Origin of the sequence: Pseudomonas neuropathica (assembly GCF_015461835.1) — a bacterium.
Lineage (GTDB): Bacteria > Pseudomonadota > Gammaproteobacteria > Pseudomonadales > Pseudomonadaceae > Aquipseudomonas > Aquipseudomonas neuropathica.
This window is the reverse complement of record NZ_JACOPX010000009.1, coordinates 169513-226269: the sequence shown is the minus strand read 5'-3', so window position 1 is coordinate 226269 and position 56757 is coordinate 169513. Positions and strand designations below refer to the sequence as shown.

Annotated in this window: 53 protein-coding genes (1 of these 53 only partly in view); 29 read left to right on the top strand and 24 right to left on the bottom strand. The window is 60.1% G+C overall.

The genetic code is table 11. From position 1 onward, the window contains the following. Positions 1-241 precede the first annotated feature (241 nt). From mpl to H8F23_RS15300, 3 genes are read left to right on the top strand one after another with little or no spacing between them, the layout of a single operon-like run. A complete protein-coding gene (gene mpl, locus H8F23_RS15310; protein WP_194934914.1) occupies positions 242-1591 on the top strand; it encodes a UDP-N-acetylmuramate:L-alanyl-gamma-D-glutamyl-meso-diaminopimelate ligase in 1350 nt (449 codons plus the stop codon). Continuing rightward, on the top strand, positions 1588-2220 hold the full coding sequence (gene ubiX, locus H8F23_RS15305; protein ID WP_095122104.1) for a flavin prenyltransferase UbiX: 633 nt from the start codon (positions 1588-1590) through the stop codon (positions 2218-2220). Before mpl ends, ubiX begins: the two co-directional genes overlap by 4 nt. Beyond that, complete coding sequence (locus H8F23_RS15300; protein WP_007909569.1) at positions 2213-2497, top strand: YceK/YidQ family lipoprotein; 285 nt, start codon at positions 2213-2215, stop codon at positions 2495-2497. The genes ubiX and H8F23_RS15300 overlap by 8 nt, the downstream gene beginning before the upstream one ends. Before the next feature lie 86 nt (positions 2498-2583). Here H8F23_RS15300 and H8F23_RS15295 read toward each other — a convergent pair whose 3' ends face one another. The 3 genes from H8F23_RS15295 to H8F23_RS15285 form a co-directional block, all read right to left on the bottom strand. Further along, positions 2584-3225, bottom strand: a complete 642-nt coding sequence (locus H8F23_RS15295) for an oxidoreductase (RefSeq protein ID WP_194934913.1) — start codon at positions 3223-3225, stop codon at positions 2584-2586. 27 nt (positions 3226-3252) lie between these two features. Continuing rightward, positions 3253-4980: a C13 family peptidase gene (locus H8F23_RS15290; RefSeq protein WP_093434541.1), complete on the bottom strand. Its 1728-nt coding sequence runs from the start codon at positions 4978-4980 to the stop codon at positions 3253-3255. 112 nt (positions 4981-5092) lie between these two features. Continuing rightward, on the bottom strand, positions 5093-5548 hold the full coding sequence (locus tag H8F23_RS15285) for a MaoC family dehydratase (RefSeq protein WP_007909575.1): 456 nt from the start codon (positions 5546-5548) through the stop codon (positions 5093-5095). Between the two features lie 193 nt (positions 5549-5741). On the opposite strand from H8F23_RS15285, the gene H8F23_RS15280 reads away from it, so the two are divergent. The 5 genes from H8F23_RS15280 (at position 5742) to H8F23_RS15260 (ending at position 8398) form a co-directional block, all read left to right on the top strand. Further along, positions 5742-6104: a CidA/LrgA family protein gene (locus tag H8F23_RS15280; protein ID WP_194934912.1), complete on the top strand. Its 363-nt coding sequence runs from the start codon at positions 5742-5744 to the stop codon at positions 6102-6104. Continuing rightward, positions 6104-6820, top strand: a complete 717-nt coding sequence (locus H8F23_RS15275) for an LrgB family protein (RefSeq protein WP_194934911.1) — start codon at positions 6104-6106, stop codon at positions 6818-6820. Before H8F23_RS15280 ends, H8F23_RS15275 begins: the two co-directional genes overlap by 1 nt. Before the next feature lie 10 nt (positions 6821-6830). Beyond that, the gene (locus H8F23_RS15270; RefSeq protein WP_194934910.1) at positions 6831-7421 is read left to right on the top strand and encodes an LON peptidase substrate-binding domain-containing protein; all 591 of its coding nucleotides are present in this window, start codon (positions 6831-6833) and stop codon (positions 7419-7421) included. After that, the gene (locus tag H8F23_RS15265; protein WP_228759246.1) at positions 7422-7766 is read left to right on the top strand and encodes a hypothetical protein; all 345 of its coding nucleotides are present in this window, start codon (positions 7422-7424) and stop codon (positions 7764-7766) included. Positions 7767-7837: 71 nt separating this feature from the next. Beyond that, positions 7838-8398: a hypothetical protein gene (locus tag H8F23_RS15260; protein WP_194934909.1), complete on the top strand. Its 561-nt coding sequence runs from the start codon at positions 7838-7840 to the stop codon at positions 8396-8398. A 578-nt stretch (positions 8399-8976) separates the two neighbouring features. On the opposite strand, the gene H8F23_RS15255 is transcribed toward H8F23_RS15260, so the two are convergent. From H8F23_RS15255 to H8F23_RS15240, 4 genes are all read right to left on the bottom strand, one after another. Further along, a complete protein-coding gene (locus H8F23_RS15255; protein WP_194934908.1) occupies positions 8977-12450 on the bottom strand; it encodes a calcium-binding protein in 3474 nt (1157 codons plus the stop codon). A 37-nt stretch (positions 12451-12487) separates the two neighbouring features. Next, the gene (locus H8F23_RS15250) at positions 12488-14518 is read right to left on the bottom strand and encodes a hypothetical protein (RefSeq protein WP_194934907.1); all 2031 of its coding nucleotides are present in this window, start codon (positions 14516-14518) and stop codon (positions 12488-12490) included. Positions 14519-14869: 351 nt separating this feature from the next. Next, a complete protein-coding gene (locus tag H8F23_RS15245) occupies positions 14870-16186 on the bottom strand; it encodes a bifunctional DedA family/phosphatase PAP2 family protein (protein WP_186621790.1) in 1317 nt (438 codons plus the stop codon). A 71-nt stretch (positions 16187-16257) separates the two neighbouring features. Continuing rightward, positions 16258-16953, bottom strand: a complete 696-nt coding sequence (locus H8F23_RS15240) for a DNA-3-methyladenine glycosylase (protein WP_194934906.1) — start codon at positions 16951-16953, stop codon at positions 16258-16260. A gap of 177 nt (positions 16954-17130) precedes the next feature. Here H8F23_RS15240 and H8F23_RS15235 point away from each other — a divergent pair, with 177 nt between their 5' ends. From H8F23_RS15235 to H8F23_RS15175, 13 genes are all read left to right on the top strand, one after another. Next, positions 17131-18402, top strand: a complete 1272-nt coding sequence (locus H8F23_RS15235) for a glutamate-5-semialdehyde dehydrogenase (RefSeq protein ID WP_194934905.1) — start codon at positions 17131-17133, stop codon at positions 18400-18402. Further along, positions 18371-19093, top strand: coding sequence for a nicotinate-nucleotide adenylyltransferase (gene nadD / locus H8F23_RS15230; RefSeq protein ID WP_228759245.1), 723 nt, complete (start codon positions 18371-18373; stop codon positions 19091-19093). The genes H8F23_RS15235 and nadD overlap by 32 nt, the downstream gene beginning before the upstream one ends. A 72-nt stretch (positions 19094-19165) precedes the next feature. Then, a complete protein-coding gene (rsfS, locus tag H8F23_RS15225) occupies positions 19166-19660 on the top strand; it encodes a ribosome silencing factor (RefSeq protein WP_016986117.1) in 495 nt (164 codons plus the stop codon). Between the two features lie 9 nt (positions 19661-19669). Next, entirely contained in the window at positions 19670-20137 is a 468-nt protein-coding gene (rlmH, locus tag H8F23_RS15220) for a 23S rRNA (pseudouridine(1915)-N(3))-methyltransferase RlmH (protein WP_003185785.1), read from the top strand. 10 nt (positions 20138-20147) lie between these two features. Next, positions 20148-22043 (top strand): penicillin-binding protein 2, encoded by a 1896-nt coding sequence (gene mrdA / locus H8F23_RS15215; protein WP_194934904.1) that lies wholly within the window; start codon positions 20148-20150, stop codon positions 22041-22043. 31 nt (positions 22044-22074) lie between these two features. After that, positions 22075-23178, top strand: coding sequence for a rod shape-determining protein RodA (rodA, locus tag H8F23_RS15210; protein ID WP_175559619.1), 1104 nt, complete (start codon positions 22075-22077; stop codon positions 23176-23178). A gap of 17 nt (positions 23179-23195) precedes the next feature. Continuing rightward, the gene (mltB, locus tag H8F23_RS15205; RefSeq protein WP_194934903.1) at positions 23196-24206 is read left to right on the top strand and encodes a lytic murein transglycosylase B; all 1011 of its coding nucleotides are present in this window, start codon (positions 23196-23198) and stop codon (positions 24204-24206) included. Then, the gene (locus H8F23_RS15200) at positions 24206-25216 is read left to right on the top strand and encodes a septal ring lytic transglycosylase RlpA family protein (RefSeq protein ID WP_194934902.1); all 1011 of its coding nucleotides are present in this window, start codon (positions 24206-24208) and stop codon (positions 25214-25216) included. Before mltB ends, H8F23_RS15200 begins: the two co-directional genes overlap by 1 nt. Before the next feature lie 187 nt (positions 25217-25403). Beyond that, on the top strand, positions 25404-26561 hold the full coding sequence (locus H8F23_RS15195; RefSeq protein ID WP_007909601.1) for a D-alanyl-D-alanine carboxypeptidase family protein: 1158 nt from the start codon (positions 25404-25406) through the stop codon (positions 26559-26561). Between the two features lie 85 nt (positions 26562-26646). Further along, positions 26647-26922, top strand: a complete 276-nt coding sequence (locus H8F23_RS15190) for a DUF493 domain-containing protein (RefSeq protein ID WP_008087908.1) — start codon at positions 26647-26649, stop codon at positions 26920-26922. After that, positions 26922-27569 carry a lipoyl(octanoyl) transferase LipB gene (gene lipB, locus H8F23_RS15185; protein WP_008087909.1) on the top strand — a complete coding sequence of 216 codons (648 nt, stop codon included), beginning with the start codon at positions 26922-26924 and terminating at the stop codon, positions 27567-27569. Before H8F23_RS15190 ends, lipB begins: the two co-directional genes overlap by 1 nt. Positions 27570-27594: 25 nt before the next feature. Next, complete coding sequence (gene lipA, locus H8F23_RS15180) at positions 27595-28593, top strand: lipoyl synthase (RefSeq protein WP_167394918.1); 999 nt, start codon at positions 27595-27597, stop codon at positions 28591-28593. A 173-nt stretch (positions 28594-28766) separates the two neighbouring features. Beyond that, complete coding sequence (locus H8F23_RS15175; protein ID WP_194934901.1) at positions 28767-29717, top strand: S66 peptidase family protein; 951 nt, start codon at positions 28767-28769, stop codon at positions 29715-29717. Between the two features lie 126 nt (positions 29718-29843). Here H8F23_RS15175 and H8F23_RS15170 read toward each other — a convergent pair whose 3' ends face one another. The 5 genes from H8F23_RS15170 to leuS form a co-directional block, all read right to left on the bottom strand. Beyond that, positions 29844-31166, bottom strand: a complete 1323-nt coding sequence (locus H8F23_RS15170; RefSeq protein WP_194934900.1) for a lytic murein transglycosylase — start codon at positions 31164-31166, stop codon at positions 29844-29846. A gap of 60 nt (positions 31167-31226) precedes the next feature. Next, positions 31227-31391, bottom strand: coding sequence for an alternative ribosome rescue factor ArfA (gene arfA / locus H8F23_RS15165; protein WP_016986126.1), 165 nt, complete (start codon positions 31389-31391; stop codon positions 31227-31229). A gap of 183 nt (positions 31392-31574) precedes the next feature. Next, positions 31575-32612, bottom strand: coding sequence for a DNA polymerase III subunit delta (holA, locus tag H8F23_RS15160; RefSeq protein WP_194934899.1), 1038 nt, complete (start codon positions 32610-32612; stop codon positions 31575-31577). Positions 32613-32651: 39 nt separating this feature from the next. Next, complete coding sequence (locus H8F23_RS15155) at positions 32652-33257, bottom strand: LPS-assembly lipoprotein LptE (protein ID WP_194934898.1); 606 nt, start codon at positions 33255-33257, stop codon at positions 32652-32654. An 87-nt stretch (positions 33258-33344) separates the two neighbouring features. Continuing rightward, complete coding sequence (leuS, locus tag H8F23_RS15150; protein ID WP_194934897.1) at positions 33345-35951, bottom strand: leucine--tRNA ligase; 2607 nt, start codon at positions 35949-35951, stop codon at positions 33345-33347. Between the two features lie 255 nt (positions 35952-36206). On the opposite strand from leuS, the gene H8F23_RS15145 reads away from it, so the two are divergent. Together H8F23_RS15145 and H8F23_RS15140 are read left to right on the top strand one after the other, a co-directional pair. Beyond that, positions 36207-36530 (top strand): hypothetical protein, encoded by a 324-nt coding sequence (locus H8F23_RS15145; RefSeq protein ID WP_095048767.1) that lies wholly within the window; start codon positions 36207-36209, stop codon positions 36528-36530. Positions 36531-36634: 104 nt separating this feature from the next. Beyond that, positions 36635-37396: a YdcF family protein gene (locus H8F23_RS15140; RefSeq protein ID WP_194934896.1), complete on the top strand. Its 762-nt coding sequence runs from the start codon at positions 36635-36637 to the stop codon at positions 37394-37396. Between the two features lie 87 nt (positions 37397-37483). Here H8F23_RS15140 and lnt read toward each other — a convergent pair whose 3' ends face one another. The 5 genes from lnt to miaB form a co-directional block, all read right to left on the bottom strand. Continuing rightward, entirely contained in the window at positions 37484-39007 is a 1524-nt protein-coding gene (gene lnt, locus H8F23_RS15135) for an apolipoprotein N-acyltransferase (protein WP_194934895.1), read from the bottom strand. A 17-nt stretch (positions 39008-39024) separates the two neighbouring features. Beyond that, complete coding sequence (locus tag H8F23_RS15130) at positions 39025-39864, bottom strand: HlyC/CorC family transporter (protein WP_007909641.1); 840 nt, start codon at positions 39862-39864, stop codon at positions 39025-39027. Between the two features lie 5 nt (positions 39865-39869). Beyond that, positions 39870-40364, bottom strand: coding sequence for an rRNA maturation RNase YbeY (ybeY, locus tag H8F23_RS15125; RefSeq protein ID WP_186621831.1), 495 nt, complete (start codon positions 40362-40364; stop codon positions 39870-39872). Next, on the bottom strand, positions 40357-41355 hold the full coding sequence (locus tag H8F23_RS15120) for a PhoH family protein (RefSeq protein WP_095048764.1): 999 nt from the start codon (positions 41353-41355) through the stop codon (positions 40357-40359). Before H8F23_RS15120 ends, ybeY begins: the two co-directional genes overlap by 8 nt. 177 nt (positions 41356-41532) lie before the next feature. Further along, positions 41533-42861, bottom strand: coding sequence for a tRNA (N6-isopentenyl adenosine(37)-C2)-methylthiotransferase MiaB (gene miaB / locus H8F23_RS15115; protein ID WP_194934894.1), 1329 nt, complete (start codon positions 42859-42861; stop codon positions 41533-41535). 133 nt (positions 42862-42994) lie between these two features. Here miaB and H8F23_RS15110 point away from each other — a divergent pair, with 133 nt between their 5' ends. Continuing rightward, positions 42995-43324 carry a DUF1820 family protein gene (locus tag H8F23_RS15110; RefSeq protein WP_003185742.1) on the top strand — a complete coding sequence of 110 codons (330 nt, stop codon included), beginning with the start codon at positions 42995-42997 and terminating at the stop codon, positions 43322-43324. A gap of 127 nt (positions 43325-43451) precedes the next feature. Here the strand turns inward: H8F23_RS15110 and H8F23_RS15105 are convergent, their stop codons facing one another. The 4 genes from H8F23_RS15105 to H8F23_RS15090 all read right to left on the bottom strand — a co-directional run bounded on the left by H8F23_RS15105 (position 43452) and on the right by H8F23_RS15090 (position 46970). Then, positions 43452-44006 carry a tetratricopeptide repeat protein gene (locus H8F23_RS15105; RefSeq protein ID WP_129395652.1) on the bottom strand — a complete coding sequence of 185 codons (555 nt, stop codon included), beginning with the start codon at positions 44004-44006 and terminating at the stop codon, positions 43452-43454. Positions 44007-44231: 225 nt separating this feature from the next. Continuing rightward, complete coding sequence (gene hemL, locus H8F23_RS15100; protein ID WP_194934893.1) at positions 44232-45515, bottom strand: glutamate-1-semialdehyde 2,1-aminomutase; 1284 nt, start codon at positions 45513-45515, stop codon at positions 44232-44234. A 15-nt stretch (positions 45516-45530) separates the two neighbouring features. Next, on the bottom strand, positions 45531-46154 hold the full coding sequence (gene thiE / locus H8F23_RS15095) for a thiamine phosphate synthase (RefSeq protein ID WP_095125490.1): 624 nt from the start codon (positions 46152-46154) through the stop codon (positions 45531-45533). Between the two features lie 18 nt (positions 46155-46172). Then, positions 46173-46970 carry a hydroxymethylpyrimidine/phosphomethylpyrimidine kinase gene (locus tag H8F23_RS15090; protein WP_007909650.1) on the bottom strand — a complete coding sequence of 266 codons (798 nt, stop codon included), beginning with the start codon at positions 46968-46970 and terminating at the stop codon, positions 46173-46175. Positions 46971-47273: 303 nt separating this feature from the next. Between H8F23_RS15090 and H8F23_RS15085 the strand changes: the two genes are divergently transcribed. From H8F23_RS15085 to H8F23_RS15070, 4 genes are all read left to right on the top strand, one after another. Continuing rightward, complete coding sequence (locus H8F23_RS15085) at positions 47274-49628, top strand: hybrid sensor histidine kinase/response regulator (protein ID WP_194934892.1); 2355 nt, start codon at positions 47274-47276, stop codon at positions 49626-49628. A gap of 96 nt (positions 49629-49724) precedes the next feature. Further along, positions 49725-51374, top strand: a complete 1650-nt coding sequence (locus tag H8F23_RS15080; protein WP_194934891.1) for an acyl-CoA dehydrogenase family protein — start codon at positions 49725-49727, stop codon at positions 51372-51374. A gap of 171 nt (positions 51375-51545) precedes the next feature. After that, positions 51546-53045 carry an AMP nucleosidase gene (gene amn / locus H8F23_RS15075; RefSeq protein ID WP_161986511.1) on the top strand — a complete coding sequence of 500 codons (1500 nt, stop codon included), beginning with the start codon at positions 51546-51548 and terminating at the stop codon, positions 53043-53045. Between the two features lie 72 nt (positions 53046-53117). Then, positions 53118-53753 carry a pseudouridine synthase gene (locus H8F23_RS15070; protein WP_228759244.1) on the top strand — a complete coding sequence of 212 codons (636 nt, stop codon included), beginning with the start codon at positions 53118-53120 and terminating at the stop codon, positions 53751-53753. Here the strand turns inward: H8F23_RS15070 and H8F23_RS15065 are convergent. Together H8F23_RS15065 and H8F23_RS15060 are read right to left on the bottom strand one after the other, a co-directional pair. Then, a complete protein-coding gene (locus H8F23_RS15065) occupies positions 53748-53957 on the bottom strand; it encodes a DUF2788 domain-containing protein (protein ID WP_003228500.1) in 210 nt (69 codons plus the stop codon). The two genes, H8F23_RS15070 and H8F23_RS15065, sit on opposite strands and share 6 nt — an antisense overlap. A 308-nt stretch (positions 53958-54265) precedes the next feature. Continuing rightward, complete coding sequence (locus tag H8F23_RS15060) at positions 54266-54745, bottom strand: Lrp/AsnC family transcriptional regulator (RefSeq protein ID WP_007909658.1); 480 nt, start codon at positions 54743-54745, stop codon at positions 54266-54268. Between the two features lie 450 nt (positions 54746-55195). On the opposite strand from H8F23_RS15060, the gene H8F23_RS15055 reads away from it, so the two are divergent. After that, on the top strand, positions 55196-56257 hold the full coding sequence (locus H8F23_RS15055; protein WP_194934890.1) for a DUF6515 family protein: 1062 nt from the start codon (positions 55196-55198) through the stop codon (positions 56255-56257). On the opposite strand, the gene H8F23_RS15050 is transcribed toward H8F23_RS15055, so the two are convergent. Beyond that, on the bottom strand, positions 56251-56757 hold the 3' portion of the coding sequence (locus H8F23_RS15050; RefSeq protein ID WP_194934889.1) for a cation diffusion facilitator family transporter. Its footprint extends 402 nt past the window's final position; only the last 507 of its 909 coding nucleotides appear in the window; its start codon lies beyond the right edge, outside the window; the stop codon is at positions 56251-56253. The two genes, H8F23_RS15055 and H8F23_RS15050, sit on opposite strands and share 7 nt — an antisense overlap.

The following is a 56757-nucleotide window of genomic DNA, read 5'->3' as shown; positions in this document are numbered from 1 at the left end:
AGAGGGAGAGGGGACTGACCGAGTCGCTTTACTGATCTACGCCGACCTGAGTTATAGAGCCGAACTCAGGATCTGAAAGCAACGCAGATCGGCTCCCTCTCCCTCGGGAGAGGGCTGGGGTGAGGGGCCGCAATCTACAGCCGAGCCAAAATGCCAGGCCCACCCAGCCCCGCTTCTCACCTAAAGAGTGCGATTTCCCCCTCCCTACGCTAACCTGCGGCCATGTTTTACGAGGTCGACTATGCACATTCATATTCTGGGTATCTGCGGGACTTTCATGGGCTCGATGGCGGTTCTGGCCAAAGAGCTGGGCCATCACGTGACCGGCTCCGACGCCAACGTCTATCCGCCGATGAGCACACAGCTGGAAGCCCAGGGCATTCAACTGACGCAGGGTTACGACCCGGCGCAACTTGATCCGGCACCGGATCTGGTGGTAATCGGCAACGCCATGTCCCGCGGCAATCCGGCGGTGGAATATGTGCTGAACAAAGGCCTGCCGTACGTGTCCGGCCCGCAATGGCTGGCTGACCATGTGCTGCAAGGTCGCTGGGTATTGGCGGTTGCCGGTACGCATGGCAAGACCACCACCAGCAGCATGCTCGCCTGGGTCCTGGAACACGCCGGCATGAGCCCGGGCTTCCTGATCGGTGGCGTGCCGCAGAATTTTTCCGTGTCGGCGCGACTGGGCGGTACGCCTTTCTTTGTGATCGAGGCCGACGAGTACGACAGCGCCTTCTTCGACAAGCGCTCGAAATTCGTGCACTACCGTCCGCGCACAGCGATCCTCAATAACCTTGAGTTCGATCACGCTGACATCTTCCCGGATCTGCCGGCGATCGAGCGGCAATTCCACCACTTGGTGCGCACCATCCCAAGCGAAGGTCTGGTCATCCATCCGACCACCGAGCCGGCCTTGCAACGTGTCATCGCAATGGGCTGCTGGACCCCGGTGCAGACCACCGGTGCCGGCGGCCAATGGCAGGTCAAACTGCTCAGCGAAGACGGCTCGGCGTTCGAAGTGATGTTCGAAGGCGTGTCGCAAGGCACCGTCGAGTGGGAGCTGACTGGTCAGCACAACGTCGCCAACGCCTTGGCTGCTTTGGCGGCTGCGCGTCATGTGGGCGTGGTGCCGTCGATGGGCATCGCTGGCCTGAGCGCGTTCAAGAACGTCAAACGCCGCATGGAGAAAGTCGCTGAAGTACGCGGCATCACTATCTACGACGACTTCGCCCACCACCCGACTGCCATTGCCACCACCCTCGACGGCCTGCGCAAACGCATCGGCGACGCGCCTCTTATCGCGATCATCGAACCGCGCTCCAACTCGATGAAACTCGGCGCGCACCGTGATGGTTTGCCGGACAGCGTGGTCGATGCCGATCAGGTGATCTGGTACGCCCCGGCCAACCTCGGCTGGGACCTCGCCGGCACCGCCGCGTTGTGCACGGTGCCGTCGATTGTCAGCGACTCGCTGGAAGGCATCATCGAACGCGTGAAGAGCCAGGCTCAGCCCGGCACGCACGTGGTGATCATGAGCAACGGCGGCTTCGGCGGCCTGCACGGCAAACTCGCCGAGGCGCTGGTATGAACAATGGCCCCGAACGCATCACGCTGGCGATGACCGGCGCGTCCGGCGCCCAGTACGGTTTACGCCTGCTCGATTGCCTGGTGCGGGAAGATCGCGAGGTGCACTTCCTGATCTCCAAGGCTGCGCAACTGGTGATGGCCACCGAGACCGATGTGACGTTGCCACCCAAGCCGCAAATGATGCAGGCCTTCCTGACCGAATACACCGGAGCTGCCGCCGGGCAGATCCGCGTGTACGGCAAGGAAGACTGGATGTCGCCGGTGGCTTCGGGCTCTGGCGCGCCGGCGGCGATGGTCGTGGTGCCGTGCTCCACGGGCACGCTATCGGCAATTGCCACGGGCGCCTGCAACAACCTGATCGAGCGTGCGGCTGATGTCACTTTGAAAGAGCGTCGCCAATTGATTCTGGTGCCGCGCGAAGCGCCCTATTCGAGTATTCATCTGGAGCACATGCTCAAGCTGTCGAACATGGGTGTGACAATTCTGCCGGCCTCACCGGGTTTCTATCATCAGCCGCAGACCATCGATGACCTGATCGATTTCGTCGTGGCGCGGATTCTCAATCTGCTCGGCATTCCCCAGGACATGCTGCCGCGTTGGGGTGAGCATCATCTGAGCAGCGATGAATAAGCTGCTGGCGATTTTGCTGGCGCTGCAACTGACCGGTTGCGCCACTGCGCGCACTCTCGACGCCGCCAAACCGGGGGCGCCGGTGGTGTACTCCGGGACGCGGCTGGATTTGTATGCATTGAATGGCGGGTGCTGCGCGATGGACCGGTTCGGGGCTGAAGCGCCGAGTTATCCGGGGGTGGACCTGCCCGCGAGTGCCTTGCTCGATACGCTGTTGCTGCCGTTGTCATTGCTGACGGTGATTGGCGTGAGTTTTCAGGCGACTGGTGGATTGTAAACATCAAAAGATCGCAGCCTGCGGCAGCTCCTACAGGGGGTTCGACTTGAACTTGTAGGAGCTGCCGAAGGCTGCGATCTTTTGCTTTATTTGCCCAGCTTGCGCAAATCATCCGATTCGATCACCCGCACGCCATCCTGCTCTTCCAGCGCCAACCGCCACATCGCCCGCGCCAAATGGCAAGCTTCGATGCCTCGGTATTTACCCGGAATCAGCTTCGACAACGGTCCGGCCAGTTGCTCGGCCAGACGCGGTTCGGTCCGTTCACCCAATAACAGCGATGGCCGGCAAATGGTCAATTGCGGCCAGTCCTGCGCACGCAAGGCCTGCTCCATTTCGCCTTTGACCCGATTGTAGAAAACCGACGACTTCGGATCGGCGCCTATCGCACTGATCACAATCAGATGCCGCGCGCCCATCTCCCGCGCGCGTTTGGCGAACGCCACCACCATGTCTAGATCCACCGCGCGAAACGCCGCTTCCGAGCCTGCTTGTTTGATGGTGGTGCCGAGGCAGCAATAGGCGATATCCACACGGCCACTGAGCTGCGGCAGAAATGCCTGTGGATCACCCACGGGGTTTTCCAGGTGCGGATGTTCGGCCAGGGGGCGACGGGAAGGGGCGAGCACGCGTGAAATCGTCGGCTCGTTGAGCAAACGGTCGAGTAGGTGTTCACCGGTCAATCCGGTGGCTCCGGCAAGCAATACGTGCTGAGGCGTCAAGTACATAGTGTCTCTCCCTTGATACTGTTCAGCTTAGTTGCTCTTTGTCGCTCCGTCGTTCAACGCAGCACTCTGCAATGCTTTTCTGGCTTGCTGTTTGCGCAGCAGTTGCCAGTGCGACAGCACGGTTTTCGGCGCCCAGATCTGCGGCTCCGACGCTTCGAAATTATCCGCCAGTTCACGCTCGGCGACGGTGGCCTTGGCCAGTTTGAAGGCTTGCTCCAGATCATCGGTCTGATTCAGCGCCTGGGCGAACAGTGCATCGCCGAAGTAGGTGAAGTTGGCTTCTTCCGAGCAGCCGAAGGACACCCGATCGGCGCGCGAGGCGGTCATGATCAGCGTGCGTTCGTCTTTCAGCGCCGGGATAAAGCCGCCGGAGTAGCACGACGAAATTACGATGATCTTGTCGCGATTTTTCAGCGGCGCCAGTACAGCGGCGAGTTCATCGGCGGGCAGGTCGGCCAGTTCCATGCGCGGCTGGTCGAGCACCAGCTCATGTTCGGCGGTGCCGTGGCTGGTCAGGTAGATGAACAGCAGATCTTCCGGGCCGCTGCGTTCGGCCAGCGTTTGCGCGGCACGACGCAGGTTCTCGCGGGTGGCCATCGGCCGGTCGCCGAGGTGGTCACGGTGGTTGACCAGACGGACCTGGCCATAAGCGCCGAAGCGCGTGTTGAGCATGTTGGCGACGTAGTCGGATTCGCGCAGGAATACGCTTTGTTTGCCGTCGCCGCCGAGGGTCAACGTGTACAACTCGACCGCCGGGGTCGACGCGGGAATGGCGGCCAATGCGTCATCAAGCAGGCGGCCCTGCGCGAGCAAGCCGAGTTCGAGCGTATCGGGCAATAACTTGCCGTCGGCGTCGCGCACGCGCTGGCCATTGACCCAGGTGCCGCTCATCACGCTGCCATCGGTGAGCACCAGGGTGCCGCGTCCGGAGTAGCTGTCGTTGTCGAAGCCGCCGATGTAAAAGCTGCCATCGGACAGGTTCAAGCGGCCCTGACCGCTGAAGCGCCAGTCGCTGAACGTGCCGATGTAATGGCTACCGTCGGCGCCGATCAGTTCGCCCTTGCCGGTCAGCGCGCCTTCCTTGAACTGGCCGAGCCAGACATCGCCGTCGGCGTTTTCGTAGCGACCTTTGCCGTGCAGTTGATTGTTCTTGAAGCCGCCGACGTAGATGTCACCGTCAGCGCTGTTGAACGTACCGTTGCCTTCCAGCTGACCGTTGACGAAATGCCCGCTGAACGAGTTGCCGCTGGCATCGCCGCGCTGGCCTTCGCCGTTGGGCTTGCCGTGAGCGAACTGGCCTTGATAGGAGCTGCCGTCGTCCATTTCCAGACGGCCGAGCCCGGAGTATTGGTCAGCCTTGAACTCGCCACGGTAGGTCATGGCGTTTTCTTTCAGGGTGCCTTCGCCTTCGCGGCGTCCCTGTTTGAAGCCGCCGGTGTAACTGCTGGCGTTGGTGGTCAGGCTGCCTTGGCCGTCGAACAGGCCTTGCTGAAACTGCCCGCGATAGACCTCGCCGTTGCTGCCATGCCATTCGCCCTGACCATGCCACTGCCCCTTATCGAACTGCCCGGCATACCAGCTGCCGTTGGGGTAGTCGACGCGGCCCTGACCTTGCAGCAAGCCATCGACCAGTTCACCACGATAGCGTCCACCGTCAGGCAGGCGCGCATCCGGGGGCAGCAGCGATTCGCCGTCGCCGCACGCGGTGAGCATCAGGGTCAAGGCAAGAGGTGCAAGACGAGCGAGTGAGCGCATAGCGGGATCCGGGCAATTAGGCGACCGAGTATGCCGCAGCTATGTGACCTAATGCAGCCGGTAAAAACAGTGTTGACGCGAAACAGCGTGCGCTGCTTCGCATCCAGAACCATCAGACGAAGCAGAGCGACAGTGGCTCGGCGATATAGGCCGGTTTGTCCGAGCCTTCTATCTCCAGTGTCGCGGTGGCTTTGAGCAGCCACTGGCCCGGTTTTTTCTCGGTCACTTCGCCCAGATCGACCTTGAGGCGGACCTTGGAATTGACCTTCACTGGCTGGATGAAACGCACGCTGTCCAGTCCGTAATTGACCACCATCTTCACGCCTTGCGGCAGAATCAGGATGTCTTCCATCAATTTCGGGATCAGCGACAACGACAGGAAACCGTGGGCAATGGTGCTGCCAAATGGCGTTTGCGCGGCTTTGACCGGGTCGACGTGAATGAACTGATAATCACCGGTGGCTTCGGCGAACAGGTTGATGCGTTCCTGATCGATGGTGAGCCATTCGGAACGTCCGAGTTCCTTGCCGACATAATCTTTGAGCTCTGCAACGGGAACATAGGGCATTGAGACTCTCCTTGGGTTCATCGGTTTTATAGTTTTTCAGGTGGGGGATTTGACCGCCCTGCGAACCACTGTAGATCATCATGGCGATTTGCTCCGGTCAACCGACCATGCTTTTGGCGAATGCCGATCCATAGCGCAGGCGTGCTTATAATGCCGAGCCCCTGCTGGGTGAAAAGTAAGACGGAGATGTCGGATGTTGCTACGTGGCCTGACCCTGCTGGTGCTGTTCCAATTGCTCGGCACGGCGCTCAATCATTTGCTCTTGCCGGTGCTGCCGGGGCCGATCATCGGTCTGCTGCTGTTGCTGGTCTTCCTGATCGTTCGCGGTGAAGTGGGGGAGCCGCTGAACCTCGCGGCTGGCAGCCTGCTGCGCTATCTGCCATTGCTGCTGGTGCCGCCGGCCGTGGGCGTGATGGTTTATGCGAGTGACATTGCCGCGGACTTCTGGGCGATTGTCGGCGCTTTGGTGCTGTCGTTGATCCTGTCGATGGCCTTCGCCGGGGTGCTGATGCAACGCCTGGTCAAACGGCACGCCCCCGCGTCGGAGGAGTCCTGATGCTCTTTGACTGGCAGGGCGCCTGGGCCTCCGTTATCCATCATCCGCTGTTCGGCATCGGCATCACCCTCGGCGCCTATCAACTGGTGTTGGCGGCGTTCGAGAAAACCCGCTGGATCTTTCTGCAACCGGTGCTGGTCTCCATGCTGTTGGTGATCGGTGTGCTGGTCGGCTGTGGCCTGACCTATGCCGAGTATCGCAAGAGCACCGAGATCCTCAGCATTCTGCTCGGCCCGGCGACCGTGGCACTGGCGGTGCCGCTGTATCTCAACCTGCGGCGTATTCGCCAATTGTTCTGGCCGATTTTTACTACGCTGGTGATAGGCGGCGTAGTCGCCACAGGTATGGGGGTGGCGCTGGGCTGGTGGTTCGGTGCCGAGCACATGATTCTGATGACCATGGCGCCGAAGTCGGTGACCTCGCCGATCGCAATGCTGGTGGCTGAGCAGATTGGTGGCGTTGCGGCGCTGGCGGCGGTATTCGTGTTGATCACCGGGGTGATCGGTGCGATCTTCGGCCCGGCGCTACTGACTCGCCTCGGTGTGCACAGTCCCGAGGCGCGCGGCATGGCGCTGGGCATGACCGCGCATGCGGTCGGCACGTCGGTGGCGTTGCAGGAAAATGATGAGTGCGGCGCGTTTGCGGCGCTGGCGATGAGTCTGATGGGCGTGGCCACGGCAGTCTTCCTGCCGCTGGCGGTGTCGATGGTGGTGTAAGGAAATGTCTATGAGTCTGCCGCTTTTCCCGCTGAACACCGTGTTGTTTCCCGGCTGCAACCTCGATTTGCAGATCTTCGAGGCGCGCTATCTCGACATGATCGGCCGCTGCATGAAGCAGGGTGGCGGTTTCGGTGTGGTGTGCATCCTTGATGGCCACGAAGTCGGCGTCGCGCCAGAAGGTTTTGCTCTGGTCGGCTGCGAAGCGCGCATCACCGATTTCCAGCAGCAGGACAACGGCTTGCTCGGCATTCGTGTGCAGGGCGGGCGGCGGTTCACGGTGTTGCGTACCGAGGTGCAGCGCGATCAGTTGATCCTCGCCGATGTCGACTGGCTGGATGACGAACCCGAGCAACCTTTACAGGACGAGGATGCTGATCTGGTGGCGCTGCTCAAGGCACTGGCCGAGCACCCGATGGTGGAAGCGCTGGACATGGGCACTGAAGCGCTGGGTCAGCAATCGCTGGCCAATCAGTTGGCCTATCTGCTGCCGTTCGCCGAAGAAGACAAGATCGATCTGTTACAACTCGATGATCCCCAGCAGCGGCTGGATGCAATTCAGGCGCTGCTCGACGAACTACAAGGTGAATTGTTCGCCTAGTTGCACTTTGAATTAACTGATGGCGCCTGCCAGCATTGTTTTGCTTTTGTCTTTGTCTTAATTTCAAGTTGTCCGCAGGAAGCGGATAACTTGAATAAAAATAAGGATGAAAGTATGACTGTCTATGAAGATGAATGGGCGTTTTGGGATGATATTGCTGGCAAGTATATTTTGAAACATGCCGAGACGGATCATAACGTTAGCCACGTAATTGAGGCGGCATCCACTTATGCGGACCGGATGGTAATAGCCCGGCGTAAACGAAAATCTGAAAAAGTCCCTGTCGGCGAAGTGCCACGGATGTCGGCGTCCGCCACCAGCGTAGTGACTGCGACTGCGGTTTGATTATTTACTTTTTCAGCATTGCCTGTCGTCGTGGCTAACTGACGGCGGGGTGTTTACAGGTGGGCAATCCCATGGCTTTAGCAAAAACAAACAACCAGACATTCACTGCGCATCTTTATCTTGATGGCCGGCCAGTGGTACTTAATCAACTACGTCTGCAACAGGCTTTGCGTGACCTTCGCATAACCAAGGCGGAAAAACTGGATGCCGAAGTGGGGTTGGCGGATTCGCGCGTGTCCAGCTTCATAACGCTGGCTGAGCATGATGACGACACACCACTGCTGTTGAAGTTCGTCCCAAAGGGTGACGAATATGCCATCAGCCTTGTGCTCGCGGGAACATTCGATGGTGCGCGGTTATTCATAGAGGACAAGACTCATAATCTGTTGGCCAGTACCCATGCGCCAGAGCAATACTTTTCAATCAGCAAGTCTGGTGCTTCAAAGGCCTCCTTCAGTGATATCGAATCCGGTCCTGCCTATCTAGAGTTGATCCGCGAACCTGATGACAAGCCCTTGTATCGCCATATAAGCAGCGGAATGAGCACCTTCCTCGACGTCGATCCTAACAGGACGGGGCATAACGCCTTCAATCACAAACCGGCAATATTTGTGATCAAGGTTATCCAATAGCGCCCAGCCGCTACTCCATAAAAAGGCGCCATTCATGTCTGGATGAATGGCGCCTTTTTTCAGGTTCGGTAATGCTCGGGCACAGGCCAGACAATGTCGTCGGCGAACGTCTTGGCGCCTTTGGGCAGATCCGGTATCACGCCGCCAGAACCGGTGATTTCATCGATAAGGCTGTCATAGGCGTTGGCGCCAAAATACCCGGCAGCACGACTGTCGGTGCCCGCCCAGGTGGCCTGCTCGATGGCCGCGACCCGGTCACCCGACGCTCACTTCGATGGGTGAGGTTTTTGCTTGGGAGGTCCCGGGTTCCTCCAGACGAGGTCGCTTGGGTGAAGAGGGCGCCTCGACGGGTATAGGCCCCGGAATGTTTTCAGGGTTTGCAACTATCGCTCTGCTCGGCGAATGATCTGCGGAGGCCAGTGTTGAGGTGACGGGCGTTTCGACTGAAGGTGATTTAGGCCGTAGCCCGGGTTTTTGGCGCATGAATAAACTCCGTTTTTTGCGAGTCAGCCTGTCCGTAGGCTGAGGAGGACGGGTGCCCGTGTGGACGTCAGGTCCATACGGGCACGTGGCGAGGATCAGGTCTTGTCGTTGGAAAAGACCAGGTCTTGCGGGTTGATTCGCATCTGTGGATCGCTGGCCAGCGCCCAGTGTTTCCTTACTGCGTTGTAAACCACCGTACCGATCGTTCCGGCGGCGATTCCGACGTGGGTTACATGAACCCTTGCTGCCAGTTCGTTTCGCTGTTGATGGGCATTGATCTCGGCCAACAGAGCTTCGATATCGGCGTAGCGACGTGCATCGATGACGTAAAGCTGCAGCACTTCAAACAACAGCGACACTTCATAAATATGGCCGGCCGAAGTGGCCACGCTGATGGATTCCACCGGGATGTCGTCTTCGATATCGGGCAATTCGACGGTGACGCTCGCGATGTGCAGACGATTGCCGTCCAGTTGGATGTCGTCGCGGGTGACCGTTTCTTTCATTTTGTCGGTGTACAGCGTCCAGGTCGATGCATCGGCGGTTTTCGCTGCAGCGCCTGGCGTCGAAAGGCGAATGATGGTGTTGCTGGCCAGATGGACATCGTACGTCGAACTCTGGCCATCGAGTACATAGATGCCGGTGTGCGAACCGGTGTCGATGGTGATGCGACTGGGTTCTGCCGTTATCAGCGGTTTCACGCTGGCCAATGGTCTGACAAAGCGATAGTTGCCATTGCGTTGCTTGAGGCAACTTCGGGTGCTGCGTACGCGGGTGCCGGGGTTTTTTACATCGTCTTCATAATCCAGTGCGGGAACTTGCAGGCGGTAGGAAACCTGGTCCTGCAGGATCAGCACAACATCCTGCTGCAGGCGTGGGGTGGTGACTTTCAGGCTGTTTCTGCCGCTGTAACCGGTGGCCGCCGCGATGGGCTGGACCACACCTTTGAACATAACCACTTTCGACGGCAGGCTGACCGACAGGGTGAAGTCTGTGTAGTACAAGTGGGTCGTGCCAGAGACGCCTTTGCGCACCTGCACTTCATAACTGACCTGCACATCGATGATTTCAGCGTTGTCGAATTCCAGATAAACAGTGCGGGACGTTTCGGCGGTATTGCGCTGGGCAACGAATTCCACCCGACGCTCGGTGCGAGCAACAAAGTGCTGCTTCAAGCCCTGTTCGGCGATCTCGATCATGCCGCCGTTAACGATTTGCGGTGCAGCGGCGGGTTGGCCGATGACGACAACGACGGGGGTTATATCCTGCTGCAGCACCTCACCTGGCTGCTGGGGTAGCTGGACCAGCAGCTCATAGCCATCCTCGGTCTTGAAACGGAATCGGTCATTGTTCAACAGGCGTTTGCCATCGACCCACTGGTAGACATTTTCGAGTGTCAGTACATGTTCCGGGTCATTACCATCCTTGCCGCGCAATGAGCTGATCACCAGCGCAGTGCCGACGATCTGCCAACGCTGGATAACCTCTGCCGGCCAGCCGAACTCGATCAGACTCGACGCTTCAGCGTCCTCGTTAATGGTCGTGCGGGCGTTGCTGCTGGCGATGTAAAAACGATCTGCGCCACTGCCGCCGTCCACCCGACAGTCCGCTCCGTAGACGGCAATCGTGTCATCGCCTGCGCCGGCGCTGATGCGGTCGTAGCCATTGGCGGAAATCCGGTTGGCCGCGTCGTTTCCGCTGACGCGGCTGGTGCCTCTGCGCAGGGTCGAGACGTTTTCAATCGACGTGAGCTGCGCGACGTCAATGGCATTTGCCTCAGGATCAAGACCGCGCAGCGCCACCCTGCCACTGTGCAGGTTGATGTCGTGACCGATATGGCGGGTGTCGCTGAGTGGGCGGCTGCCTTCGAAGGCCAGGGTGTCGGCACCTGCGCCGCCGTCCAGCACATTGAGGTGGGCCGGTTTGCTGGTGAGGTTCAATTGCTGCTCGGTAATGTCCTGATAGAACGCATCGTCCCTGTCGCCTCCGGTCAAAGCCTTGTGATCCGCGCGATAGGTGAACAGATTGGGCTTGTCCCGGACCCCGATAACCCGGTCATTGCCGTCACCCAGGCGCCAGAAAATGCCTTTGTCATCACCGGCACTGCCTGACACTTTGCCTTTGAGGTTGGCGGGCAGGCCTTTGCCGGCATCGATTACGTCATCGCCGTCGACAACCACGGCCTGGTTGTCGAGCTTGAACGGTTGTTGGCCCGCGCTTTCGTCCCACTGGTAACGCCAGATTTCAACGGGCTTCAATTCAACCTGAAAGGCACCGTTGATCACGTGTTCGATGGTGTGTTTGTAGGCGTTCTCCAGCATGTCCTTGGCCGACAACTGCAGTTGTCGCTGGTGGTCCCGATAGCCCTTGGCGAGCTTGAAGCGATCCAGTACGTCCTGGTCCAGTTCCTTGTTGGTGAAGGCGAACCAGCCCGAGCGCATGCGTTCTTCAAACGTCAGTTCGATGTAGTCATCGATGTCATCCACCACTCGGGCGGCCTGGTAGATCATCGAGGCGGCGATAAGCAGTCCGGCGGCGACCAGCCCGACCGGCCCGGCGACGCTGCCAAACCCGGCCAGTGCGGCGACGCCCAGCACCAGGCTGATACCCGCCCCGGCGACGCTAAGACCGCCGCTGACGTAATGATCCTGGGCCTCTTTGCCTTGCGCCGCGGCGGCGGCATTGAACGACTTGATGGCATCGACAATGTCGAAGGGCAGGGTGATGGCGCTGGCGAACATCCCGGCACCGCGGCTCATGTATTTGCCCACCGAGGTCAGCGGGAAATACTTCAGCGCGTTGCCGCCGTTTCTGAGCATGGCCTCACCGGTCTTGGTCAGCCCGCGTTCGATGATCAGTGAGCCGAACTCGGCGGCGATCGAGCCACCCTGGAAAACCGCTTCCAGCGTGTCTCCGTGCTTGATCGCATCAATCATCGCCTTGTAGCCGCTGTAGATGCCGAACGCCTGCATGCCGACCCCGGCGCCGCTCATCAAATAGCTTTTGTTTTTGCTGATCCAGCCCGGGGCATTTTCCAGCGCGTCGGCGCGATGAATATCCAGTTTTTGCGCAGCCTTGCCCAACTGGTTCAAACGGTCCACCGCGCTGCCGGTGGCAATGGTTATATCGGCGATGAACAACGGCCCGGCATCGACCGAGCGCTTGCAGGCGATTTCATAAAACAGCATCGCCGCTACATTGCTGTCCGGATTGTCGACGGACAACAGGCGCGCCTGCACCCGGTCTGCATCGAAATTGAGTCCGTCGAGAAAGTGTTGATCCACGCGCTGCATGCCGGCATTCGCCGGGCTGATGGGTTGGCCGTGCACGGTCGCGCCCAACGCCAGGAGTTCGACGCGGCTGGTGAGTATTTCGCCGATGCGCAAGGGGCCGAAATGTTTGTCGAGGGATTTGAGTGTGCGTCGATAAGGGGCGTCAGCGTCGTCTGGCAACACTGCGTTGAGCCTGCCCGCCGGCGGCGCATGGGGGTTGGCCGAGACGCTGACGGGATTGACCTGAACGGCGCTGCTATTGGCGATTTGAAGTGGCGGAGCGATAAGTTTTGACATGTCATTAATCCTTTAATGAAAACGCATGAGCGGTGTGTCACTGATGTCGAGCCGTCGGCGTTGTCGACTCGGGCCAGTGGATGGCGTAGGCGAATTCGTCGCCGTTGCCCGACAGACTGAGCACAGGTTTACCGGCGGCTTCGGCGTTGTTGATCAACTGGTCGTAGGCGAATTTGTTCTCGTGTCCGGCATGGGTGGCGGCTTCGATGCGCTCTGCGTTCGCGCCTGCCTGTTCCTTGAGGTCATCGACCCTCACGGCTTTGCTCAGGTGCGAATTCAGCAGCCAGATACGCTCGGCATCCAGTCCTCTGCGGCTGACTGATATCAGCCCTTCGAAGTCATCGGAGGGAAACCAGGTGGGGGGTTTGTCGCGGGCCCCTGAATTGAAACTCTTGTTTTCTTCATGAGGCACCACTTCCAGGTCGCGGGTGTCGAGCACATACAGAAACATTTCCCGCTGACGTGTGCGTGTTGATTCATAGCGGCGATCACGATCCCACGGCACCGGGCTTGTGGCGTCGGACCATTCGGACGATGAGCTGCTCTCGGTATCACTGACATCGCTGCCCGAGGCGCTATCGTCAGCATCCCGCCCTGGGTATTTGCTCGTCTGGCTGTTGAACCGCAAGTACTCGGGGTCAGGCTCCCTTGCGTACACCAGGCCTTCTTTGAGGCTGAAGGTTGCGCTCATCGGCTTATGCGTGGTGGCGCCCGGTTTATGCTGGTATCGCGGTAGCATGAAGCCGTCATTGGCGAGTTCGAACGGTGTGCGTTCATCGCCACGGAACAGCGCCGGCACGTCGGTGCGGTACAGGCAATTGTTCTTGTTGCGCAGATAGCCGAGTTTGCCCAGCAGCGCTTCGCGCACTGGCGCGGTCATGCTGGTTTCCGGGCTATACCAGTCATGCCGGGCATCGTGCTTGAGGTTAAGTTCCTCGATAGCCTCGCGGCTCAATTGCTCAAGGCGCTGCGGATGGTCGAGATCGTCGATCAGGTGTTTGTGTGCCTGCGCCCATTGCGGCATTTTCAGTTCGGTCTTCAGGTCCTGTTGCAGGTGGGCCAGCTGACTGGGTAGCAGATTGTAGGACTGCAGAAATGCTTCGCGTTGTGCAGGACTCATGCTTGGGTGCAGCCAGCGCAGGGTGTCGCGCAGCAAGTCGCGGTGCGGGTTCGTGACTTCGGAAATCGCCCATTGCGGACACTTGCCGCTGGCTTGGGCTTCGGTGCGAAAACGCACGAGATCCTGGCCATGGATGTTGTACACCTGCCAGATCTCATGGTCTGTCCAATGCTTCAAGAGAGTGGGCTGGGCACCGAATCCGCCTGCGGGCGGATCGACCGGGATCCAGTGATCAAAAGCGTCCATAAAGGCAAATTGCGTGATCGCGTTGTTCGCCCCGAATGCGGGGGCCAGTTCGTAATAGCCTTGGGCATCCGGTGAACGCAGCGATGCCTTGTACAGATTCGAATCGAGGTGGGCAGGTCGAGGCCGTTTCGCGCCGGGGGCGATCCCCGGTTGATCGCCCGGTAGCGGCGCAGGTCGTTTTGTCGAGGCCATGGCGGGTGCCGGATGCTCCGTCAGGCGCCAGGTCAACCGGCCTTCATTCCGGTACAGCGCCGGTCCGGATGCGGACCGCTCGGTGACCATTTTGCAGCGATAGACCCCGTCGGCGTCCTGACCGACATGGGTGGTGCGCAAGTCGCCTTCATATTCGACGTCGACAAACTGTCGTCCGACGATCCAGCGAAAACCGTCATCCTCCGCCGGTTTCATTCCACGCAGGAAGTCGTCACGCAGCCAGTAGGTGTCGGGGGAATTATCGTTTGCGAGGTGGGCAGGGTTCGTCGCCTGCATCGGTTGGATGACCACGGCAGGCAGGTGTGCATCCGCGACCGGTCGGCCGCCAGCGGTGTGAACGGGATTCTGGCTACTCGGCAAACCCGGTAACCGGAAAATCGAAGGGCTGCCTGGAGTGAACGGTGTGTCGGTACGCAGGGGCGGGAATATGCTCGTGTCAGGTTGTTGCGTTGAGGTCTGGGCCGGATTGCGCGGTGTCTTTGGACTCATGGCGTACTCGAAATCAGTTGATGTATTGAAACCCTCGCTTCGTCAGTTGAATTGATTGCTGGGCAGGCAGGTGCAGGCGGTCTCACTTTAATGGGTGAGAATGTGCCGACGGGTTTCAAATATATGGATTTAATCTAACTGGTTTTTCAAGTTATGGAAGGCGCTGGGGTGAGGGTTCGTAATTGATATGTAACTTCGGTTGTTTTTAGTTTGAAGTGTGCGAAGTTGCGGTTTGGTAAATAAGGATTCTTACCGTGGGCGAGTAAGTTTGAATAAGAGAACAGCGCTGCTCTTGTCGGAGAATTCCTAAAAGAGCAGTGCGGAAGGATTAAGGCTTGTGTTTCGCCAGATTCAATAGGCGTAACGCAACAAGGTATGAGGCAAGTGCCGCAGGACGAAAAACCCGAACAGCGCCAACATTGCCGGCAGGATCAACCACCAGATCTTGAACGGCATGGGGTTGAGTGGGGTTTTACGCTGGCTCAGCCACAGGGCGGCAGCGCAGACGCAGGCGGCAAGCATGGCGCCGGCCAGCACGTCGGTCGGCCAATGAGCGCCCAGATAGACCCGCGACAGGGCGATGGAAAGGGCCGGAATACAGGCGATCAGCAACCAGGTCAGGCGCATGCGTGGCGGCTGGCCACGGCCGGCGAGTACCGCCAGGGTCAGAAACAGTGCAAACGAACCTGAGGCATGACCACTGGGCATACTGTAAGTGGTCAGTGGGTCGGTCAGCACTTCCGGACGCACTCGGGCGAAGAAGTATTTGGTCCCGGTGTTGGCCAATGCGGTCACCAGCAGCGTACCGCCAACAAAGATCGCATGACGCCATTGCCGGCACACCAGCAACAGGCCGGTCAGCAGGACGCTGAACAGCAGCATGTTGCGGAACTCACCGATCAGGGTCAGTGTGACCGCAATTTCATCCAGCATTGGCTGGCGATGTTCCTGCACCAGTGTCATCACCCCTTGATCGAGCGCTGTCAGGTACGGATAGCCGATGAACAGGCCAATCAGAATCAACAGGCTCATGCTGCTGATCCAGATGGTCGCGCGACGGTGGCGACGCAGGCTGCTGTTCACGCTGAGACCGACCATTGCGGCGATGCTGCCAGCGACAATGCCGGCCTCCAGCCAGAACCCTTCAGGCAATGGCAGACGAAAGGCTGCGCCGGTGGCCCAGCCCGGCAGCAGATAGGCGAGACTCCAGCCGGCGGCCGCCAGCAGGCTGACAGCGGCGAAACGCGGGAAGGGCATGTCGCACATACCGGCGACCATGGGCAGCATCGGTCGCAATGGCCCGATGAAGCGACCGACCAGCAGACTGGCGATGCCGTAGCGCTGGAAATACGACTCGGCACCGGCCATCCATTCCGGATGATGCCGTAGCCCCGGCAGGCGCCGAATGTTCTGGTGGAAATGGCGACCGAGGAAGTACGAAACGGCATCGCCGAGAATCCCGCCAAGGAAGCCCAGCAACAAGGTCTCGCTCAGTGACAGGGCGCCGCTGCCGGCCAGCACGGCGACGGCAAACAGCAGCACGGTGCCCGGCACGATCAAACCGGCAATCGCCAGGCATTCCACAAAGGCCACAATGAAAACTGCAGCAGCCAGCCATTGTGGATTGGCTGCCAGCCACCCGGTAATGCTATCGAGCCATGGGCCCATACAGAAAAACTCCAAATCATTAATGGCCTCCTGCAGGAGCAGCCTTCGGCAGCTCCTACATGAGTGCGTGTTTACAGCAGAAAATAATCTCGGCCTTCGACCTGACCGCGTCGCAGCGGGTTCCGCGTGCACCATTGCGCGTAAGTCGCATCGACGAAGCGGTACATCAAGTGTTCGTCCCGGCCGTGGGGGATGCCCAGGCGTGTTGTCTGGATAATGTGCGAAGGTGCCGGCCCGGTGTTTTCTACCAGAAGGACTTCATGATCAAAACGCTTGGCATCCCACACCGGCACTTTCAACCCCAGCGCTTTGCACAGCAGGGTTTGTCCGGCGCAGAGCTTTTGCGAAGGCCGCGCACGTCCCTGCGCGTCGGGATTGTTCAGCAGCATCTGCGCCAGACTCGCCGGCCCGCTGATTTCATCGACCCACGGATAGGCGGATTTGATCAGTACCGCATTGCCCGGACCGTGCGCACTGAAATTCAGCGAATCACCGCCACGGGCGTAATACATATAGATGTGGCCGCCATCCAGAAACAAAGCCTTACGCTTTTCTGTGTAGCCCAACGAGGCGTGGCTGCCTTTTTCTGCGCAGTAATAGGCTTCGGTTTCGATGATTCGCGCGCTCAGCCACAGATCGCCGACCCGGTGACGAATGACTTTGCCGAGCAGATCCTGCGCCAGCACTTGCGCATCACGGTCGAAAAAGGCGTCCGGCAGCCCTAGCGGCAGGCGTTCGGCGCGGTTGCGAACGGTCAGGTTGGACATGGCGGGCAATGTTTATCCAGGCTCAGGAGGTCGTGATGATAACAACGCGTGGCTTAATTGGGCCTGAACGCCGGCGAATCCGCGTTCATTTCGACCATCCGCCCGTCACCGCTGTTAGTCCCGGGACGCGGCAGCTATAATCTGCCGCTTTCCTCTTTGCCAAGATCCCAGCAGACCATGACTGAGTCCGTTCTTGACTACATGACCCGATTGGGTCGCGCCGCCCGCGAAGCCTCCCGGGTCATCGGCCGTGCCAGCACCGCGCAGAAAAACCGCGCCTTGCAGGCTGCTGCCAATGCCTTGGACGCCGCGCGCGCCGAGCTTGCCGCCGCCAATGAGCAGGATCTGGCTGCCGGTCGCGCAAATGGTCTGGAACCGGCACTGCTGGAGCGTCTGGAACTGACCCCGGCGCGCATCGACGGCATGATCGTCGGTTTGCGTCAGGTCGCTGCACTGCCGGATCCGGTCGGTGCGATCCGCGATATGAGCTTCCGTCCGTCGGGCATTCAGGTCGGCAAGATGCGCGTGCCGCTAGGCGTGATCGGGATCATCTACGAATCCCGCCCTAACGTGACCATCGATGCTGCCAGCCTGTGCCTGAAGTCCGGCAACGCGACCATCCTGCGCGGTGGCTCTGAAGCGATTCATTCCAACCGTGCGATTGCCGCATGCATTCAGCGCGGTCTTGCCGAGGCCGAATTGCCTGCCGCTGTGGTGCAAGTGGTCGAAACCACTGACCGTGCCGCTGTTGGCGCGATGATCACCATGCCCGAGTACGTCGACGTGATCGTGCCGCGCGGTGGCCGTGGCCTGATCGAACGTATCAGCCGTGATGCCCGCGTACCGGTGATCAAGCATCTGGACGGTATCTGCCACGTTTACGTCAGTGCCCACGCCGATCTGCCCAAGGCCCAGCGCATCGCGTTCAATGCCAAGACTTATCGCTACGGTATTTGCGGTGCGATGGAGACCTTGCTGGTCGATCAAACTGTTGCCAGGGATTTCCTGCCGTCGATGGCCGCCCAGTTCCGCGAAAAAGGCGTCGAACTGCGCGGCTGCGAGCGCACCCGGGCGATCATTGAGGCTGTTGCCGCCAGCGAAGACGACTGGAACACCGAGTACCTGGCGCCGATTCTGTCGATTCGCGTCGTCGACGGTCTGGATCAGGCTATCGAACACATCAACCATCACGGCTCCCATCACACCGATTCGATTGTCAGCGAAAACCTCGCCGATACCCGCCGCTTTGTGGCGGAAGTCGACTCGGCCTCGGTGATGATCAATACGCCGACGTGCTTTGCCGATGGATTTGAATACGGATTGGGTGCCGAGATCGGCATTTCTACTGATAAGCTGCACGCCCGCGGTCCGGTGGGTCTCGAAGGACTGACCTGCGAGAAGTACGTTGTGGTCGGTGATGGCCAGTTGCGCGGCCAGGCGACGGTCTGACTTGACCGGCCTCGACCTGACAGCGCCGCAAACCGGCAACGAGTCCCGCCCCCGGCGCATTGGCGTCCTGGGCGGCACGTTCGACCCGGTGCACATCGGCCATTTGCGCGGTGGGCTGGAAGTCGCCGAAGCGCTGGCGCTCGATGAGTTGCGCCTGATGCCGAACGCGCGGCCACCTCATCGCGGTACGCCGCAGGTGTCGGCGCAGGATCGGCTGGCGATGGTCGAATGTGCGGTGGCCGGATTGCCGCCGCTGGTGGTGGACGCCCGCGAATTGCAGCGGGACAAACCGTCCTGGACCATTGATACCCTGGAGTCGATGCGCGCTGAAATGCCCGCCGAGACCCAGGTTTTTCTGCTTTTGGGCTGGGACGCATTTTGCGGCCTGCCCACTTGGCACCGCTGGGAAGAGTTGCTCCAGCATTGCCATATCCTGGTGCTACAGCGCCCGGACGCCGACAGCGAACCGCCGGATGCCTTGCGCAACCTGCTGGCAGCGCGTTCGGTGAGCGACCCGCTGGCCCTGAAAGGGCCGAGCGGACAGATTGCATTCGTCTGGCAGACACCGCTCGCGGTTTCCGCCACCCAGATCCGTCAACTGCTGGCCAGCGGTAAGTCGGTACGTTTCCTGGTGCCCGACGCGGTCCTGGCCTACATCGATGCGCACGGTCTGTACCGTGCGTCGAACTGAACAAGGCGTGCTTCACTGATACGAATCCACGTGTCGCCAAGCCGCCGAATATACGAGCAAAACGAGTTTTATATGACTGACAAAGACCAAACCAAAGTAAAGCGCAAAGGCACATTCAAGAGCGCCCCGCTGCCAGAACCGGTCAACACCAATGAGCCGCTGAAAGGCGACGAGCTGGTCAAACTGGCCGTGGCTGCCCTGGAAGACGTCAAGGCACAAGACATCCAGATCATCGATGTTCGCGACAAGCAGAGCATCACTGACTACATGATCATCGCCACCGGTACGTCCAACCGCCAGATCAACGCGATGCTCGACAAGGTTCGCGAAGAAGTCAAAAAGCAGGGCGCCAAGCCGCTGGGCGAAGAAGGCAAGGGCGACAGTGACTGGGTGTTGCTCGACCTGGACCTGGTGATCGTGCACATGATGACCGCCTCGGCACGTCAGTTCTACGACCTGGAACGCCTGTGGGCCGGTGCCGAACAAAGCCGTGCGGCCGATGCCAAGCATCACAGCCCGGAAAACACCCACGAGCATTTCACCAAGCTCAACAAAGACCAGCTGTAAGGGATTGCTGTGCGACTGCGCCTGATCGCCGTCGGTTCACGCATGCCCAAGTGGGTGGAAGAAGGCTGGCATGAATATGCCAAGCGTCTTCCGTCCGAGCTGGCGCTGGAACTGGTGGAAATACCGCTCAATACCCGTGGCAAGAATGCCGACGTGGCCCGATTCATCCGCCAGGAAGGCGAAGCCATGCTGGCCAAGGTCGGGCCGAACGAGCGGATCGTCACGCTGGAAGTCCACGGCAAACCCTGGAGCACAGAGCAGCTGGCGGTCGAACTCGACCGTTGGCGGCTGGATTCGCGCACGGTCAATTTCATGGTCGGTGGCCCGGAAGGGCTGGCGCCTGAAGTCTGCGCCCGTGCCGATCAGCGCTGGTCGTTGTCGCCGCTGACGTTGCCGCACCCGTTGGTGCGGATCCTGATCGGCGAACAGTTGTATCGTGCCTGGACCGTGTTGTCCGGTCACCCTTACCACAAGTAATCCAGCCCACATGTCTCAGCCGATCCGCATCAAGGACCACGAAAAGGACGCACGCCTGGTGCGTAGTCGCGTCGTGTTCGGGGCCATTGCGATCATGCTGCTGATCGGCGTGTTGATCGCGCGGCTGTATTACTTGCAGGTGATCCAGTACGAGTACCACTCGACGCTCTCGGAAAACAACCGCGTCCATGTGCAACCGATTCCACCGACCCGCGGGTTGATTTTCGACCGCAATGGCGTGGTGGTGGCGGACAACCGTCCAAGCTTCAGCCTGAGCATGACCCGCGAGCGCTCCGGCGACTGGCAGCAGGTGCTCGACGTCATCGTTGAAGTGCTGGAGCTGACGCCTGAGGACCGGGTGATCTTCGAGAAACGCATGCGTCAGGGGCGCCGACCGTTCGAGCCGGTGCCGATCCTGTTCGAGCTGACCGAGGAGCAGATCGCCCGGATTGCGGTGAACCAGTTCCGGCTGCCTGGCGTAGAAGTGGTGGCGCAGCTGGTTCGTCACTATCCGCAGGGTGCGCACTTTGCGCACTCGGTCGGCTACATGGGGCGGATCAACGAGAAAGAGCTGAAGACCCTCGATCCGGTCAACTACAGCGGCACCCACCACATTGGCAAGACCGGCATCGAGCGTTTCTACGAGCCGGAATTGCACGGTCAGGTCGGTTACGAAGAAGTCGAAACCAACGCCCGCGGCCGCGTCTTGCGCGTGCTCAAGCGCACCGATCCGATTCCCGGCAAGGACATTGTTCTGAGCCTGGACATCAAGTTGCAGGAAGCCGCGGAGGCTGCGCTCGGTGGACGTCGTGGTGCGGTAGTTGCGCTCGATCCGAAGACTGGCGAAGTGCTGGCGATGGTCAGTCAGCCGAGCTTCGACCCGAACCTGTTCGTCACCGGGATCAGCTTCAAGGCCTATGCCGAGTTGCGTGATTCCATCGACCGGCCGCTGTTCAACCGCGTGTTGCGCGGTCTGTACCCGCCGGGTTCGACGATCAAACCGGCGGTGGCGATTGCCGGCCTTGATTCCGGTGTGGTCACCGCGTCGAGTCGGGTGTTCGACCCGGGCTACTACATGCTGCCCAACTACGACCACAAGTACCGTAACTGGAACCGCACCGGTGACGGCTTCGTCGACCTCGACACGGCGATCATGCGGTCCAACGACACCTACTTCTATGACCTGGCGCACAAGCTTGGCATCGATCGGTTGTCGGCCTACATGAACAAGTTCGGCATCGGCCAAAAGGTCTCGCTGGACATGTTCGAAGAATCCCCCGGCCTGATGCCGTCCCGCGAATGGAAACGTGCGACGCGCAAACAGGCGTGGTTCCCTGGCGAAACCCTGATCCTCGGGATCGGCCAGGGCTACATGCAATCGACTCCGCTGCAACTGGCCCAGGCCACGGCGCTGGTCGCCAACAAAGGCATCTGGAATCGTCCGCACCTGGCCAAATCCCTCGAAGGCGTGAAACCGGTGGACGAAAACCCGATGCCGGACATTGTTCTGCGTGATCCGTCGGACTGGAACAAGGTCAACCACGGCATGCAGCAGGTCATGCACGGTGCCCGTGGTACCGCGCGCAAAGCGGCGATCGGCGCGCAATACCGCATCGCCGGCAAGTCAGGTACCGCGCAGGTCGTGGCGATCAAACAGGGCGAGAAGTACGACCGCTCCAAGGTTCAGGAGCGCCACCGCGACCACGCCTTGTTCGTCGGTTTTGCTCCGGCCGATGATCCACGCATCGTCGTATCGGTGATGGTCGAGAACGGTGAGTCCGGTTCCGGCGTTGCCGCGCCGGTGGTGCGCCAGGTCATGGATGCCTGGCTGCTCGATCAGGACGGACGTTTGAAGGCCGAATACGCCAGCCCAATCAGTGCGGAGGCTACGGCCCGTGATGAATAATTTTGATCGCATGCTCTCCAGTGAGGATGTGATGCGTCGCCGCGCGACGCTGCTGCAAAGACTGCATATCGATGGCCCGTTGTTGATCCTGCTGCTGATCCTCGCCGCCGGCAGCCTGTTCGTGCTGTATTCGGCCAGTGGCAAAAGCTGGGATCTGCTGGCCAAACAGGCCACTTCGTTCGGTATCGGTCTGGTGTCGATGATCGTCATCGCCCAGTTCGAGCCGCGTTTCATGGCCCGTTGGGTACCGCTCGGTTATGTGATCGGCGTGGTGCTGCTGATGGTGGTGGACATCATGGGCCACAACGCCATGGGCGCGACGCGCTGGATCAACATCCCCGGGGTGATCCGCTTCCAGCCCTCGGAGTTCATGAAGATCCTGATGCCGGCGACCATCGCCTGGTATCTGTCCAAGCGCACGTTGCCGCCGCAACTCAAGCATGTCGGCATCAGCCTGATGCTGATCGGTGTGCCGTTCATCCTGATCGTCCGTCAGCCTGACCTCGGCACTTCGCTGCTGATTCTCGCCGGTGGTGCGTTCGTGCTGTTCATGGGCGGGTTGCGCTGGCGCTGGATTCTCAGCGTGCTGGCGGCGGCGATCCCGGTGTCAGTGGCGATGTGGTTTTTCATCATGCACGACTACCAGAAGCAGCGAATCCTGACCTTCCTCGACCCGGAAAGCGATCCGCTCGGCACCGGCTGGAACATCATTCAGTCGAAAGCCGCGATCGGTTCCGGCGGCGTGTTCGGCAAGGGCTGGCTGCTCGGCACCCAGTCGCACCTGGACTTCCTGCCGGAAAGCCACACCGACTTCATCATTGCCGTACTCGGCGAAGAGTTCGGTCTGGTCGGTATCTGCGCGCTGTTGCTGATCTATTTGTTGCTGATTGGCCGGGGGCTGGTGATTACCGCTCAAGCCCAGACGCTGTTCGGCAAATTGCTCGCTGGCGCGTTGACCATGACGTTTTTTGTTTACGTTTTCGTCAACATCGGTATGGTCAGTGGCCTGTTGCCGGTTGTAGGGGTGCCGTTGCCGTTCATTAGCTACGGAGGAACTTCGCTGGTGACGCTGCTGTCAGCGTTTGGGGTTTTGATGTCGATCCATACCCATCGCAAGTGGATCGCACAGGTTTGAATAAGGTGAAGAGTTCAATGCAAGTTATGCGTGGCTGGGCGACTCGATGCGCGCCATTGGTAGGCCTGATGGGCCTGCTGGGTAGCGTGCAGGAAGCGCTGGCCGGCGAATACGAAGGCTCGCCGCAGGTGGCCGAGTTCGTCGGTGAAATGACCCGCGACTATGGTTTCGCCGGTGAGCAACTGATGGCGGTGTTCCGTGAGGCTCAACGCAAACAGGCGATTCTCGACGCCATTTCCAAACCTGCCGAGCGGGTCAAACAGTGGAAAGAATATCGCCCGATGTTCATCACCGACGCGCGTATCGCCCGTGGTGTGGACTTCTGGCGTCAGCACGAGGCCACCCTTGCCCGGGCCGAGCAAGAATACGGCGTGCCGGCACAAGTCATCGTGTCGATCATCGGCGTTGAAACCTTTTTCGGACGTAATACCGGTAATTACCGGGTGATCGATGCCTTGTCTACGCTCGGTTTCGACTATCCTCCCCGTGCCGAATTTTTCCGTAAGGAACTGCGTGAGTTCCTGCTGCTGGCGCGCGAAGAACAGGTCGACCCATTGACCCTCAAAGGCTCGTACGCCGGGGCCATGGGCCTGCCGCAGTTCATGCCGAGCAGCTTTCGCGCCTATGCGGTGGATTTCGACGGTGACGGCCACATCAATATCTGGAACAACCCGGATGATGCGATCGGCAGCGTCGCCAGTTATTTCAAGCGTCACGGCTGGGTCGCCGGTGAGCCGGTGGTCAGCCGTGCCGATGTCCGCGGCGAGCAGGTCGATGAAGGCCTGACCACCGGCATTGAGCCGACGAAAACCGTTGGAGAGTTGCGGGCGCTGGGCTGGTCAAGTCATGATGCGCTGCGCGATGATATGCCGGTTACTGCATTTCGCCTCGAAGGCGACAACGGCCCTGAATACTGGTTGGGCCTGAAGAATTTCTACGCGATCACGCGTTATAACCGCAGCGTGATGTACGCCATGGCCGTACATCAACTGTCTGAACAGCTGGTACAAGCACGGGGCGTCAAGTAATGCGGGCATTGCCTAACAATAAACCCCTGAAGCTGGTGGCATTCGCTGCGTTGGCGGTGCTGGTCGCCAGTTGCTCGACCAGCCGTTCGCCGACTCAGAAAACCACCACGACCGCTGTGCGTGCCCAGCCGGGCCTGGACATCAACCGTGCGCATAAAGATGGCGCGCCGTGGTGGGACGTTGACGTGTCGCGCATCCCGGACGCCACGCCGACCCTGCACACCGGTCCGTACAAGGCCAACCCGTACACGGTGCTGGGCAAGACCTACTTCCCGCTGCAGGAATCGAAGACTTACGTGGCTTCGGGTACGGCGTCCTGGTACGGCACCAAATTTCACGGTCAGAACACTGCCAACGGCGAGGTCTACGACCTTTACGGCATGAGTGCCGCCCACAAGACATTGCCACTGCCAAGTTACGTTCGGGTGACCAACCTGGACAACAACAAGAGCGTGATCCTGCGGGTCAACGACCGTGGGCCGTTCTATTCCGACCGTATCATCGACCTGTCCTATGCTGCGGCGAAGAAGCTCGGTTATGCCGAAATCGGCACCGCGCGGGTCAAGGTCGAAGGCATCGATCCTCAGCAATGGTGGGCCGCCAAGGGCCGTCCGGCGCCTTTGATGCTCAACGAGCCGCAAGTCGCGCAGAATAGCGCCCCGGTGATCACGGCCTCGGCCGGCACCGTCGAGCAATGGACGCCACCACCGCAGCAACATGCCTCCGACACCGTCCCCGTGCCGATGAGTGCAAAAAAAAACGCTTCTGCAACAGCAACTGGCCAGTATCTGCAGGTGGGCGCGTTCGCCAACCCGGACGCTGCAGAGCTGCTGAGGTCGAAGCTCAGCGGGATGGTGAGCGCTCCGGTGTTCATCAGCTCGATCGTGCGCAATCAACAGACCCTGCACCGGGTTCGCCTGGGGCCGATCGGCTCGCCGGGTGAAATTGCCCAGGTGCAGAACAGCGTGCGCCTGGCCAACCTTGGTTCGCCAAGTGTGGTCACCGAGTAATACGTAGAACTTGATTGACGGTTCACTTGCGGTATCGGGGGGTGAACCAGGTTGTTGGCTCGTCGAAGAACAAAAGCCCGGCAAGGGTGACTGGAGTGAGCAACTGAACACGCGATGACTCGTTAGAAAGTCATCTGATTAAATTTTGTCCGCAAGGACAGTTTCCATTAGCGATTTCGAGAGACGGATGAACATCACCACCTTTGCCAAACGCCTGTGTCTGCTAGTCCCGCTGCTCCTCTCGCCAGCCGCCTTCGCGGCCGAGATGATGCCGTCGCCACCGCAACTGGCTGCCAAAGCCTACGTTCTGATGGATGCCAGCAGCGGCAACGTGCTGGTCGAGAACAATGGCGATCAGCGTCTGCCACCGGCCAGCCTGACCAAGCTGATGACCGCGTACATCGCGACCCTGGAAATCCGTCGCGGCCAGATCGGTGAAAACGATCCGGTGACCGTCAGCGAAAACGCCTGGCGCACCGGCGGTTCGCGGATGTTCATCAAGGTCGGCTCGCAGGTCACCGTCAGCGACCTGCTGCACGGCATCATCATCCAGTCCGGCAACGACGCCAGCGTCGCGCTGTCCGAGCACATCGCCGGCAGCGAAGACGCGTTCGCCGACCTGATGAACAAGACAGTCGCTGATCTGGGCATGACCAATTCCCACTTCATGAACCCGACCGGTCTGCCAAACCCGGAGCACTACTCGTCGGCTCACGACATGGCGATTCTGGCGCGCGCGATCATCCACGAAGACCCGGCTCACTACGCGATCTACTCGCAGAAAGAGTTCTTCTGGAACGGCATCAAACAGCCTAACCGCAACCTGCTGCTGTGGCGCGACAAGACCGTTGACGGTCTGAAAACCGGTCACACCGACGAAGCCGGCTACTGCATGGTGTCCTCGGCTGTGCGTGACGGCCAGCGTCTGATCGCCGTGGTGTTCGGCACCAACAGCGAAGTGGCTCGCGCCGCTGAAACCCAGAAGCTGCTGACCTACGGTTTCCGCTTCTTCGAAACCCAAACCTTCTATCAGAAGGGCACCGAACTGGCTCAGGCCCCGGTGTGGAAGGGCACCACCAATCAAGTCAAGGCCGGCCTGGCTGAAGACCTGACCATGACCCTGCCAAAAGGCCAGCTGAAAAAGCTTGCTGCGAGCATGACCATGAACCCGCAACTGACCGCGCCAATCGCCAAGGGCGACGTGATCGGTAAAGTCGAAGTCAAACTGGAAGACAAGGTGGTGCATAGCGCTGACCTGATCGCTCTGGATGGCGTCGAGGAGGGTGGTATCTTCCGCCGCATGTGGGATAGCATCCGTCTATTCTTCTACGGCTTGTTCAACTGATTTGTGTTGACCTGCATGGCCCCGCCCCGATCCGGTGCGGGGCCATGTGCGTTATCACGGCTTGCGCTCAAGAGGCCGTTACGCCATGACCGATACCGAAGTAAAGGCGCCAAAGATCGAATTTCCCCAGGTTGATTATCCGGTTAAGGTGATCAGCGACACGGGGGTTGGCCACAAAGACAAGATCATCGAAATCGTGAAGAAATTCGCGAAGATCAACGATGAGCGTGTCGACGAGCGTTCTAGCAGCAACGGCAAATACACCACCATCCAGTTGCACATCGTCGCGACCGATCAGGATCAGCTGTACAACATCAACAGCGAACTGCGGGCAACCGGTTTCGTGCACATGGTGTTGTGATGCCGGGCACGCTGGGCTTTCGGGAGCTCGGCCAGATGGCTTACGAGCCGGTCTGGCATGCCATGCAACGCTTTACCAACGAACGCGGCAGCGATGCCGCCGACGAAATCTGGCTCGTCGAACACCCGCCGGTGTTCACTCAGGGCCAGGCCGGCAAGGCCGAACACTTGCTGCTGCCGGGAGATATCCCGGTGGTGCAGGTCGATCGTGGCGGCCAGGTGACTTATCATGGCCCCGGCCAATTGGTGGCTTACCTGTTACTGGATGTGCGCAAGCTGGGTTTCGGCGTGCGCGATCTGGTCAGCCGCATGGAGCTTTGCCTGATTGAACTGCTGGCCAGCTACGGCGTGACCGCGGCGGCCAAGCCAGACGCTCCCGGCGTGTACGTCGACGGGGCGAAAATTGCTTCTCTGGGTTTGCGGATTCGCCACGGTTGTTCCTTTCATGGCCTGGCCCTGAACGTGGATATGAACCTGGAACCGTTTCGACGGATTAATCCCTGCGGCTATGCCGGGCTGGCGATGACCCAGCTGAGCGACCACGCAGGATCGATTGAATTTGCCGAGGTAAGTGCCCGGCTGCGCGCGCAGCTCGTCAAACACCTCGACTATGCTGAGCAGACGACCCTGACGGGCGGAATCGACTGATATGACTACTGATGCAGTGCAAACCATGATCCCGACGCTCGACGTGACCGAGCGCCCGGCCCCGCGTCCCAAGGTAGAAGCCGGCGTCAAGCTGCGCGGCGCCGAGAAGGTTGCACGCATCCCGGTAAAGATCATTCCGACCACCGAACTGCCGAAGAAGCCTGACTGGATTCGTGTGCGTATCCCGGTTTCGCCTGAAGTCGACCGGATCAAGAGCCTGCTGCGCAAGCACAAGTTGCACAGCGTCTGCGAAGAAGCGTCCTGCCCGAACCTCGGCGAGTGCTTCTCCGGCGGCACGGCGACCTTCATGATCATGGGCGACATCTGCACCCGTCGCTGCCCGTTCTGCGACGTCGGCCACGGTCGTCCGAAGCCACTGGACGTCAATGAGCCGCAAAGTCTGGCCATCGCCATCGCTGACCTTAAGCTCAAGTACGTGGTGATCACCTCGGTTGACCGCGACGACCTGCGCGACGGCGGTGCCCAGCACTTTGCCGACTGCATCCGCGAAATCCGCAAACTGTCGCCGAACGTGCAGCTGGAAACCCTGGTTCCGGACTACCGTGGCCGCATGGACGTCGCGCTGGAAATCACCGCGGCCGAGCCGCCGGATGTGTTCAACCACAACCTGGAAACCGTGCCGCGCCTCTACAAGGCTGCGCGTCCGGGTTCGGATTACCAGTGGTCGCTGACCTTGCTGCAACGCTTCAAGCAGATGATGCCGCATATTCCGACCAAATCCGGCTTGATGCTGGGTCTGGGTGAGACCGACGAGGAAGTCATCGAAGTCATGAAGCGCATGCGCGAACATGACATCGACATGCTGACCCTCGGCCAGTACCTGCAACCGTCCCGTAGTCACTTGCCGGTGCAGCGCTTTGTGCACCCGGACACCTTCGCCTGGTTCGCCGAGGAAGGTTACAAGATGGGCTTCAAAAACGTTGCCTCGGGGCCGCTGGTGCGTTCTTCATACCACGCCGACGAGCAAGCGAAGCTGGTCAAGGCGGAGCTGCTGGGTTCCTGATCCGGCGCTGAATGAAAAAATGCCCGCCGAGGTTTTAACGCCCGGCGGGCATTTTTTTGCCCGGATTACCTTCGCTGCTGATTTTTCCTTCAATCCACGGCGTGGCTGACCCTCTTCTGTTTGCCGCCGTACCTGACTACTGTGTGTGCATGACTTCACAGGGAGATCCAAGGATGACCGTTCGACCGACTCACACACTTTGTCCACACAGAGCCGTGCCCGCACTGCCTTCAGAGGGGCTGGTCGGTGTTATTGCACCTGCCGGTCCCGGTGCTCTGGACACCGACAAGGCGGTGCAATGGATGCGCGCCCGTGGCTATGGGCTGAAGGTGTTTCCCGGTGTCTATGAAAAGGACGGCTATCTGGCCGGCAGTGACGATGTGCGCTTGCGTGATCTGCACGCGGCATTCGCTGATCCCGAGGTCGATGCCATCATTTGCCTGCGCGGCGGCTACGGCACGCCGCGCTTGCTCGACCGGATCGATTACGACCTGCTGAGCCGCCATGCCAAGCCATTCGTTGGCTACAGCGATATCACCGCGCTGCACCTGGCCATCAGTCGTTACGCGGGATTCGTGACCTTCCACGGGCCACTGCTCAACGCCGACTTGTTGGGCGACAAGGAGCCACCGACGGTCACTTCGTTCTTCGCCATGCTGCGTGGGCAATTGAAGGCGGGGAGTGTGTTGAGCCATCCGGTGGCGTATCCGTTGACTACCGTCGAACCTGGCATCGCGCACGGGCGCTTGCTCGGCGGTAATCTGGCGATGATCGCCGCAACCCTGGGCACGCCATACGAAATTGATGTCGAAGGGGTGATTCTGCTGATCGAGGACATCAACGAGCCGCTGTATCGCATTGACCGGTTGCTGACTCAGATGCGTCTGGCCGGCAAGCTGGCGAGGTTGCGCGGGGTGTTGGTCGGGGATATTGCCGGCGTGGATGTCGAAGCGCTGAACCGCTTGCTCAAGCAGACTTTCGAGCCGTTGCGGATACCGGTTTTGTCTGGCTGGCGCAGCGGGCATTGCGATCCGAACCTGACGCTGCCGATGGGCGCGCTGGTGCGGCTGGATGCGGGGAAGAAGGAATTGATACTGGAGCAGGATGTGGTGATCAAGGCTTAAAGGCTAGTCGCCTGATAGTCAGTCTTCGCGAGCAAGCTCGCTCCCACATTTGATCTGTGGCGTTCACAGAACCAATGTGGGAGCGAGCTTGCTCGCGAAGGCACCATCAGCCATACAACCTACCCATTATTGGGTACGCAGGCTTTCCAGCAACTTGTGCGTCGGATACCCGTCCGCCGGCCAGCCAAATGACTGCTGGGCACTGCGAATCGCCTTGCGCGTGTTGGCGCCGATGATCCCGTCCGCCGTGCCGGCATCGTAATTGCGGGCACTTAGCAGAGTCTGCAATTCAATGCGCTCGGTACGGCTCAGTGGCAGATCATCTTTCGGCCAGCTACCGTTGATCAAACCGCCGCCGTTGAAGCGCTCCGACAACAAACTGACCGCCAAGGCATACGACGAGGAGTTGTTGTACTTGAGGATCGCCCGGAAGTTGTCGAGGATCAGGAACGCCGGGCCGCGATAGCCCGCCGGAAGCAGCAGGGCGGCCGACAGCTGTTCAGAGCCTGCTGGCACCTGACCGCCATTCGGCAGAGTCACGCCCAACTGACGCCATTCGGCAACGCTCTTGCGAATCGCGCCGTCAGCCAGCGTGTAATTGAAACCGCTCGGCAGTTGTACTTCGAAGCCCCACGGCTGGCCACGTTGCCAGCCAGAGCTTTGCAGGTAATGCGCGGTGGATGCCAGCGCATCCGCTGGGCTGCCCCAGATATCGCGGCGGCCATCGCCGTCAAAATCCACAGCGTGGGTGTTGTAGGTGGTCGGAATGAACTGGGTCTGCCCCATCGCACCCGCCCAGGAGCCGAGCATCTTCTCCGGCGTAATATCGCCCTGTTGCAGGATCTGGAGGGCTGCGATCAGCTGTGCGTGGGCAAAGCCCGGGCGGCGACCTTCGTAGGCGAGGGTGGCCAGCGAGTTGATCACCGACTTGCTGCCCTGAAACTGACCGAAATTGCTTTCCATACCCCACACCGAAACCAGTGCCTGACGGTCAACGCCATAACGCTGCTCAATGCTTTGCAGGATGTCGGCGTACTGACTGATCAGCGCCTGACCTTTACGTACGCGCAGCGGCGAGAGGGCGCCATCGAGGTATTCCCACACTGGCCGGGAGAACTCCGGTTGACTGCGGTCGGCCCGAATCACGCTGGCGTCGAAGCTGACATTGGCGAACGCGCGATCGAACAGATCCGCGCGAATTCCGGCGGCCAGGGCATCCTTGCGGAAACCGGCCTGCCATTCAGCGAAGGTTTGAGTCGGTTGCAGGTCGAGAGGGTCGGCGGACGGCACTACCGGCGGGATGATCGCTGGGGCCGTTGCGACAGGCGCGGCTTGAAGGGGTTGCGCGTCGGCGGCGGTCGGTTTTTCCGCGCAGGCGACAAGCAGAATGAAGCTGGAGGCAGCGATCAGTTGGCGAACAGGCCAACGACGGGAAAGACTTAGGGGCATGCACAGTTCCAGGAAAACGAATCAGGTGCAGACCTTAACATGACCGGGGGGTACTGCGCTTTAAGCGGCCAGAAAGTAAGAAGCCTCCCAGCTGTCAGACTGGAAGGCTTCGCGGCGGTAGCTGCCTTTACCCTTGGTTGGTCGTTCCTGGCGACTACGGAACAGGGGCTGGGCGACGATGGATTTGGCCTTGTTGGGCCCATGTTTCGATGGCTTTTTGCTCATGAGGATTCTCTCGAGTGAGTGGGTTTTGCGGGGGAAATAATCTGCCGATGTCAGGCGTCTGTCCAGTCCCTGCTGTGTAGGAATGTTCTGGCGCTTTCGCGAGCAGGTTCGCTCCCACATTTGGAATGCATTCCAATGCGGGAGCGAGCTTGCTCGCGGATGGCCGTTATGCGGTAGGACAGGTTATTCGGCGGGGAGTGTCAGACGCTGGCCGGACATCAACAATGCCAAGCGACTCAGGCTCATCCACGGCGAACCGGCCGCCTGGCCTTTGATCTGCGCGTCGATCCGCTGTGCTTCGAGCAGCAACTGCGCCCAACGTTGCGCCGAGTAGCGTTGCAGGGCTTTGCTTATCAACGGTTTGCGCTTGTCCCAGACCGGCGGTTTCGCTTGGCTGAAACACTTGTCCAGCGGCGTGCCCTGACTGTATTGCAACGAGATATTGGCCAGCAGACGTAGCTCGCGAGCGAGCGCCCAGAGAATCACTGGCGGTTCGACACCTTCGCCGCGCAGCCCTTCAAGCATGCGCAGTGCGTGGGCCGGCTCGCCGTTGAGCACGGCGTCGGTCAAACCGAACACGTCAAATCGCGCACTGTCGGCCACTGCGGCCTGCACGGTTTCGACGGTGATCTGGCCACCTTCGGCCATCAACTTGAGCTTTTCGATTTCCTGCGCGGCGGCGAGCAGGTTGCCCTCGACACGCGCAGCAATCAATTCGACGGCGTCTTGATTCGCCGATAGCCCGGCCTGAGAGAGACGCTGACGAATCCAGCTCGGCAACTGATTGGCGTCCACCGGCCAGATCTGGATGAACTGGGTCTGTTGGCCTTCAACCAGCGCCTTGCCCCACTTGGTCTTCTGCGCGCTGCCATCCATCTTGGGCAAGCTGATCAGTAGCACCGTGTCTTCAGCGGGACGCGAGCAGTATTCGATGAATGCAGCGGCGCCTTTGTCACCGGGCTTGCCCGAAGGCAGGCGCAGTTCCAGCAGGCGTTTTTCCGCGAACAGCGACATGCTGGCGCCGGCCTGCAACAACGTGCCCCAATCGAAATTGGCGTCGGCGGCGAAGACCTGGCGTTCATCAAAACCTTGCTGACGCGCAGCGCTGCGGATGGCGTCGGCGGCTTCCTGGCACAGTAGCGGGTCATCGCCGCTGATGATGTAGACAGGCGCCAAAGCACCTTGCAGGTGTTTACCGAGTTGGGCGGGAGCGAGCTTCATAAGAAATGCCGAACGGGGCGCCTGAGCGCCCCGAACGTCTTACTGCTGCGGTACTTCGAGCGGCGACTGGCGCGGGGTTTCCGCTTCAGCCTTTTGTGCCGCTTGCAGCGCATCGGCTTCTGCCTTGGCGCGGTCATTGGCGGCTTGCTGCAGCTGCTGCAGTTGACCCGGGGTCAGTTGCTGCAGACGCAACATCATGCGTTGAACCAGTTCGCGAGTGGTTTCGCGACGGGCGTCGTTGGCTTCCTGATCGGAGCCCACGAGGTTGTTACCGTCGTGGATAAACACTTTCTGAACTTCAAGTTTGTCGCTGAGCAGTTGCAGGTTCTTTTCGCCACGGATCTCGTAGTTCAGGACAGTGTTGACCTGATACTCGCCCGTACGACCGGCACCGGCGTAGCTGAGGATGCGCTGGCTCTCCTGCTGGTCAGCCAGGAAAAGTTTGTACGGAGCACCGCTGTAAACCTTGACGCCGCTCGACTCCAGTACCTGACGCAGTTGCGTGACCGTCTCGCCGTAGGCGTTACGGGCGCTCAGGTCGAGTTCCTTGATCGACAGTTCGTTGGTGCCGGTACCGCGCAGCTGGAAACCGCAGGCGCTCAACAGAACGGCGAGGCCCATCACCAGCAGATTGCGTTTGATCATTGTGTTGCTCCCCTTGAAACCACGTGGGCCGACTGTACGACCCGAAAGGTTTTACTTGGCGCCAGGCGAGCCTGGCGCCCGATCCAATTAGCTGGCGACGATGTTGACCAGTTTCCCCGGCACAACGATCACTTTACGAATAGTCAGTCCGTCGACGAAACGCAGTACGTTTTCGTTGGCGCGGGCTGCTGCTTCAACTTCTTCGCGGGTCGCGCTGGCCGGCATTTCGATCTGGCCGCGCAGTTTGCCGTTGACCTGGATCACCAGCGTCAGGCTGTCCTGCACCAGTGCGCTTTCATCCACTGCCGGCCAACCGGCGTCGATGACTGCATCGGCGTGACCCAGCTGGTTCCACAGTTCGTGGCTGATGTGCGGCGTGATTGGTGCCAGCAACAGCGTCACGGCTTCCAGACCTTCGTGAATCAGCGCGCGATCCTGCTCGGTGCTTTGCGCGGCTTTTTCCAGCACGTTCATCAGCGTCATTACCTGGGCGATGGCGGTGTTGAATTTGTGGTTCTGGCCGACGTCGTGGCTGGCCTGCTTGATGGCCACGTGAATGGCGCGGCGCACGGTCTTCTGCTCGTCGTTCAGGCTGGCGATGTCCAGTTTGCCCGGCAAGCCCTGAGTGACGTGGGCTTGCGCCAGACGCCAGACGCGCTTGAGGAAACGGTGCGAACCTTCGACGCCGGAGTCGGACCATTCGGCGCTCATGTCAGGTGGCGAAGCGAACATCATGAACAGGCGGCAGGTGTCGGCGCCGAACTGATCGATCATCGACTGTGGGTCCACGCCGTTGTTCTTCGACTTGGCCATTTTCTCGGTGCCACCGATTTCCACCGGCAGACCGTCGGATTTCAGCTTGGCACTGATGACCTTGGCTTTGCTGTCACGCTCGAGTTCTACGTCCGCCGGGTTGAACCAGGTGTAAGCACCATTGGCTTCGCGACGGTAGTAAGTCTCGGCAATCACCATGCCTTGGGTCAGCAGGTTCTTGAACGGCTCGTTGGAGCTGACCAGGCCTTCGTCACGCATCAGCTTGTGGAAGAAACGCGCGTAGAGCAGATGAAGAATGGCGTGTTCGATACCGCCGATGTACTGATCGACCGGCAGCCAGTGATCGGCTGCGGATTTTTCCACCAGGCCACCTTCAAAGTGCGGCGAGGCGTAGCGGGCGTAGTACCACGACGACTCGACGAAGGTGTCCATGGTGTCGGTTTCACGCTTGGCAGGCTGGCCGCATTTCGGGCAGCTGCATTCGTAAAACTCAGGCATGCGCGCCAGCGGCGAACCGGCGCCGTCCGGCACCACATCTTCCGGCAGGACCACAGGCAATTGATCTTCCGGCACCGGCACGTCACCGCAAGTGTCGCAGTGGATGATCGGGATCGGGCAGCCCCAGTAGCGCTGACGGCTGATGCCCCAGTCGCGCAGGCGGAACTGAGTGCGCGAGGCGCCGAGTTCTTTCTTGATCAGGGCCACTTCGATGGCGTCGAACGCACCCGCGAAGTCGAGACCGTCGAATTCGCCGGAGTTGATCAGCGTGCCGTGCTCGCCGTAGGCGTCTTGCCACGGGGCCGGGTTGGCGTCGCCGGAGCTGGTACGTACTACCGATTTCACCGGCAGGTTGTACTTGTGGGCGAATTCGAAATCGCGCTCATCGTGCGCCGGTACGGCCATTACCGCGCCGTCGCCGTAATGCATCAGCACGTAGTTGGCGACCCACACCGGCAGCTTCTCACCGGTCAGCGGATGCTCGACGAACAGGCCGGTCGGCAGGCCTTTCTTTTCTTGCGTGGCGACGTCGGCTTCGGCGACGCTGCCGCCCTTGCATTCAGCGATGAACGCTTGCAGCTCAGGGTTGTTCTGCGCTGCCTGGGTCGCCAGCGGATGCTCGGCAGCCACGGCGACATAGGTCGCGCCCATCAGGGTGTCCGGACGGGTAGTGAAGACTTTCAGGGTGCCGGCTTCGCCAATCGAGTCGACGTTGTACGGGAACTGCACTTCCATGCCGCGGGATTTGCCGATCCAGTTGCGCTGCATGGTCTTGACCTGTTCAGGCCAGCCAGTCAGTTCGTCGAGGCTCTCCAGCAGCTCATCCGCGTAGGCGGTGATCTTGAAGTAGTACATCGGGATTTCGCGCTTTTCGATCAGCGCGCCGGAACGCCAGCCGCGACCGTCGATCACCTGTTCGTTAGCGAGAACGGTCTGGTCGATCGGGTCCCAGTTCACGGTGCCGTTTTTACGGTAGATCACGCCTTTTTCGAACAGGCGAGTGAACAGCCATTGTTCCCAGCGGTAGTAATCCGGTTTGCAAGTGGTGACTTCGCGCGACCAGTCGACCGCCAGACCCAGGCTGCGCAGCTGGGTCTTCATGTAGGCGATGTTTTCGTAGGTCCACTTGGCCGGCGCGACATTATTCTTCATCGCGGCGTTTTCCGCCGGCATGCCGAACGCGTCCCAACCCATCGGTTGCAGAACGTTCTTGCCGAGCATGCGCTGGTAGCGGGAGATCACGTCGCCGATGGTGTAGTTGCGCACGTGCCCCATGTGTAGCTTGCCGCTGGGGTAAGGGAACATCGACAGGCAGTAGTAGGTTTCCTTGCCTGGCTGTTCACTGACTTCAAAGGACTTTTGCTCGTCCCAGAACGACTGGGCGGCGGCTTCGATTTCACGGGGCTGATATTGTTCGTGCATGGCTACTTTTGTACTGGATAGGGGTGGCCTAATCCTCTTCAACGCAGGTGCCGGGGTTGGCCCGGACGAGCTGGAAGTGGAATTACAGGAAGCGCCGTAGCATACATGACCGCGCTCGGCCTAGGGAAACCCTGATTACAGCTGTTTGTCCCGGCAAATCCGTGGCGAGGGCCGTTGGTCGCGGCGTGCAGCCGGTTTGTGCAGCGAAGCTAAGCTCTAACTGGGGAGTGAGTCTTATCTTCAATGAGGTGAGGGATGGTGGAGCAACGGCAAAAAAACGTGACGAAACCCGAGTTGTACGAAAGATTGATCGATCGTCTTGGTATGGCCCTGGACGCATTAAAAACCGCTGACCGGCTGCGCGACGAGCGCCCCCTGGAACTGGAATTGCGTGGCTTGAGCCCCGCCGAGTTCAAACTGGTCAAGGCCTATCTGGATCGCAGTGAACGTGAAACGCATGGATGCTTGTCACAGGCAGTGAAGCAGCTCGATGCAGCACATTCGGCCAAGGTCATCTGGCTCAAGGACAAGGCGCCCGGAAGAGACACCGTCAAGGTTCGCTCTGTACAGGCCAAGTAAGCGCATGGCAGGTCAAGAACCGGATCTTTTTCAACAGGATCCCACCTATTGGTTGTAACGCTTTATTAACACTCTTAGGCTTCGGGCATCTGTGGAGATGCTCGATGCCTTTTCGTTATTTCATCAAACAACTTTTGTTACCACCCGGCATTCTTTTGCTGCTGTTGCTGGCCGCTTGGTGGCTGCGCCGCTCACGGCCGCGCCTGGCTGGCGTGTGCTTTGCCATTGGCTTTGGCGGAATGTGGTTGATGAGCCTGCCGGTGGTTGTGCAGTGGGGCGCGAAGGCTCTGGAACGCGAGCCACCGTTGGCCCGCGAAGAGTGGGCGACGTTGGCGCAGCGGGCTGACGCGATTGTGGTGCTGGGTTCCGGCCGCGAACGCGGCGACCTGGCGTGGGGCGAGGATCAGCCGACCGGCGTGGGCCTTGAGCGTCAACGTTATGCGGCACGATTGGCCAAGGCGTCGGGTTTACCGATTCTGACCACGGGTGGCTTGCATTACGGAACGCCGCCGACCGAGGCGAAGTTGATGGCGGATTCGTTGCGCGACGACTTTGGTGTGACGGTGCGCTGGCAGGAAGGTGAAAGTCGCACCACCTGGGAAAACGCCAAATTCAGCGCCGATATCTTGCTGCCGCAGGGAATCAAGCGCGTGGTCGTGGTGACTCAGGCCTGGCACATGCCACGCTCGGTGTGGAGTTTTCAGCAGGCGGGATTTGAAGTGGTGCCGGCGCCGGTCGGCTTCTTGGGCACGGATAACGCGAGGCCGTTTGGTGGCTGGTTGCCGGAGTTCAAGTCGATCTGGCAGAGCGGGCAACTGTTGAATGAAGCGGTGGGGCAGGTGGGGTATTCGTTGTTTTATCGCTGAAGATCAAAAGATCGCAGCCTGCGGCAGCTCCTACATTGGGATTTGCGTTTTCCCTGTAGGAGCTGCCGCAGGCTGCGATCTTTTGCTTTATAGGGTTTTCGACATCCGGCTGGCCATAAGTGCCCAGCCAAACAACAGCACGCACAGGATGATCAGCGGCCACGAACGCCATTGCAGATACGGCGTCAGGTTGTGCATCGGCACCACTTCGCCGTAGAGGATGCCCTGTTCAAACTGCGGAATCTGCTCGGTGATCTGCCCGAACGGGTTGATCAGTCCGGTCACACCGTTGTTGGTTGCACGAATCATCCAGCGCCCAGCCTCAAGCGCGCGCATCTGCGCCATCTGCAAATGTTGCAGCGGACCGATCGAGGTACCGAACCAGGTGTCATTGCTGATCGTCAGCAGCAGATCGCTACGCGCCGACAGGCTGGCGGCAAATTCCGGATAGACCACTTCGTAGCAGATAAACGGTGCGATCTGATAACCCTTGGCCTGCAACAGTGCCTGATCCGCCGGGCCGCGGGCGAAGTCCGACATCGGCAGGTCGAAGAAGGCTATCAGTCCGCGCAACACATCCTGCAACGGCACGTATTCGCCGAAGGGCACCAGTTTCTGCTTCAGGTAGGTGCCATCGCCTTCGCCCACCACGGTGATGCCATTGAAGAAGCGTTTTTCGTGACGAACGGTTTCGCGGATCGGTACGCCAGTGATCAGCGCCGATTTACGCTCGGCGGCGAAGGTGCCCATCATGGTCAGGTAGCCCTCGGCGGACTCCTTCAATACCGGCACGGCGGTTTCCGGCCAGATCAGCAAGTCCACCGGTTTCGAGCGGAAGCTCAAATCGCGATACAAAGCCAACTGCGCGTTGAGCTCGGCCGGATCCCATTTCATGCTTTGCGCGACGTTGCCCTGAATCGCGGCAACACTCAGCGGCGCGCCGGAGGGGCTGGTCCAGGCATGGCCCTTGAGCGCAATACCGGCCACCCAAGGGCCAACCAACAGCACCAAACCTGCGGCAACAAAACCTTTGCGGCCGGTTTGCAGCAGGCGTGGGGCGTTGTAGATCAGTGCTGCGGTCAGTGCCAGAACAAACGACACCAGCCACATGCCTCCGACTGGAGCGAGCCCGGCCAATGGGCCATCGAGCTGGCTGTAACCGGAGTACAACCACGGGAAACCAGTGAGGAACCAGCCGCGAAACGCTTCCTGGCCGACCCACAACGCAGCAAACGCCAAGGCATCGGCCAGCGGTGCCTCGTTACGGCGCAACCAGCGCGCCCACAGCCAGGCCGGCAGGGCAAAGAACCAGGCGATCGCCGCGGTAAACAGCAGCATCAGGAACCCGGCCAACAGCACCGAAGCGCCGCCGAAATGGTGGATGCTGTAATAGATCCAACTGGTGCCGGCACCAAACAGGCCGAAACCGAAGCACCAGCCGCGGGCCAGTGCCTGACGCGGACTCAGCTCGCGTAAACCGGCATAAAACAAGCCGACCGCCAGCAAAGCCAGCGGCCAGATGTTGAACGGTGCCAGAGCGAAGGTGGTGATTGCACCGGCCGCCACGGCCAGCAGGTTACCGGGCCAGCCGGGGCGGGTTGTCCAGCGCATTTCAGTCCTTAGATTTCTTACCGGGCGATAGGGGTCAGTCGCAGCAAATGAATCCGACGGCTGTCGGCGTTCAGGATGCGGAAACGATAGGCGCCGATTTCAGTGATTTCGTTGCGTTTTGGCAAGTGCCCGAACGCGCTCATCACCAGACCGCCGACGGTGTCGAACTCGTCATCGGAGAATTCGCTGTCGAAGAATTCGTTGAAGTTTTCGATCGGCGTCAGGGCCTTGATCAGGAAGTCACCGCTGGGCAGCGGCTTGATATAGCTGTCTTCTTCGACGTCGTGCTCGTCTTCGATATCGCCGACGATCTGTTCCAGCACGTCTTCGATCGTTACCAGACCGGCCACACCGCCGTATTCGTCGATGACGATGGCCATGTGGTTGTGGTTGGCACGGAATTCACGCAGCAACACGTTCAGACGCTTGGACTCCGGCACGAACGTGGCCGGGCGCAGCAGATCCTTGATGTTGAAGCTGTCGCCGTTTTCCTTGAGGATCAGCGGCAGCAGATCCTTGGCCAGCAGCACGCCCATCACGTCGTCATGGCTTTCGCCGATCACTGGATAGCGCGAGTGGGCCGAGTCGACCACGGCCGGGAGGAATTCACGGGGTGTCTGGGTCGCCTTGATGCTGATCATCTGCGAACGCGGCACCATGATGTCGCGTACTTGCAGGTCAGCCACCTGAATGGCGCCTTCGACGATGGCCAGCGCTTCGCTGTCCAGCAGTTTGTTCTGATGTGCATCACGCAGCAGCTCGAGGAGCTCCTGACGGTTCTTCGGCTCGTGGGCAAAAGCCTGGGTCAGTTTTCCCAGCCATGACTTCTGCCCGTTGCTCGATCGATCTTCGCTCATAGCGATTACTCTGAATCCTTTGTTGTAACGATAGGGGATGTTTCGGGTTCGTCGTCCGCGTACGGATCGGGATAGCCCAGTTCAGCAAGCAACTCGCGTTCCAGTGCTTCCATTTCCTCGGCTTCTTCGTCATCTATATGGTCGTAACCGAGTAGATGCAAGCAGCCGTGAATGACCAGATGTGCCCAGTGGGCCTTTAGTTCCTTGCCTTGTTCGGCGGCTTCGCGCTCGACCACAGCCACGCAGATCACCAGATCGCCGAGCAGCGGGATATCGAGAAACTCGTCAGGCACTTCAGCCGGGAACGACAGGACGTTGGTCGCGTAATCCTTGTGGCGCCAGGTGTGATTGAGCTCGCGGCCTTCTTCCTCATCGACCAGACGAATGGTCATCTCTGAGTCGGCGGTGCGTTGGCGCAGGGCCAGTTCGCACCACAGGCGGAAGTCGGGCTCACTCGGCGCGTTCGCGTCAGTCGCGATTTGCAGGTCTAGCTCAAGCATTTCGCGAGGTGTCCTTGGGGGCTTCGTCACGGTTTTCGAAGCGCTCGTAGGCTTCGACGATCCGCTGTACCAAAGGATGGCGCACGACGTCTTTAGGCTGGAAGTGCGTAAAGCTGATGCCCGGCACGTCTTTGAGTACTTCGATCACATGATGCAGGCCGGACTTGGTGCCACGCGGCAGGTCGACCTGGGTGATGTCACCGGTGATGACTGCGGTGGAGCCGAAGCCGATCCGGGTCAGGAACATCTTCATCTGTTCGACGGTGGTGTTCTGGCTTTCGTCGAGAATGATGAAGCTGTTATTCAGCGTGCGACCGCGCATGTAGGCCAGCGGCGCAACTTCAATCACCTGGCGCTCGATCAGCTTGGCCACGTATTCAAAGCCGAGCATCTCGTAGAGTGCGTCGTAGAGCGGGCGCAGGTACGGGTCGATCTTCTGCGACAGGTCGCCGGGCAGGAAGCCGAGTTTTTCACCCGCTTCAACCGCCGGACGCACCAGCAGGATGCGACGGATCTGCTCGCGCTCCAGGGCATCGACAGCGCAGGCCACGGCCAGATAGGTCTTGCCGGTACCGGCCGGGCCAATGCCGAAGTTGATGTCGTTGCCGAGGATTTCCTTCACGTAGCGCAACTGATTCAAGCCGCGTGGGCGAATCATGCCTTTTTTGGTGCGCAGGGCAACGGATGCTTCGGCGGGGGCGTGATTGTCCAGCTCGACCACGGCCGATTCCTGGAGGAACAGGTGCACGAGGTCCGGCGACAGCTCGGTACCTTTGGTTTCCCGGTACAGGCGGCGCAGCAGGTTTTCCGCAGACGTGGTGTGTTTGGGGTCGCCGATCAACTCGAACTGGTTCCCGCGGTTGCGGATCTCGATGGTCAGGCGCTGTTCGATCAAGCGCAAATGCTCGTCGAATTGCCCGCACAGATTGGCGAAGCGGCGAGCCTCAAAAGGCTCGAGGATAAAACGATGTGGTTCTATGGGTGCGTTCAAGGTCGTATTTAGCCGCCCTGGGGCAATTAAGATGAAATCAAGGATAACGCCAGAGGCCTGGGTGCGAAAGCTCTTAAATATTCTTGTCGTCGACACCGTCAAGATCGCAGCCTTCGGCAGCTCCTACAGGGGAATGTAATCCATGTAGGAGCTGCCGAAGGCTGCGATCTTTTGCATTTATTGGATCAGCGAGCCGCGCAGCGAGTGCGGTTGCGCCGCATCGATGTGCACATCGGCGAACTGGCCGATCAGGGTCGGATTGTCGCAGCGGAAGTTGACGATTCGATTATTCTCCGTGCGCCCTTGCAGCTCGCCCGGATCTTTCTTCGAATAGTCGGTGACCAGAATGCGCTGGATCGAGCCGACCATTTGTCGGCTGATCTCAAAGCCTTGCTGATTCAGGCGATGTTGCAGCGCGTTCAGGCGTTCCTTCTTCAACTCTTCCGGCGTGTCGTCGGCCAGATCGGCAGCCGGGGTGCCCGGACGCTGGCTGTAGACGAACGAGTAGGAAAAGTCGAAACCGACGTCGGCAATCAGCTTCATGGTCTGTTCGAAATCTTTCTCGGTCTCGCCGGGGAAACCGACGATGAAGTCCGAGCTGATGCAGATCCCCGGCACCGCCGCACGCAATTTGCGCAGCTTGGACTTGTACTCCAGTGCCGTGTGGTTGCGCTTCATCGCCGCGAGAATCCGGTCGGAACCCGATTGCACCGGCAAGTGCAGATGCTTGACCAGTTCCGGTACATCGGCGTGGGCCTGGATCAGGCTGTCGGAGAACTCCAGCGGGTGCGAAGTGGTGTAGCGGATGCGATCGATGCCGTCGACGGCGGCGACTACGCGGATCAGTTCCGCCAGATCGGCCAGACGACCATCGTGGGTAGTGCCACGATAGCCGTTGACGTTTTGCCCGAGCAGGGTCACTTCACGCACGCCGTTTTCGGCGAGGTGGATGATCTCGGCGATCACGTCGTCGAACGGCCGGCTGACTTCTTCACCTCGGGTGTAAGGCACCACGCAGAACGTGCAGTACTTGCTGCAGCCTTCCATTACTGACACATAGGCGCTCGGACCGTCGATACGCGGCTCGGGCAGGTGGTCGAATTTTTCGATTTCCGGGAACGAGACGTCGACTTGCGGCTGCTTGGTGATGCGCGCGGCGTCTATCATTTCTGGCAGGCGGTGCAGGGTCTGCGGGCCGAAGACCACGTCGACGTACGGCGCGCGATCACGAATCGCCGCGCCTTCCTGACTGGCCACACAACCGCCAACGGCGATCACCATGTCCGGGTTGGCCAGTTTCAGTTCGCGCCAGCGGCCGAGCTGCGAATACACGCGATCCTGGGCGCGCTCGCGGATCGAGCAGGTGTTGAGCAGAATCACGTCGGCGTCTTCGGCACGCGCGGTGACTTCCAGGGCCTGATGTTCACCCAGCAGATCGACCATGCGCGAGCTGTCGTACTCGTTCATCTGGCAACCGTGGGTTTCGATGTAAAGCTTCTTGGCCATGGATTAGGGTCATCACGTGATTCAAAGAACCGCGCATTATAGGGAACAAGCCTTCAGGTTCCTACCGCTGCGCGTCCGGTGGCTATGCTATAGTTTGCGCCCTCATTTTTATCCCCGATGTTATCCCCCCGCCATGACCAAACGCGAAGCTCCAATCTATAAGGTGATTTTCCTCAACCAGGGCCAGGTGTTCGAAATGTACGCCAAGCAGATCTATCAAAGTGATCTGTGGGGCTTTCTGGAAGTGGAAGAGTTCGTCTTTGGCGAGCGCACGCAAGTGGTCGTCGATCCGAGCGAAGAAAAGCTCAAGGCGCAGTTCGAAGGCGTGGTGCGCAGCTTTGTGCCGATGCATTCGATTGTGCGCATCGATGAAGTGGAACGTCTGGGCACGCCGAAAATCAGCGAAGCCCGCGGCGCGGTCGGCAATGTGATGCCGTTTCCGATGCCGATGCCTGAGAAGTAAGCCTTAACGCCGAGTCGCCCTCATTCGCGAGCAAGTCGAATCGTCGCACCGTCGCTCCCACAGGGAAGTGCGTTCCAATGTGGGAGCGAGCTTGCTCGCGAAGGGGCCGGAAAGGTCGACGCAGAAATCAGGGAAGAGGCGAAAACGGCGTACGCCCATCGGCGCTCTGCAGTTCCATCAGGTATTTACGGAAAATTTGCCCGAGCACCTGGGTCGCGGTTTCGAGATCTTCGCGGGACATTTTTTCGGAGACTTCATCGGCCGTGTCCAGCGCATCTTCAGCGCCGTTGACCGCGGCCATCTTCAATACGATGTATGCCTGAATATTGTTGGCCTGCACGCCTTCACCGTGGAAGAACATGGTGCCGAGTTTGAATTGCGCCTGAGCGTGGCCTTGCAACGAGGCTTTTTCGAAATAGCTCAGGGCTTGATTGAGGTCGCGCGGCGCATTCTTGCCGTCGTAGTAGAACTCACCCAACTCGAATTGCGCTTGCGCATCCCCTTCGTCCGCCGCTTTCTGGCAAGCAGCCAGTGCCTGCGTGACGTCTTGCGGCTGAGTATTGAGGGTGCAACGACCCATCGCCGGGATCAACAACGAGTTGCCGCCTGCTTGTGCATGCGCGAGCAGGGGCTGAAGGAGCAACAGGCAGCCCAAGGCAAGGGTGCGGCCGGTGCGGTTCATGGGAATCGACTTACCTCTGAAGGGCACGCGGACCCATCGAGGGATCCAATAAGCGCGCATTATGAAATAAGCAGGGCCAACCTTACAAAGTCTTTACTCGTTTTTCTGCTGCGCGGGGAATATATCGCCCACTTTAGGGGAGATTTTTAGCAGGAGCATCGGAAAAACAGCGTCGATGTAGGTGAATGCTGACGCTGGCGATAGCCAACGTCAGCGGTGCGGCGGTTATTTCAGTGCGGCGAAGGCGCGCTCGGCAGCGTCCAGTGTCAGTTTCAACTCGGCTTCGCCATGGGCGATCGAGGTAAACCCGGCTTCGAAGGCGCTCGGCGCCAGGTACACGCCACCTTCCAGCATCAGGTGGAAGAAACGACCGAACAGGGCAGCGTCGCTGGCCATCACATCTTCAAAGGTGACGATGTCATCGGCGCCGCTGAAGTACAGACCGAACATGCCGCCAGCCTGAGTGGTCACGAACGGAATGCCAGAAGCATCGGCGCGTTGTTGCAGGCCATCGAGCAGGCGCGTGGTGTAGTCGGTCAGCTCGGCGTGGAAACCCGGACGGCTGATCAAACGCAGCGTGGTCAAACCGGCGGCCATCGCCAGCGGGTTACCCGACAGCGTGCCGGCCTGATACACCGGGCCCAGCGGCGCAATACGCTGCATGATTTCACGCTTGCCACCGAAGCAGCCGACCGGCATGCCGCCACCGATGATCTTGCCGAACGTGGTCAGGTCAGGATTGACCCCGTAGTACGCCTGAGCACCGCCGAGGGCAACGCGGAAACCGGTCATCACTTCGTCGAAAATCAGCACCACGCCATGCTTGTCGCACAGCGAGCGCAGACCTTCGAGGAAACCCGGCGCCGGCGGCACGCAGTTCATGTTGCCGGCCACCGGCTCAACAATAATGCACGCCACGTCCTCGCCCACTTCAGCGAGCATCTTTTCCACAGCGTCGATGTCGTTGAACGGCAGGGTCAGAGTGTGTTTGGCGAATGCCGCCGGTACGCCGGCCGAACTTGGCACGCCTTGGGTCAGTGCGCCGGAACCGGCCTTGACCAGCAGGCTGTCGGAGTGACCGTGGTAGCAGCCTTCGAACTTGATGATGCTGTCGCGGCCGGTGTAACCACGGGCCAGACGGATCGCGCTCATGGTTGCTTCGGTGCCGGAGCTGACCATGCGCACCATGTCCATCGATGGCACCAGCGAGCAGACCAGATCGGCCATCTCGGTTTCCATCGCAGTCGGCGCGCCGTACGACAAGCCGTGTTGCAGCTGATTGCGCACCGCGTCCAGTACGTCCGGGTGGCTGTGGCCGAGAATCATCGGGCCCCACGAGCCGACGTAATCGACATAACGCTTGTCGTCTTCGTCAGTGACGTAAGCGCCTTCAGCGTGTTTGAAAAACAGCGGAGTGCCGCCAACGCTCTTGAACGCGCGCACTGGCGAGTTCACGCCACCGGGAATGTGTTTCTGAGCATTGGCAAACAGCGTTTCGGAACGAGACATGATCGGGCTCTCAAATCAGACTTTCAGTAATTCATTGAACGCGCGGGCGCGGCGGGTGACTTCGGCGGTGCTTTCGGCACCAAACAGACCGTGAACCACGGCCAGCAGGTCGACTCCATGGGCCACCAGCGGCGCGGCGTTGTCGAGGGTGATGCCGCCAATCGCGCAGATCGGCAGGTGCAGCGTGCGCTTGGCTTCGTCGAGCAGATCGAGGCTGCAGGTCGGCGCGCCGGGCTTGGTGTTGGAGTTGAAGAAGCGGCCGAAGGCGACATAACTCGCACCTTCTTTGGCCGCTTGTTCGGCCAGCGCGATTTGCGCGTGGCAGGTCGAACCGATGATCGCTTTCGAGCCGAGCAGGGCGCGGGTCGGCGACAGCGGGCCGTCGGTCTGGCCCAGGTGCACGCCAACGTTGAGGCGCGCGGCCAGTTCAGCATCATCGTTGATGATCAGCTGCGTCTTGTAGCGCTCGCACAGATCACGCAGCGCTTCGGCCTCACGCAGACGGCGGGCCTCATCGTTGCTCTTGTCGCGGTATTGCAGCAGGGTGACGCCGCCTTCCAGCGCCGCCTCCACGTAAGACAGAAACTTGCCGGCCAGCAACTGGCTGTCGGTAATGGCATACAGGCCACGTAGTTTCATCAGGCAGACCTCACGACGTTACGAGCAGAAATCCAGCGGCAGGCGACGCGGGACGAACTGGCCTTTGCCCAGTTGTTCGGCATCGCGCAGGGTGCGCCAGGTGTAATCCAGTGCACTGCGTACGGCGCTGGCCAGGTGTTCGCCCTGCGCCAGACGACCGGCCAAAGCGCTGGCCAGTGTGCAACCGGAGCCGTGATAGCTGCCGGGCAGACGCTGACAGATAAAGGTTTCACGCAGACCGTCGCGGCTATACACGCGGTTGTGGATTTCAGTTTCGTCGCCATGGCCGCCGGTGATCAGCAGGTTCTTGACGAACGGCAGGAGTTTTTCTGCGCACTCGTCGGCGGTGCCTTCGGGCAGTTCGGCGAGGATGCGCGCTTCGGGAAGGTTAGGGGTGGCAATGATCGACAGCGGCAGCAGACGCTCGCGCATCGCATAGCCAACTTCGTCCTTGCCCAGGCGTCCGCCGCCACCGGCGCGCAGCACCGGGTCGCAGACCACCGGCAAGTGCGGGTGCGCGGAAAGCAGTTCGACAACGGTGTCGACCATTTCCAGCGAACCGAGCATGCCCAGTTTGACCGCCGCGACTTCGGAGTCGTTGAGCACGGCATTGGCCTGGGCCAGTACCCACTCACGGTCGAGGACGCGGAAGTCAGTAACGTTGACGGTGTCTTGCACGGTCAGGGCGGTGACGGCCGGAGCCGCATGGCAACCCTGCGCGAGCAGGGCTTCGATATCTGCCTGCAAGCCGGCGCCACCACTGGGGTCGTGGCCGGAGAGACAGAGGACAACGGGGCGGGAGCTGTAGATATTCATGGTGCGCGAGCTTACCACCAAAGCTGATTTTCGGGTTCAGTGCTGTTGTGGCGGGCCGACAACCCGGCAAGAGATTGCGACCATGCTGTCACAAGCTGACCAACTCAACAGCTCTAGCCCGCTGCTTTGCTCTGAAACGCCCGTTCTAGAGCCTTTGTAGGAAAAATTTCGATGGTGCTCAATGGCCATCAACGGCTATGCTAGTCTGGATCCAAACCAATAACAGGTAATACCGGTTTTACGTCTACTCAAAGGGAATGGGGGGCTTCCTGACACAACCGGACGAGCCACGCTGGGGCTTCAATGCGCTATTTGCTGATGTTGTTGTTCTGCTTGCCCCTCATGGCGAGCGCCGTCGAATTCGACGAATTTACCCAGAGCCTCCCTCTGGGCCGGTCGCTGCAAGTGTTCGAAGACCCGAGCGGTCAGGCGAGCATTGCTGATGTTCGTGCGCAAGCTGCCGCCGGCCATTTCAAAGTTCACGATAAGGCCACCCTTAATGCCGGTTACTCGCGCTCGGCGTTCTGGCTGAAAATTGACCTGCAGTACCGTCCGAGCAATCCCGCCGCTCAGCGCACCTGGCTGCTGGAACTGGCGTATCCGCCGCTCGATCATCTCGGCCTCTATCTGCCTGACGCCAATGGCGACTACCGCCTCGTCCGGCAAACCGGCGACGCCTTGCCGTTCGCCAGCCGCGAGATCCGCCAGAACAACTATTTGTTCGACCTCGCTTTCGCACCGGGTCAACAACACACCGTGTACCTGCGACTGGCCAGTGAAGGCTCGATTCAGGCACCGGTGACGTTGTGGTCGAGCACCGCGTACCTCGAAGATCAGCCGGTGCGCCTGTATGTGCTGGGGATCATTTATGGCGTGCTGTTGGGGATGGTGGTCTACAACCTGTTCATCTACCTGAGTGTGCGCGACACCAGTTACCTCTATTACATCTTCTATATCGCCTCGTTCGGCCTTTATCAGCTGTCGGTGAACGGTGCGGCGGTGGAGTATTTCTGGCCGGACAATCCGTGGTGGGCCAACGCGGCCACGCCATTTTTCATCGGCTGTGCGGGGCTGTTCGGCAGTCAGTTCGCCCGCAGTTTCCTGCAGACCAAAAACCATAGTCGCTGGCTTGATCGGCTGCTGATTGCACTGATCGCGTTCGGTGCGCTGGTGGTTGGTTTGTCGCTGATGACCAGTTACGCGTTGTCGCTGCGCCTGGCGACGATACTGGCGCTGACCTTCACTGTGGTGATTTTCGCCGCCGGGATTCTGGCCTGGTGGCGCGGCTTGCGGGTGGCGCGTTATTTCATCATCGCCTGGTCGGCGTTTCTGCTCGGCGGCATCGTCAACACGCTGATGGTGCTCGGCCTGCTGCCGAACGTGTTCCTGACCATGTACGCCAGCCAGATCGGCTCGGCGATCGAGGTGGCGCTGCTGTCGCTGGCATTGGCCGACCGGATCAATGCGATGCGCGAGCAACAAGCGCAGACCTTGTATGACGCCGGGCAGAAACTCGAAGTGCTCAACCAGCAACTGGCCCACAGCAACAAACTCAAGGACGAATTCCTCGCGACCCTGACCCACGAATTGCGCACACCGATGAACGGCGTGATCGGTTCGCTGGAACTGATGCAGACCGTCGAGCTGGATCCGGAGCTTGAGCAATACCAGCAGACCGCCGCCGGTTCCGCGCGGGACATGATGCGCATGGTCAACGGCATCCTCACCCTCACGGAATTGCAGGCCGGCAAGCTCAAGGCTGCGCCGGGCAGTTTCAGCCTGCGCGCGGTGGTCGAAGCGCTGCGCGTGCAGTTCGACGGCAACGCGGCGAGCAAGTCGCTGGACTTCAAGGTCGAGGTGCTGCCGACCCTGCCGGATCGCCTGCACGGCGACAGCGCCAAACTCGCGCAATGCCTGGAATGCCTGCTGGACAACGCGATCAAGTTCACCCGCGTCGGCGGGCTGGCGCTGCGGGTGACCGGCAAACCGTCGACGGACAATCGTCTGGCGCTGTCGTTTGCGGTGATCGACACCGGTATCGGTTTTACCGACCTGGGCGAGGCGACGATGTACCAGCGCTTCTTTCAGCTCGACGGTTCGATGACCCGCGAATACGGCGGACTGGGCGTGGGGCTGGCGATCTGCCGACAGTTGGTCGAGCTGCTTGGCGGCAAGCTTACTCATCGCTCCGAACCTGGACGTGGCAGCCGTTTTCAACTGGACGTTGAATTTGAACTGCCGGCGGTTGAAGCTGCGCCGATCATCGCGCCTTCGCACGATTGTGTGCGTGCGCCGCAGGACTGCACGGTGTTGCTGGTGGATGACAACAGTGTCAACCAACTGGTGATGCGCGGCATGTTGCTCAAGCTCGGCTTTCGCGTGCGCACCGCTGACAATGGCGCAGCGGCACTGGACTGCCTGCAGCGGGAAACCTTCGATGCGGTGCTGATCGACTGTCAGATGCCCGCCCCTGAAGGCGCGTCCTTGTGCTGCCAGATTCACGCCATGCCGGGCTGCGCCAACCTGCCGGTGTTCATGCTCGCACTGACCGCGGACCGAGAGCTTTGCGCCACGGGAGCCCCGGTCGATTACCTGAACAAACCGGTGAAATTCGAAGAATTGCAGTCCGCGCTGGAGCGCCGGCTGTTGTGCTGCTGATAGGGTAAAAGCGCCGCAAATTCGGCGGATATGACACTTTGATCGATCCTGGGGCGGTGCTTAACTGACCGCTCCGGTTGATTCAAGGAGCCCGTCATGAACCTGCATCAGTTCGCCGAAACCCACGAAGTCACCAACCAGCCACCGTCGCTGGACGGCACCAACCTGTACCGCATCGACCTGCCGTTGCAGGAGTGGTCGCGCAGGTTCGGCGCCGGTTGGGCCGAGTCGCGGATCGATGCCTACGGCGCGCTGGCCGGTGGTCCGTTGATGGAAGCCGGGTTCCTCGCCAATCAGAACAAACCAACGTTCGCCAGCCATGACCGCTATGGCCATCGCATTGATCTGGTGGAATTTCACCCGGCTTATCACGAGCTGATGCGCACGGCGATCGAGCATGGTTTGACCTCATTGCCATGGGCGCACCCACAGGATGGCGCCCACGTCGCCCGCGCCTCGATGACTTATTTGCACAGCCAAGCCGAGGCCGGCAGCGGTTGCCCGTTGACCATGACCTTTGCCAGTGTGCCGGCCCTGCGCTTGCAGCCGAACATCGCTGAGCAATGGCTGCCGAAAGTCCTCGCCACCGAATACGACCCGCTCAACGTCGGTATGGCGCACAAGGCCGGCGTGACCATCGGCATGGCCATGACCGAGAAACAGGGCGGCACCGACGTGCGCGCCAATACCACCAAGGCTTACCCGGTCGGCGCCAGTGGCCCGGGGCAGGCCTATGAACTGGTCGGGCACAAGTGGTTCTGCTCGGCGCCGATGTGCGATGCGTTTCTGACTTTGGCGCAGACCGACAAGGGTTTGAGCTGCTTCCTGTTGCCGCGTCATCGTCCGGACGACACGCGCAATCAGTTCTACATCCAGCGCCTGAAAAACAAACTCGGCAACCAGTCCAACGCTTCCAGTGAAGTGGAGTTCCGTGGCGCGCTGGCGTGGATGGTCGGTGAGGAAGGGCGCGGCGTGCCGACTATTATCGAGATGGTCGCGATGACACGTTTTGATTGCATGGTCGGTTCCAGCTCGCTGATGCGTCAGGCGCTGACCCAGGCCAGCCACCACTGCGCGCACCGCAAGGTCGGCGGCAAACTGCTCAGCGAACAGCCATTGATGCAGAACGTGCTGGCCGATCTGGCCCTGGAAAGCGAAGCCGCGCTGGCCCTGAGTTTGCGCATGGGCAAGGCGCTGGATCATCTGGATGATCGCCACGAAGCGCAATTCGCGCGACTGGTGACAGCGGTGGGCAAGTATTGGATCTGCAAACGTGCGCCGGGGATGATCAACGAAGCGGCCGAATGCATGGGCGGCGCCGGGTATGTCGAGGACAGTATTCTGCCGCGTCTGTACCGCGAGGCGCCGGTGAACTCGACGTGGGAAGGCTCGGGGAACGTGCAGTGCCTCGACGTGCTGCGGGCGTTATCGAAAGAGCCGGGGGTGCTGGATGTGTTGTTCAGCGAACTCGGTGACGGGCATGGCGACAAGCGACTGGCTGCGCATATTCAGCAGTTGCAGGTGCAGTTCAAGGACACCAGTGATATTCAGTACCGGGCACGGCAACTGACCGAAGACATCGCGCTCGGTTTGCAGGCCAAGCTCCTGTTGGAGGCCGGGAACTCGGTGGTCAGCGATGCCTTCATTGCCAGCCGCCTGAGCGGTGGCGGCCGGGTTTACGGCGCCTTGCCGCGCGGCCTCGACATCGAGTCCCTCGTCGCCCGCTCAACCCCGCAAATCCTCTGACCCCACACAAATCTCCTGTAGGAGCTGCCGAAGGCTGCGATCTTTTGATCTTATAAACAGCAAGATCAAAAGATCGCAGCCTTCGGCAGCTCCTACAAGGATTGGGGGGGGGCCATATATTGTGCGGTTGCCAACATGCCACTGTTCCCGTGACGCCACGATGCAGGCAAGATGAAGCTCTGCAAGTCAGAACACAGGAAGCTGATCGTGACCGAAGCGTTTATTGTCGTTCAAACCGCCGAACAAGCCGTGGACCGTCTGGCCGAGCTGCATGAGCGGGCCACCACTGCGCTGAACTCGGCGCTCAAGCGTTACCTCAAGGATCGCGTCGAACCCGACGCTGCGCAGCGTGCTCTGTTTCGTTATCCCGAACTGCGTCTGACCTATCACTGCCAGGGCGAAGTGCCGCAGACCACCCGCGCTTATGCCAAGGTGCAACTGCCGGGCACCTACAGCGTCACCGTCACCCACCCGGCGGCGTTCCGCAAATATCTGCTCGAGCAGCTTGTGCCGTTGATGCACGACTTCACCGTGACCGTGGAAGTCGGCGTCAGCCAGCAGAACATTCCGTATCCGTACGTGGTCGAGCAGGGCGATGAACTCGCCGGTTCCGGCGTCACCGCTGCCGTGCTGGCGCGGGTGTTCCCGAGTACCGATCTGTCCGCCGCCACCGACGGCATCGCCGACGGTCTCTACGACTGGGAAAACACCGATCCGCTGCCGCTGGCGTTGTTCGACGCCGCGCGCGTGGATTTCTCCCTGCGCCGTCTGGTGCACTACACCGGCAGCGACTGGCGCCATGTGCAGCCGTGGATTCTACTGACCAACTATCACCGCTACGTCGACCAGTTCATCGTCCATGGTCTGGAGCAACTGCGCAGCGACCCGCGTTTCGTGCGCATGGTCTTGCCGGGCAACGTGATCATCGAGAAGGGCATGGATCACGGCGAAGCGTCGGCGATTGCGGCCGGTGTGGTCTGGCACCGATACCAGATGCCGGCCTATCACCTGATCGCCAGCGATGGCCACGGTGTAACGCTGGTCAACATCGGCGTCGGCCCGTCCAACGCCAAGAACATCACCGACCACTTGGCGGTGCTGCGTCCGCATTGCTGGCTGATGATCGGCCACTGCGGCGGCCTGCGTCAGTCGCAGACCATCGGCGACTACGTGCTGGCTCACGCTTACATGCGTCGCGACGGCATTCTCGACCGTGTGGTGCCGCCGAACATCCCGATCCCGGCCCTGGCCGAAGTGCAAATGGCCCTGCAGCAAGCAGCGGCCAACGTCACCGGCGAGAAGGGCGATGACCTGAAGAAACGCCTGCGCACCGGCACCGTGCTGACCTACGACGACCGTAACTGGGAGTTGCGTTGGGCTCAGGAACGACCGTTGATCAACCTGTCCCGCGCCGTGGCCGTGGACATGGAAAGCGGCACGATTGCAGCGCAGGGTTATCGCCTGCGGGTGCCGTACGGCACGTTGCTCTGCGTTTCGGACAAGCCTTTGCACAGTGAAATCAAACTGCCGGGTTCGGCCAATGCTTTCTATGAACGCGCGGTCAGCCAGCACTTGAAGATCGGCATTGAAGCGGTGGACCTGCTGCGCACCGAGCTCAACTCGTTGCACTCGCGCAAACTGCGTAGCTTCGACGAGCCGCCGTTCCGTTAACGCTTAGTCGTGGTCATTTGGCGGTCGGGGCACTAGCATTGTCAGCCCTGATCGCTAAATGTCTGTTCTCTTATGTCTCGTCCCCAGCGTCCACCTTCCCGCCGCCCCGGTGCGAAGCCTCAGTCGTCCTCGCCACGCCGTGTTGCCAAGGCACCGCCGGCCGAGCCGAAACTGATCCTGTTCAACAAACCGTTCGATGTGCTGACGCAATTCAGCGACGGTGAAGGGCGGGCGACGCTCAAGGATTTCATCGATATGCCCGGCATTTATCCGGCCGGACGCCTTGATCGTGACAGCGAAGGATTGTTGCTGCTGACCAACGACGGGCAGTTGCAGGCGCGTATCGCCGATCCGAAACACAAACTGGCGAAGACCTATTGGGTGCAGGTCGAAGGCGTGCCGACGGCTGAGCAATTGCAGCGCTTGCGCGATGGCGTTGAACTGAATGACGGCATGACCTTGCCCGCCGAAGCGCGGCAGCTGGATGAGCCTGAATTGTGGCCGCGAAACCCGCCGGTGCGCTTTCGCGCGACCATACCGACGTCATGGCTGGAATTGGTGATTCGCGAAGGGCGCAACCGTCAGGTACGGCGCATGACGGCGGCGGTCGGGCTGCCGACATTGCGGTTGGTGCGGGTGAAGATTGGTGACTGGACGATCGAAGGGCTCGATCAGGGCCAGTGGAAGGAAGTGCCGGCGCGCTTATAAAGCGCCGGACTCGATCAGGCCGATCACCACACTCTTGATGATGAACGCGGCTACGCCCAGGCCCAGCACGAAGAACAGAATGAACGAGCCAAAGCGCCCCGCTTTGGACTTCTTCGCCAGATCCCAGACGATGAAACCCATGAAAATGATCAGGATGCTGACCAGACCGGTCATCATCCACTCTTCGAATACTGCTGGATCCATTGGGGTTCTCCGGCATGGGCGCGGCTAAAAGGGCGCGGCGAGTATACGCCAAGGTGTGTGGGGTGGCATTGATCTGGGTCTGATCCGGAACTGTTGCCCTCACCCTAACCCTCCCGAAACGTCGGACCGCCCAGAGGGAGAGGGGACTGACCGGGGGATGCTCGCAAAAACGCCGACCTGAACGTTCTGTCGTGAATCCATAATCGACTCAATCTTTCAGGTCGATGTATGACAGCAGACACCTCGGTCGGCTCCCTCTCCTGGGGGAGAGGGCTGGGCGGGCGGCGTTCCGATGAGGGGGCCTTTGATCAGCTACGCAAATGAGTCAGCGGCAGTTCAGTGCTGTTAAGCACCTGATTCAGCACAAAACTCGAGCGCACACTCGTCACCCCTTCAATCCGCGTCAAATGCCCCAGCAACAATTTCTGATAGTGATCCATATCCGGTACCACCACTTTCAACTGGTAATCGGCATCCACACCCGTCACCAGACTGCACTCCAACACCTGCGGCAATGTACGAATCGCCGCCTCAAAATTCTCGAAACGCTCCGGCGTGTGCCGGTCCATGCCGATCAGCACATACGCCGTCAGGCTCAGCCCGAGCATCTTGCGATCGAGCAATGCGACCTGGCGCGAGATGTAGCCGTCGTCTTCCAGCTGCTTGACCCGGCGCGAGCAAGGGGAGGGCGACAGACCGATGCGCTCGGCCAGCTCCTGGTTGGAGATGCGGGCGTCACGCTGCAATTCCGCCAAAATACTCAGGTCGTAACGGTCGAGTTTGCTCATCAATCTGTCCTTGGTTGTAACTATTGCGGCAGATTATCTATCCAGGGTTAAAAATTGCGCAAGTGGTGTTTATTTCAGCAATCTTCGCAATCCTCTGTCGTCGCCTCAGGCCTATTCTTATCACCAGAATCACTGCTCGGTAACACAGTCCACAGCGGCCCGCCCTATCAGGCCCGCCGCGGCCGCCACCCCACCGGGGTTGTGCCGGCCCCCGAGCTGCACACTGTCCAGAAGACGGCGTGAGGTGAGCCGACGTCAAAAGCGTCGAGCCAGGACGAAGTTCTCTAAAGGGAGGCCGACGGGTCTCCCTTTTTTCTTGCCTGCGATTTCATGCCGGACGCTCAATAAATAAGTTGCGTGACTGATAACCTGTTGCAGAACCCGGTGTGTGTATTCCCGGTCTTAGTGACAAGCCCTCTTACATTTACAGGCCCCGCAGTGAGAAAAAGCATGAATTCGCGCATCTGGCGTCTGGCCGGTGTTGGTTTGCTGTGTGTGAGTGTCAGTGCGCAAGCGCTTGCCGATGAACCGCAGAATCGCGGGCCGGAGGGCGGTGGCCATGGCCAGGACCATCAGGGCAATAATCAGGGCCATGGCGGCAACAATCAGCCGCGCCCGCAGAATAATCAGCCACAGCAGAATCAGCCGCGCCCGCAGAACAACGAGATCATTCGTGGCGACAACAGTCGCCAGTTCGAGCACAACGGCCAGCAGCACAACAACAATGGCCAGTGGCAAAACCACGACCAGAACCGTCCGGCGTATAACCCCAACCCGGTGCGCCAGCCGCCACCACCGCCACAACTGCCGGCCAATAGCCTGCCGATCCAGCCACGGCCCGACACCGTGCGTCAGACTCAGGAACCACGTCAGGGCTACTACCGCGACGAGCGTCCGCAAAACGGTTATCACAACCAGCAATGGCAGACCAACAATCGGCCCAATGACAATCGCTGGCCGGGCCGTCCGGATGGTCATGGCAATGGCTGGGGGCCTGGTCCGCAATATCGACCGGGGCATGTGATCGATCGCTTCCCGGATCGTGACTACCGCGTGCCGTATCGCGGTCAGGATTACTTCTACTCCGCAGGCTACTGGTATCGCCCGCAAGGCCCGCGCTACATCGTCGTGCAACCACCGCGAGGCATCCGCATTCAGTATTTGCCGGATTACGCCCGTGAAGTGTGGATCGGCGGTTCGCTATTGTTCCTCGCCGCCGGTGCCTACTACGCCTATCAGGAAGCGACCCAGGATTATGTGGTCGTCGAGCCGCCGGTGCAGCAACAGCCGCAGCCGCAATCCCAAGGCTATGACGTCGAAGCGTATCCGGCCAATGGTCAGTCGCCGGAGCAGGTGCAGCAGGATGGATACCAGTGCTATCAGTACGCAGTGCAGCAAAGCGGTTTCGACCCGCGCACCGCGACCTACCAGCCTGCGCCCGAAGTGGTGCAGGCGTACCGTCAGGCGCAGGGCAATTGCCTGAGCAGTCGCGGTTATCAGGTCAGTTACTGAAGCCGGGTTTGCGCCCGTTCTGACTTGACCACTTCCTGCGGGTCGGCGTGCACCAGCACTTCGGCTCGCGGGTAGGCCTTGTGAATGGCATCGGCGGCTTGGTCGCTGATGCCGTGGGCTACTGACAGGGTCAATTCCCCCGGCAATTCCAGGTGCAACTGCACGAACCAGTGGTTGCCGGAGATCCGTGTGCGCAAGTCATGCGCGCCCAACACCCCAGGCACACTGCAGGCCAGTTCGAGCATGTGCTGGCTGACATCTGTTGGCAGCTCCTCATCCATCAATACCGAAAAACTTTCCCGGGCGATCTGGATCGCACTCCACAGGATATAGGCGGCAATGCCAAGTCCGAACCACGCATCCAGTTGATGCCAGCCGAACCCGGCCAACATCAGCGCCACCAGAATACTGCCGTTGAGTAACAGGTCGGATCGGTAATGCAGTGAGTCGGCACGCACGGCGTTGGAACCGGTCTGCTTGATCACTCGATGCTGCAGCGC

Coding starts and splice junctions, on each gene's coding strand:
- hemL (WP_194934893.1), bottom strand. CDS start 45,515: ATGTCTCGTTCCGAAACGCTGTTTGCCAATGCTCAGAAACACATTCCC.
- H8F23_RS15270 (WP_194934910.1), top strand. CDS start 6,831: ATGAGTCTGCCGCTTTTCCCGCTGAACACCGTGTTGTTTCCCGGCTGC.
- H8F23_RS15235 (WP_194934905.1), top strand. CDS start 17,131: ATGACTGAGTCCGTTCTTGACTACATGACCCGATTGGGTCGCGCCGCC.
- H8F23_RS15145 (WP_095048767.1), top strand. CDS start 36,207: ATGGTGGAGCAACGGCAAAAAAACGTGACGAAACCCGAGTTGTACGAA.
- H8F23_RS15085 (WP_194934892.1), top strand. CDS start 47,274: ATGCGCTATTTGCTGATGTTGTTGTTCTGCTTGCCCCTCATGGCGAGC.
- mltB (WP_194934903.1), top strand. CDS start 23,196: ATGCAAGTTATGCGTGGCTGGGCGACTCGATGCGCGCCATTGGTAGGC.
- amn (WP_161986511.1), top strand. CDS start 51,546: ATGAAGCTCTGCAAGTCAGAACACAGGAAGCTGATCGTGACCGAAGCG.
- H8F23_RS15200 (WP_194934902.1), top strand. CDS start 24,206: ATGCGGGCATTGCCTAACAATAAACCCCTGAAGCTGGTGGCATTCGCT.
- holA (WP_194934899.1), bottom strand. CDS start 32,612: ATGAAGCTCGCTCCCGCCCAACTCGGTAAACACCTGCAAGGTGCTTTG.
- H8F23_RS15090 (WP_007909650.1), bottom strand. CDS start 46,970: ATGAATATCTACAGCTCCCGCCCCGTTGTCCTCTGTCTCTCCGGCCAC.
- ybeY (WP_186621831.1), bottom strand. CDS start 40,364: ATGCTTGAGCTAGACCTGCAAATCGCGACTGACGCGAACGCGCCGAGT.
- H8F23_RS15155 (WP_194934898.1), bottom strand. CDS start 33,257: ATGATCAAACGCAATCTGCTGGTGATGGGCCTCGCCGTTCTGTTGAGC.
- lnt (WP_194934895.1), bottom strand. CDS start 39,007: ATGCGCTGGACAACCCGCCCCGGCTGGCCCGGTAACCTGCTGGCCGTG.
- H8F23_RS15060 (WP_007909658.1), bottom strand. CDS start 54,745: ATGAGCAAACTCGACCGTTACGACCTGAGTATTTTGGCGGAATTGCAG.
- H8F23_RS15065 (WP_003228500.1), bottom strand. CDS start 53,957: ATGGATCCAGCAGTATTCGAAGAGTGGATGATGACCGGTCTGGTCAGC.
- H8F23_RS15255 (WP_194934908.1), bottom strand. CDS start 12,450: ATGTCAAAACTTATCGCTCCGCCACTTCAAATCGCCAATAGCAGCGCC.
- H8F23_RS15175 (WP_194934901.1), top strand. CDS start 28,767: ATGACCGTTCGACCGACTCACACACTTTGTCCACACAGAGCCGTGCCC.
- H8F23_RS15055 (WP_194934890.1), top strand. CDS start 55,196: ATGAATTCGCGCATCTGGCGTCTGGCCGGTGTTGGTTTGCTGTGTGTG.
- H8F23_RS15130 (WP_007909641.1), bottom strand. CDS start 39,864: ATGAGCGAAGATCGATCGAGCAACGGGCAGAAGTCATGGCTGGGAAAA.
- H8F23_RS15240 (WP_194934906.1), bottom strand. CDS start 16,953: ATGTCCAACCTGACCGTTCGCAACCGCGCCGAACGCCTGCCGCTAGGG.
- H8F23_RS15245 (WP_186621790.1), bottom strand. CDS start 16,186: ATGGGCCCATGGCTCGATAGCATTACCGGGTGGCTGGCAGCCAATCCA.
- thiE (WP_095125490.1), bottom strand. CDS start 46,154: ATGAAACTACGTGGCCTGTATGCCATTACCGACAGCCAGTTGCTGGCC.
- H8F23_RS15190 (WP_008087908.1), top strand. CDS start 26,647: ATGACCGATACCGAAGTAAAGGCGCCAAAGATCGAATTTCCCCAGGTT.
- rsfS (WP_016986117.1), top strand. CDS start 19,166: ATGACTGACAAAGACCAAACCAAAGTAAAGCGCAAAGGCACATTCAAG.
- H8F23_RS15070 (WP_228759244.1), top strand. CDS start 53,118: ATGTCTCGTCCCCAGCGTCCACCTTCCCGCCGCCCCGGTGCGAAGCCT.
- H8F23_RS15195 (WP_007909601.1), top strand. CDS start 25,404: ATGAACATCACCACCTTTGCCAAACGCCTGTGTCTGCTAGTCCCGCTG.
- arfA (WP_016986126.1), bottom strand. CDS start 31,391: ATGAGCAAAAAGCCATCGAAACATGGGCCCAACAAGGCCAAATCCATC.
- ubiX (WP_095122104.1), top strand. CDS start 1,588: ATGAACAATGGCCCCGAACGCATCACGCTGGCGATGACCGGCGCGTCC.
- H8F23_RS15300 (WP_007909569.1), top strand. CDS start 2,213: ATGAATAAGCTGCTGGCGATTTTGCTGGCGCTGCAACTGACCGGTTGC.
- H8F23_RS15275 (WP_194934911.1), top strand. CDS start 6,104: ATGCTCTTTGACTGGCAGGGCGCCTGGGCCTCCGTTATCCATCATCCG.
- H8F23_RS15290 (WP_093434541.1), bottom strand. CDS start 4,980: ATGCGCTCACTCGCTCGTCTTGCACCTCTTGCCTTGACCCTGATGCTC.
- H8F23_RS15080 (WP_194934891.1), top strand. CDS start 49,725: ATGAACCTGCATCAGTTCGCCGAAACCCACGAAGTCACCAACCAGCCA.
- mpl (WP_194934914.1), top strand. CDS start 242: ATGCACATTCATATTCTGGGTATCTGCGGGACTTTCATGGGCTCGATG.
- H8F23_RS15170 (WP_194934900.1), bottom strand. CDS start 31,166: ATGCCCCTAAGTCTTTCCCGTCGTTGGCCTGTTCGCCAACTGATCGCT.
- lipB (WP_008087909.1), top strand. CDS start 26,922: ATGCCGGGCACGCTGGGCTTTCGGGAGCTCGGCCAGATGGCTTACGAG.
- H8F23_RS15295 (WP_194934913.1), bottom strand. CDS start 3,225: ATGTACTTGACGCCTCAGCACGTATTGCTTGCCGGAGCCACCGGATTG.
- H8F23_RS15105 (WP_129395652.1), bottom strand. CDS start 44,006: ATGAACCGCACCGGCCGCACCCTTGCCTTGGGCTGCCTGTTGCTCCTT.
- rodA (WP_175559619.1), top strand. CDS start 22,075: ATGCGTCGCCGCGCGACGCTGCTGCAAAGACTGCATATCGATGGCCCG.
- nadD (WP_228759245.1), top strand. CDS start 18,371: ATGGCCAGTTGCGCGGCCAGGCGACGGTCTGACTTGACCGGCCTCGAC.
- H8F23_RS15140 (WP_194934896.1), top strand. CDS start 36,635: ATGCCTTTTCGTTATTTCATCAAACAACTTTTGTTACCACCCGGCATT.
- H8F23_RS15280 (WP_194934912.1), top strand. CDS start 5,742: ATGTTGCTACGTGGCCTGACCCTGCTGGTGCTGTTCCAATTGCTCGGC.
- H8F23_RS15260 (WP_194934909.1), top strand. CDS start 7,838: ATGGCTTTAGCAAAAACAAACAACCAGACATTCACTGCGCATCTTTAT.
- miaB (WP_194934894.1), bottom strand. CDS start 42,861: ATGGCCAAGAAGCTTTACATCGAAACCCACGGTTGCCAGATGAACGAG.
- lipA (WP_167394918.1), top strand. CDS start 27,595: ATGATCCCGACGCTCGACGTGACCGAGCGCCCGGCCCCGCGTCCCAAG.
- leuS (WP_194934897.1), bottom strand. CDS start 35,951: ATGCACGAACAATATCAGCCCCGTGAAATCGAAGCCGCCGCCCAGTCG.
- mrdA (WP_194934904.1), top strand. CDS start 20,148: ATGTCTCAGCCGATCCGCATCAAGGACCACGAAAAGGACGCACGCCTG.
- H8F23_RS15110 (WP_003185742.1), top strand. CDS start 42,995: ATGACCAAACGCGAAGCTCCAATCTATAAGGTGATTTTCCTCAACCAG.
- H8F23_RS15250 (WP_194934907.1), bottom strand. CDS start 14,518: ATGAGTCCAAAGACACCGCGCAATCCGGCCCAGACCTCAACGCAACAA.
- H8F23_RS15285 (WP_007909575.1), bottom strand. CDS start 5,548: ATGCCCTATGTTCCCGTTGCAGAGCTCAAAGATTATGTCGGCAAGGAA.